The organism is Altericroceibacterium xinjiangense, from assembly GCF_003958635.1.
Classification (GTDB): Bacteria; Pseudomonadota; Alphaproteobacteria; order Sphingomonadales; family Sphingomonadaceae; genus Altericroceibacterium_A; species Altericroceibacterium_A xinjiangense.
The window spans coordinates 280,116-335,905 of sequence record NZ_RSEK01000001.1 but is presented as its reverse complement, the minus strand read 5'-3'; the positions used below and the strand labels follow the sequence as shown (position 1 = coordinate 335,905).

The 55,790-nt window shown below is 65.3% G+C and carries 51 protein-coding genes, 1 tRNA gene and 1 other RNA gene (2 of these 53 cut by a window edge); 30 read left to right on the top strand and 23 right to left on the bottom strand.

Annotated elements, in window-relative coordinates:
• Together rplL and rplJ are read right to left on the bottom strand one after the other, a co-directional pair.
• Nucleotides 1-368: the 5' portion of a 50S ribosomal protein L7/L12 gene (gene rplL / locus ELY13_RS01630; RefSeq protein WP_126172119.1), read on the bottom strand. It extends 7 nt beyond the left edge of the window; the window shows 368 of its 375 coding nt (coding positions 1-368); the start codon lies at nucleotides 366-368; the stop codon falls past the left edge of the window.
• 92 nt (nucleotides 369-460) lie between these two features.
• Nucleotides 461-976: a 50S ribosomal protein L10 gene (rplJ, locus tag ELY13_RS01625; protein ID WP_126172118.1), complete on the bottom strand. Its 516-nt coding sequence runs from the start codon at nucleotides 974-976 to the stop codon at nucleotides 461-463.
• Nucleotides 977-1,601: 625 nt separating this feature from the next.
• Between rplJ and rpoB the strand changes: the two genes are divergently transcribed.
• The 4 genes from rpoB (at nucleotide 1,602) to ELY13_RS01605 (ending at nucleotide 11,324) form a co-directional block, all read left to right on the top strand.
• Nucleotides 1,602-5,783 (top strand): DNA-directed RNA polymerase subunit beta, encoded by a 4,182-nt coding sequence (rpoB, locus tag ELY13_RS01620; RefSeq protein WP_126172117.1) that lies wholly within the window; start codon nucleotides 1,602-1,604, stop codon nucleotides 5,781-5,783.
• Between the two features lie 73 nt (nucleotides 5,784-5,856).
• A complete protein-coding gene (gene rpoC / locus ELY13_RS01615; RefSeq protein ID WP_126172116.1) occupies nucleotides 5,857-10,185 on the top strand; it encodes a DNA-directed RNA polymerase subunit beta' in 4,329 nt (1,442 codons plus the stop codon).
• A 116-nt stretch (nucleotides 10,186-10,301) separates the two neighbouring features.
• Entirely contained in the window at nucleotides 10,302-10,835 is a 534-nt protein-coding gene (locus tag ELY13_RS01610; RefSeq protein WP_126172115.1) for a hypothetical protein, read from the top strand.
• 57 nt (nucleotides 10,836-10,892) lie between these two features.
• Entirely contained in the window at nucleotides 10,893-11,324 is a 432-nt protein-coding gene (locus ELY13_RS01605) for an EF-hand domain-containing protein (protein ID WP_126172246.1), read from the top strand.
• 51 nt (nucleotides 11,325-11,375) lie between these two features.
• Here ELY13_RS01605 and der read toward each other — a convergent pair whose 3' ends face one another.
• Genes der through ELY13_RS01590 form a run of 3 tightly spaced genes read right to left on the bottom strand, consistent with a single transcriptional unit; the run spans nucleotide 11,376 to nucleotide 13,417 of the window.
• The gene (gene der, locus ELY13_RS01600; RefSeq protein ID WP_126172114.1) at nucleotides 11,376-12,764 is read right to left on the bottom strand and encodes a ribosome biogenesis GTPase Der; all 1,389 of its coding nucleotides are present in this window, start codon (nucleotides 12,762-12,764) and stop codon (nucleotides 11,376-11,378) included.
• Nucleotides 12,765-12,774: 10 nt separating this feature from the next.
• Complete coding sequence (locus tag ELY13_RS01595) at nucleotides 12,775-13,077, bottom strand: DUF3297 family protein (RefSeq protein WP_126172113.1); 303 nt, start codon at nucleotides 13,075-13,077, stop codon at nucleotides 12,775-12,777.
• A 31-nt stretch (nucleotides 13,078-13,108) separates the two neighbouring features.
• A complete protein-coding gene (locus ELY13_RS01590; RefSeq protein WP_126172112.1) occupies nucleotides 13,109-13,417 on the bottom strand; it encodes a hypothetical protein in 309 nt (102 codons plus the stop codon).
• 147 nt (nucleotides 13,418-13,564) lie between these two features.
• Between ELY13_RS01590 and ELY13_RS01585 the strand changes: the two genes are divergently transcribed.
• Nucleotides 13,565-13,649: transfer RNA gene (locus ELY13_RS01585), tRNA-Leu, on the top strand.
• A 57-nt stretch (nucleotides 13,650-13,706) separates the two neighbouring features.
• Nucleotides 13,707-15,281 (top strand): trigger factor, encoded by a 1,575-nt coding sequence (gene tig, locus ELY13_RS01580; RefSeq protein WP_126172111.1) that lies wholly within the window; start codon nucleotides 13,707-13,709, stop codon nucleotides 15,279-15,281.
• Between the two features lie 161 nt (nucleotides 15,282-15,442).
• Here tig and ELY13_RS01575 read toward each other — a convergent pair whose 3' ends face one another.
• The gene (locus ELY13_RS01575; protein ID WP_126172110.1) at nucleotides 15,443-15,823 is read right to left on the bottom strand and encodes a hypothetical protein; all 381 of its coding nucleotides are present in this window, start codon (nucleotides 15,821-15,823) and stop codon (nucleotides 15,443-15,445) included.
• A gap of 199 nt (nucleotides 15,824-16,022) precedes the next feature.
• Here ELY13_RS01575 and ELY13_RS01570 point away from each other — a divergent pair, with 199 nt between their 5' ends.
• The gene (locus ELY13_RS01570; protein WP_126172109.1) at nucleotides 16,023-16,727 is read left to right on the top strand and encodes an ATP-dependent Clp protease proteolytic subunit; all 705 of its coding nucleotides are present in this window, start codon (nucleotides 16,023-16,025) and stop codon (nucleotides 16,725-16,727) included.
• 127 nt (nucleotides 16,728-16,854) lie between these two features.
• Nucleotides 16,855-18,120, top strand: coding sequence for an ATP-dependent Clp protease ATP-binding subunit ClpX (gene clpX, locus ELY13_RS01565; RefSeq protein WP_126172108.1), 1,266 nt, complete (start codon nucleotides 16,855-16,857; stop codon nucleotides 18,118-18,120).
• Between the two features lie 248 nt (nucleotides 18,121-18,368).
• Here clpX and ELY13_RS15510 read toward each other — a convergent pair whose 3' ends face one another.
• The 5 genes from ELY13_RS15510 to ELY13_RS01545 all read right to left on the bottom strand — a co-directional run bounded on the left by ELY13_RS15510 (nucleotide 18,369) and on the right by ELY13_RS01545 (nucleotide 22,233).
• A complete protein-coding gene (locus ELY13_RS15510) occupies nucleotides 18,369-18,491 on the bottom strand; it encodes a hypothetical protein (RefSeq protein ID WP_277600616.1) in 123 nt (40 codons plus the stop codon).
• Between the two features lie 194 nt (nucleotides 18,492-18,685).
• Nucleotides 18,686-19,147, bottom strand: a complete 462-nt coding sequence (locus ELY13_RS01560; protein ID WP_126172107.1) for a hypothetical protein — start codon at nucleotides 19,145-19,147, stop codon at nucleotides 18,686-18,688.
• A gap of 324 nt (nucleotides 19,148-19,471) precedes the next feature.
• Nucleotides 19,472-20,140 carry a monofunctional biosynthetic peptidoglycan transglycosylase gene (gene mtgA / locus ELY13_RS01555; RefSeq protein ID WP_126172106.1) on the bottom strand — a complete coding sequence of 223 codons (669 nt, stop codon included), beginning with the start codon at nucleotides 20,138-20,140 and terminating at the stop codon, nucleotides 19,472-19,474.
• A gap of 111 nt (nucleotides 20,141-20,251) precedes the next feature.
• Nucleotides 20,252-21,139 carry an RNA polymerase sigma factor RpoH gene (gene rpoH / locus ELY13_RS01550; protein ID WP_126172245.1) on the bottom strand — a complete coding sequence of 296 codons (888 nt, stop codon included), beginning with the start codon at nucleotides 21,137-21,139 and terminating at the stop codon, nucleotides 20,252-20,254.
• Nucleotides 21,140-21,288: 149 nt separating this feature from the next.
• Nucleotides 21,289-22,233 (bottom strand): RluA family pseudouridine synthase, encoded by a 945-nt coding sequence (locus ELY13_RS01545; RefSeq protein WP_126172105.1) that lies wholly within the window; start codon nucleotides 22,231-22,233, stop codon nucleotides 21,289-21,291.
• 138 nt (nucleotides 22,234-22,371) lie between these two features.
• Here ELY13_RS01545 and ELY13_RS01540 point away from each other — a divergent pair, with 138 nt between their 5' ends.
• From ELY13_RS01540 to rnpB, 4 genes are all read left to right on the top strand, one after another.
• The gene (locus ELY13_RS01540) at nucleotides 22,372-22,767 is read left to right on the top strand and encodes a M67 family metallopeptidase (protein ID WP_126172104.1); all 396 of its coding nucleotides are present in this window, start codon (nucleotides 22,372-22,374) and stop codon (nucleotides 22,765-22,767) included.
• A 64-nt stretch (nucleotides 22,768-22,831) separates the two neighbouring features.
• Nucleotides 22,832-23,461: a histidine phosphotransferase family protein gene (locus tag ELY13_RS01535; RefSeq protein WP_206435952.1), complete on the top strand. Its 630-nt coding sequence runs from the start codon at nucleotides 22,832-22,834 to the stop codon at nucleotides 23,459-23,461.
• Nucleotides 23,462-23,528: 67 nt separating this feature from the next.
• Entirely contained in the window at nucleotides 23,529-24,164 is a 636-nt protein-coding gene (locus tag ELY13_RS01530; RefSeq protein WP_126172244.1) for an N-acetylmuramoyl-L-alanine amidase, read from the top strand.
• 39 nt (nucleotides 24,165-24,203) lie between these two features.
• Nucleotides 24,204-24,629: RNase P RNA component class A (gene rnpB / locus ELY13_RS01525), an RNA gene on the top strand.
• A gap of 1 nt (nucleotide 24,630) precedes the next feature.
• Here the strand turns inward: rnpB and ELY13_RS01520 are convergent.
• Entirely contained in the window at nucleotides 24,631-25,428 is a 798-nt protein-coding gene (locus ELY13_RS01520; RefSeq protein WP_126172102.1) for a metallophosphoesterase family protein, read from the bottom strand.
• Between the two features lie 242 nt (nucleotides 25,429-25,670).
• Between ELY13_RS01520 and ELY13_RS01515 the strand changes: the two genes are divergently transcribed.
• Together ELY13_RS01515 and ELY13_RS01510 are read left to right on the top strand one after the other, a co-directional pair.
• Entirely contained in the window at nucleotides 25,671-26,498 is an 828-nt protein-coding gene (locus ELY13_RS01515; protein WP_241233484.1) for a TorF family putative porin, read from the top strand.
• 155 nt (nucleotides 26,499-26,653) lie between these two features.
• Entirely contained in the window at nucleotides 26,654-27,091 is a 438-nt protein-coding gene (locus tag ELY13_RS01510) for a VOC family protein (RefSeq protein WP_126172101.1), read from the top strand.
• A gap of 22 nt (nucleotides 27,092-27,113) precedes the next feature.
• Here the strand turns inward: ELY13_RS01510 and nhaA are convergent, their stop codons facing one another.
• Complete coding sequence (gene nhaA / locus ELY13_RS01505; RefSeq protein ID WP_126172100.1) at nucleotides 27,114-28,301, bottom strand: Na+/H+ antiporter NhaA; 1,188 nt, start codon at nucleotides 28,299-28,301, stop codon at nucleotides 27,114-27,116.
• A gap of 97 nt (nucleotides 28,302-28,398) precedes the next feature.
• Between nhaA and ELY13_RS01500 the strand changes: the two genes are divergently transcribed.
• The 4 genes from ELY13_RS01500 to ELY13_RS01485 are packed head-to-tail and all read left to right on the top strand — an operon-like array spanning nucleotide 28,399 to nucleotide 32,662.
• A complete protein-coding gene (locus tag ELY13_RS01500) occupies nucleotides 28,399-29,829 on the top strand; it encodes a glycosyl transferase family protein (RefSeq protein WP_241233483.1) in 1,431 nt (476 codons plus the stop codon).
• On the top strand, nucleotides 29,826-30,944 hold the full coding sequence (locus ELY13_RS01495) for a hypothetical protein (RefSeq protein ID WP_241233482.1): 1,119 nt from the start codon (nucleotides 29,826-29,828) through the stop codon (nucleotides 30,942-30,944). Before ELY13_RS01500 ends, ELY13_RS01495 begins: the two co-directional genes overlap by 4 nt.
• 45 nt (nucleotides 30,945-30,989) lie before the next feature.
• The gene (locus tag ELY13_RS01490) at nucleotides 30,990-31,901 is read left to right on the top strand and encodes a sulfite exporter TauE/SafE family protein (RefSeq protein ID WP_126172099.1); all 912 of its coding nucleotides are present in this window, start codon (nucleotides 30,990-30,992) and stop codon (nucleotides 31,899-31,901) included.
• A 38-nt stretch (nucleotides 31,902-31,939) separates the two neighbouring features.
• Nucleotides 31,940-32,662, top strand: a complete 723-nt coding sequence (locus tag ELY13_RS01485) for a TIGR02186 family protein (RefSeq protein WP_126172240.1) — start codon at nucleotides 31,940-31,942, stop codon at nucleotides 32,660-32,662.
• Here the strand turns inward: ELY13_RS01485 and ELY13_RS01480 are convergent, their stop codons facing one another.
• The 3 genes from ELY13_RS01480 to ELY13_RS01470 are packed head-to-tail and all read right to left on the bottom strand — an operon-like array spanning nucleotide 32,663 to nucleotide 37,477.
• Nucleotides 32,663-34,114, bottom strand: a complete 1,452-nt coding sequence (locus ELY13_RS01480) for an MATE family efflux transporter (RefSeq protein WP_126172098.1) — start codon at nucleotides 34,112-34,114, stop codon at nucleotides 32,663-32,665.
• Nucleotides 34,111-34,893, bottom strand: a complete 783-nt coding sequence (locus ELY13_RS01475; protein WP_126172097.1) for a 7-carboxy-7-deazaguanine synthase QueE — start codon at nucleotides 34,891-34,893, stop codon at nucleotides 34,111-34,113. The genes ELY13_RS01480 and ELY13_RS01475 overlap by 4 nt, the downstream gene beginning before the upstream one ends.
• Nucleotides 34,844-37,477: a valine--tRNA ligase gene (locus ELY13_RS01470; protein WP_126172096.1), complete on the bottom strand. Its 2,634-nt coding sequence runs from the start codon at nucleotides 37,475-37,477 to the stop codon at nucleotides 34,844-34,846. The genes ELY13_RS01475 and ELY13_RS01470 overlap by 50 nt, the downstream gene beginning before the upstream one ends.
• Nucleotides 37,478-37,563: 86 nt before the next feature.
• On the opposite strand from ELY13_RS01470, the gene ELY13_RS01465 reads away from it, so the two are divergent.
• The 4 genes from ELY13_RS01465 to ELY13_RS01450 are packed head-to-tail and all read left to right on the top strand — an operon-like array spanning nucleotide 37,564 to nucleotide 41,157.
• Nucleotides 37,564-38,673, top strand: a complete 1,110-nt coding sequence (locus ELY13_RS01465; RefSeq protein ID WP_126172239.1) for an ABC transporter permease — start codon at nucleotides 37,564-37,566, stop codon at nucleotides 38,671-38,673.
• Nucleotides 38,670-39,548, top strand: coding sequence for an ABC transporter ATP-binding protein (locus tag ELY13_RS01460; protein WP_126172095.1), 879 nt, complete (start codon nucleotides 38,670-38,672; stop codon nucleotides 39,546-39,548). The genes ELY13_RS01465 and ELY13_RS01460 overlap by 4 nt, the downstream gene beginning before the upstream one ends.
• A gap of 8 nt (nucleotides 39,549-39,556) precedes the next feature.
• Complete coding sequence (locus ELY13_RS01455; protein WP_126172094.1) at nucleotides 39,557-40,531, top strand: MlaD family protein; 975 nt, start codon at nucleotides 39,557-39,559, stop codon at nucleotides 40,529-40,531.
• 11 nt (nucleotides 40,532-40,542) lie between these two features.
• On the top strand, nucleotides 40,543-41,157 hold the full coding sequence (locus ELY13_RS01450; RefSeq protein WP_126172093.1) for an ABC-type transport auxiliary lipoprotein family protein: 615 nt from the start codon (nucleotides 40,543-40,545) through the stop codon (nucleotides 41,155-41,157).
• A gap of 39 nt (nucleotides 41,158-41,196) precedes the next feature.
• On the opposite strand, the gene ELY13_RS01445 is transcribed toward ELY13_RS01450, so the two are convergent.
• Genes ELY13_RS01445 through crcB form a run of 4 tightly spaced genes read right to left on the bottom strand, consistent with a single transcriptional unit; the run spans nucleotide 41,197 to nucleotide 43,660 of the window.
• Nucleotides 41,197-41,895, bottom strand: coding sequence for an ATP12 family chaperone protein (locus tag ELY13_RS01445; RefSeq protein ID WP_126172092.1), 699 nt, complete (start codon nucleotides 41,893-41,895; stop codon nucleotides 41,197-41,199).
• Entirely contained in the window at nucleotides 41,892-42,113 is a 222-nt protein-coding gene (locus tag ELY13_RS01440; protein WP_126172091.1) for a hypothetical protein, read from the bottom strand. Before ELY13_RS01440 ends, ELY13_RS01445 begins: the two co-directional genes overlap by 4 nt.
• Nucleotides 42,114-42,128: 15 nt before the next feature.
• A complete protein-coding gene (locus tag ELY13_RS01435; protein ID WP_126172090.1) occupies nucleotides 42,129-43,256 on the bottom strand; it encodes an RluA family pseudouridine synthase in 1,128 nt (375 codons plus the stop codon).
• Nucleotides 43,253-43,660, bottom strand: a complete 408-nt coding sequence (gene crcB / locus ELY13_RS01430; RefSeq protein WP_126172089.1) for a fluoride efflux transporter CrcB — start codon at nucleotides 43,658-43,660, stop codon at nucleotides 43,253-43,255. The genes ELY13_RS01435 and crcB overlap by 4 nt, the downstream gene beginning before the upstream one ends.
• A 214-nt stretch (nucleotides 43,661-43,874) precedes the next feature.
• Here crcB and rpsU point away from each other — a divergent pair, with 214 nt between their 5' ends.
• From rpsU to gatA, 5 genes are all read left to right on the top strand, one after another.
• A complete protein-coding gene (gene rpsU / locus ELY13_RS01425) occupies nucleotides 43,875-44,081 on the top strand; it encodes a 30S ribosomal protein S21 (protein WP_126172088.1) in 207 nt (68 codons plus the stop codon).
• 137 nt (nucleotides 44,082-44,218) lie between these two features.
• The gene (locus ELY13_RS01420; protein WP_126172087.1) at nucleotides 44,219-44,794 is read left to right on the top strand and encodes an FKBP-type peptidyl-prolyl cis-trans isomerase; all 576 of its coding nucleotides are present in this window, start codon (nucleotides 44,219-44,221) and stop codon (nucleotides 44,792-44,794) included.
• Nucleotides 44,795-44,798: 4 nt separating this feature from the next.
• Nucleotides 44,799-46,496 carry a DUF4153 domain-containing protein gene (locus tag ELY13_RS01415; protein WP_126172086.1) on the top strand — a complete coding sequence of 566 codons (1,698 nt, stop codon included), beginning with the start codon at nucleotides 44,799-44,801 and terminating at the stop codon, nucleotides 46,494-46,496.
• A gap of 43 nt (nucleotides 46,497-46,539) precedes the next feature.
• Entirely contained in the window at nucleotides 46,540-46,842 is a 303-nt protein-coding gene (gene gatC / locus ELY13_RS01410; RefSeq protein ID WP_126172085.1) for an Asp-tRNA(Asn)/Glu-tRNA(Gln) amidotransferase subunit GatC, read from the top strand.
• Complete coding sequence (gene gatA, locus ELY13_RS01405) at nucleotides 46,842-48,326, top strand: Asp-tRNA(Asn)/Glu-tRNA(Gln) amidotransferase subunit GatA (RefSeq protein WP_126172084.1); 1,485 nt, start codon at nucleotides 46,842-46,844, stop codon at nucleotides 48,324-48,326. The genes gatC and gatA overlap by 1 nt, the downstream gene beginning before the upstream one ends.
• Nucleotides 48,327-48,371: 45 nt before the next feature.
• On the opposite strand, the gene ELY13_RS01400 is transcribed toward gatA, so the two are convergent.
• A complete protein-coding gene (locus ELY13_RS01400; RefSeq protein WP_164549675.1) occupies nucleotides 48,372-49,376 on the bottom strand; it encodes a glycosyltransferase in 1,005 nt (334 codons plus the stop codon).
• A gap of 227 nt (nucleotides 49,377-49,603) precedes the next feature.
• Between ELY13_RS01400 and ELY13_RS01395 the strand changes: the two genes are divergently transcribed.
• The gene (locus ELY13_RS01395) at nucleotides 49,604-50,854 is read left to right on the top strand and encodes an acyltransferase family protein (protein ID WP_164549674.1); all 1,251 of its coding nucleotides are present in this window, start codon (nucleotides 49,604-49,606) and stop codon (nucleotides 50,852-50,854) included.
• Nucleotides 50,855-50,872: 18 nt separating this feature from the next.
• On the opposite strand, the gene ELY13_RS01390 is transcribed toward ELY13_RS01395, so the two are convergent.
• Nucleotides 50,873-51,979: an acyltransferase family protein gene (locus ELY13_RS01390; RefSeq protein ID WP_277600615.1), complete on the bottom strand. Its 1,107-nt coding sequence runs from the start codon at nucleotides 51,977-51,979 to the stop codon at nucleotides 50,873-50,875.
• 142 nt (nucleotides 51,980-52,121) lie between these two features.
• Between ELY13_RS01390 and gatB the strand changes: the two genes are divergently transcribed.
• Entirely contained in the window at nucleotides 52,122-53,618 is a 1,497-nt protein-coding gene (gatB, locus tag ELY13_RS01385; protein WP_126172238.1) for an Asp-tRNA(Asn)/Glu-tRNA(Gln) amidotransferase subunit GatB, read from the top strand.
• Between the two features lie 148 nt (nucleotides 53,619-53,766).
• Nucleotides 53,767-54,081 carry a hypothetical protein gene (locus ELY13_RS01380; RefSeq protein WP_126172080.1) on the top strand — a complete coding sequence of 105 codons (315 nt, stop codon included), beginning with the start codon at nucleotides 53,767-53,769 and terminating at the stop codon, nucleotides 54,079-54,081.
• A 51-nt stretch (nucleotides 54,082-54,132) separates the two neighbouring features.
• Here ELY13_RS01380 and ELY13_RS01375 read toward each other — a convergent pair whose 3' ends face one another.
• Nucleotides 54,133-55,790: the 3' portion of a M16 family metallopeptidase gene (locus ELY13_RS01375; protein WP_126172079.1), read on the bottom strand. It continues 1,222 nt past the right edge of the window; only the last 1,658 of its 2,880 coding nucleotides appear in the window; the start codon falls outside the window, past its right edge — the gene reads right to left on this strand; the stop codon is at nucleotides 54,133-54,135.

Below are 55,790 nucleotides of genomic sequence, written 5' to 3'. Positions count from 1 at the left end.
AGCTCGACGGTGCCGCCGGCTTCCTCGATCTTCTTCTTGATCTCTTCGGCTTCGGCCTTGTTCACGCCTTCCTTGACGGGCTTCGGCGCGCCTTCGACAAGAGCCTTGGCTTCGGTCAGGCCCAGGCCGGTGATGGCGCGGACTTCCTTGATGACCTGGATCTTCTTGCCGCCGTCTCCGGTCAGGATGACGTCGAATTCGGTCTGCTCTTCAGCAGCAGCGGCTTCACCGCCAGCGGCCGGGCCGGCAACGGCGACGGCAGCAGCGGCGGAAACGCCCCACTCTTCTTCCAGCGCCTTGGCGAGCTCAGCGGCTTCGAGGACGGTCAGCTTCGACAGTTGTTCAACGATGTTGGCGATATCGGCCATTGTAACACACTCCAATGAAATGACTGGACCGGTCCCTTGCCGCGCTTGGCGCTAGGCTCGGGCCCGGTAGATTCGCGTTTGCGATAAACCGCTTACGCCGCTTCCTTGTTGCCATAGGCTGCAAAGACGCGGGCCAGCTTGGCCGCAGGCTCGTTGACGACCCGGGCGATCTTCGTCGCCGGGGCGTTGATGAGGCCCACGATCGTGCCGCGCAGCTCGTCGAGCGAGGGCATCGAGGCAAGCGCCCTGATCCCGGCTTCGTCGAGCGTCTGCCCACCCATGGAGCCGCCGACGATTTCGAGCTTGTCGTTCGTCTTGGCGAAGTCCACCGCGGCCTTGGCAGCAGCGACCGGATCGGTCGACCACGCCAGGGCAGTCGGGCCATTGAGGAAGTCCTCAACGCCTTCGTACGGGGTGTCCTTCAGGGCGAGCTTGGCGAGGCGGTTCTTCGCAACCTTGTAGGACGCACCGGCTTCGCCCATCTTCGCGCGCAGATCGGTGGACTGAGCCACCGACATGCCGAGGTTGCGGGTGACAACCACCACGCCGACCTCTTTGAAGACTGCGTTGAGCTGGGCGACCGATTCGGCTTTCTGCGAACGATCCATGCCGTACTCCTTCACTTGTGACCACGCGGACGAGCCGCGTGACCGGCTGCATTTGTCCATGCCGAAAACCGGCACGGGCGAGTCCGAAGGGGAAGGAGGTTGCGCCGCCAAGATCATTGGGAACGCGAAGGCGATGCAGGCATCGCCCGGAAACTCTTTTCCCCGTCTCGGCCGGAAATTAAGAAGGCAAACAACGCCTTCACCGACTGTCTCGGACGGATGACTGCCGAAGCAATCCGGCCGGGCCTTTAGTGGATTGCAGGCCTGAGTCAAGGAATTCGAGGTTCGGCGTTCGTCCGGCGCGCCTGCCGACGACCTTCCGGGTTCGGCCCCCGCTTCGGCCCCACCTTCGGCTAAGCCCTTCATTTCTCTTCGAAGAGGCGTTTGACTCAAAGGGGAGTTGCCCCTATATCGCGCCTGCCGGCACGTTTCGAGCAAGGCCGATCTTTTCGCGGGGGTCGGCTCAGGAAGGAAACCCGGTTCTACCACAGGCGCGACGCATGACTGCAGGATTGGCCGGAGGGCTGGTGCCGCTGCGGTCTTTCCGCGTCCCTGTGGTTCCCCTCCCGCACCGAAATTTACCGCCGGCGCATGAGCCGGCCCAAGGCGAAGAGGCACATTCACCATGGCGACCCAGGCATCAGAGGCCACCGGCACATCCGTCGGCGCGACCATCGGCAGCAAGAAGAAGCGCATCCGCAAGATCTTCGGCGACATCCACGAAGCGGTGGAAATGCCGAACCTGATCGAGGTGCAGCGCGAAAGCTACGAGCAGTTCCTGCGGTCGGACAAGGCCACCGGCTATGTCTCCGGTCTGGAAAAGACGCTGCGCTCGGTGTTCCCGATCCGCGACTTCGCCGGCAGTGCCGAGCTGGACTTCGTTCACTACGAACTGGAAGACCCGAAGTACGACACGACCGAATGCCGCCAGCGCGGCATCACCTACGCGGCGCCGATGAAGGTGACCCTGCGGCTGATCGTGTTCGAGGTCGACCAGGAGACCGAAACCCGGTCCGTGCTCGATATCAAGGAGCAGGACGTCTACATGGGCGACATGCCGCTCATGACCGGGAACGGCACCTTCATCATCAACGGCACCGAGCGCGTGATCGTTTCGCAGATGCACCGTTCGCCGGGTGTGCTGTTCGATCATGACCGCGGCAAGACTCACTCCTCGGGCAAGTTCCTCTTCGCTGCCCGGGTGATCCCGTACCGCGGTTCGTGGCTCGATTTCGAATTCGACGCCAAGGACATCGTCAACGTCCGGATCGACCGCAAGCGCAAGCTGCCGGTCACCTCGCTGCTTTACGCCCTCGGCATGAACGATGAGGACATCCTCGATCGCTTCTACGAAACCGTCACCTGGAGCCGTGCGAAAGAAGGTTGGGAAATCCCCTTCCAGGCCGACCAGTGGCGCGGCCAGAAGCCCGCGTTTCCGCTGGTCGATGCCAAGACGGGCGAGGAAATCTTCCCCGCCGGGCAGAAGGTATCCCCCCGCGCTGCCAACAAGGCGGCCAAGGACGGGGTCGAGCGTCTGCTGATCCCGACCGAAGAAGTGTTCGGCCGCTACTCCGCGCTGGACCTGATCGACGAATCGACCGGCCGCATCTACATCGAGGCGGGCGAGGAAGTGACGCCCGACAACCTCGAGAAGATCGACAACGCCGGGATCGCGCAGCTGCTGTTGCTGGATATCGATCACGTCAACACTGGTCCGTGGATGCGCAACACGATGGAGGCCGACAAGGCCGGCAATCGTGACGAGGGCCTCGAGGCGATCTACAAGGTGATGCGCCCGGGTGAGCCGCCGACCAAGGAAACCGCCGAAGCCCTGTTCGAAGGCCTGTTCTTCGATGCGGAGCGCTATGACTTGTCCGCCGTCGGCCGCGTGAAGCTCAACATGCGTCTTGGCCTCGATGCGCCGGACACCGTGACCACGCTGCGCAAGGAAGACATCCTTGCCGTGGTCAAGGAGCTGGTGAACCTCAAGGACGGCAAGGGCGAGGTCGACGACATCGACAACCTCGGCAACCGCCGGGTCCGCTCCGTGGGTGAGCTGCTGGAAAACCAGTACCGCGTCGGCCTGCTGCGCATGGAACGCGCGGTGAAGGAGCGGATGAGCTCGGTCGACGTGTCCACCGTGATGCCGAACGACCTGATCAACGCGAAGCCTGCGGTTGCCGCGGTGCGCGAGTTCTTCGGTTCGTCCCAGCTTTCGCAGTTCATGGATCAGACCAATCCGCTGTCCGAAGTGACGCACAAGCGCCGCGTTTCGGCTCTCGGCCCGGGCGGTCTGACGCGTGAACGCGCAGGCTTCGAAGTCCGCGACGTTCACCCGACCCACTACGGCCGCATCTGTCCGATCGAGACGCCGGAAGGCCCTAACATCGGCCTGATCAACTCGCTGTCGACCTTCGCCCGCGTCAACAAGTACGGCTTCATCGAAACGCCGTACCGGAAGATCGTGGACGGCAAGGTCACCGGTGAGGTGGTCTATCTTTCCGCGATGGAAGAGCAGAGGCACACGGTTGCGCAGGCATCTGCCGAACTGAACGAGGATGGCAGCTTCGCCGAGGAGCTGGTTTCCACCCGCCAGAACGGCGAGTTCACGCTTTCCCCGCGTGAGCAGGTGACCCTCATGGACGTGTCGCCGAAGCAGCTCGTTTCGGTCGCCGCGTCGCTGATCCCGTTCCTGGAAAACGATGACGCCAACCGCGCACTGATGGGATCGAACATGCAGCGCCAAGCGGTGCCGCTGGTTCGGGCCGAGGCGCCGTTTGTCGGCACCGGCATGGAAGAGACCGTCGCCCGCGATTCGGGCGCGGCGATTTCCGCCGTGCGCTCGGGCGTGGTCGACCAGGTCGACGCCACCCGCATCGTAATCCGTGCTTCGGGCGATATCGATGCCGGAAACCCCGGCGTGGACATCTACACGCTGCAGAAGTTCCAGCGTTCGAACCAGAACACCTGCATCAACCAGCGCCCGCTGGTGAAGGTGGGTGACGTGATCGAACAGGGCGACATCATTGCCGACGGTCCCTCGACCGATCTTGGCGAGCTGGCGCTGGGCCGGAACAGCCTCGTCGCGTTCATGCCGTGGAACGGCTACAACTACGAAGACTCGATCCTGATCTCCGAGCGGATCGTGAAGGATGACGTGTTCACCTCGATCCACATCGAGGAGTTCGAGGTCATGGCGCGCGATACCAAGCTCGGGCCGGAAGACATCACCCGCGACATTCCGAACGTCGGCGAGGAAGCCCTGCGCAGCCTCGACGAAGCCGGTATCGTCTACATCGGCGCCGAAGTGCACCCGGGCGATATTCTGGTCGGCAAGATCACGCCGAAGGGCGAGAGCCCGATGACGCCGGAGGAAAAGCTCCTGCGCGCGATCTTCGGCGAAAAGGCAAGCGACGTACGCGACACCTCGCTGCGCCTGCCGCCGGGTGTGTCCGGCACGATTGTCGAAGTCCGGGTGTTCAACCGCCACGGCATCGAGATCGACGACCGTACCCGCGCTATCCAGAACGAGGAAATCGAACGCCTCAAGAAGGACGCCGAGGACGAGCGCGCGATCCTCAACCGTGCGACGTACAACCGCCTGCGCGAAATGCTTTCCGGCCAGACCGCGTCGTCGGCGCCGAAGGGCATCAAGAAAGGCAGCGAAATTACCGATGAGGTGCTGGACACGGTCGATCGCCACGAATGGTTCAAGTTCGCGGTGGCCGACGATGCGGTCCAGTCGCAGCTTGAGGCGATCAAGGGCCAGTACGACGAAGCGGTGAAGCGCATCCAGGACAAGTTCGAGGACCGCAAGGAGAAGCTCGAACGCGGTGACGAACTTGCTCCCGGCGTGCTCAAGATGGTCAAGGTCTTCGTCGCGGTGAAGCGCAAGCTGCAGCCGGGCGACAAGATGGCCGGCCGTCACGGCAACAAGGGCGTGATCAGCCGCATCCTGCCGGTCGAGGACATGCCGTTCATGGAGGACGGTACTGCGGTCGATCTCGTGCTCAACCCGCTGGGCGTGCCTTCGCGCATGAACGTCGGGCAGATCTTCGAGACGCACCTCGGTCTTGCGGCACGTGGGCTTGGCCAGCAGGTTGCCCGGGCGCTGGATGACTGGCGCGAGGCCAATCCGGACCCGCAGACGGCGGAACCGCCGGCGGCGGTCGTGGAACGGCTGAAGGACGTCTACGGCGAGCAGTACCATGAGGATATCGAAAGCCGCACGACCGCTGAAGTGGTCGAATTGGCGGGCAACCTCAGGAACGGCGTGCCGATGGGCACTCCGGTGTTCGACGGCGCACGCGAAAGCGACGTTTCGAACATGCTGATGAAGGCGGGTTTCGACACGTCCGGCCAGGTGACGCTGTTCGACGGCCGCTCAGGCGAGGCGTTCGACCGCAAGGTGACTGTCGGCTACATCTACATGCTGAAGCTGCACCACCTTGTGGACGACAAGATCCACGCCCGTTCGATCGGTCCCTACTCGCTCGTCACCCAGCAGCCGCTGGGCGGCAAGGCGCAGTTCGGCGGACAGCGCTTTGGTGAAATGGAGGTCTGGGCGCTCCAGGCCTACGGCGCCGCCTACACGCTGCAGGAAATGCTGACCGTGAAGTCCGACGATGTCGTCGGCCGGACCAAGGTCTACGAAGCGATCGTCAAGGGCGACGACACCTTCGAGGCCGGCATTCCGGAAAGCTTCAACGTGCTCGTGAAGGAAATGCGCAGCCTTGGCCTCAACGTCGAACTGAAGTCCCTGACCGAGGACGAAGAAGGCGACCAGTGGCCGGAGGCGGCTGAGTGATCGGAAGGCGGGCGGCCCCGGGCTGCCCGCCACCTCACCCGCACGAGAATTCACCCGTTATGGGATGTGAAAAATGAACGAACTGACCAAATTCACCAACCAGCTCGCCAAGCCTGAGACGTTCGACCAGATCCAGATCGGGATCGCGTCTCCGGAACGGATCCGCAGCTGGTCCTTCGGCGAAATCAAGAAGCCGGAAACCATCAACTACCGCACGTTCAAGCCCGAGCGTGACGGCTTGTTCTGCGCGCGCATCTTCGGTCCGGTAAAGGACTACGAGTGCCTGTGCGGCAAGTACAAGCGCATGAAGTACAAGGGCGTCGTTTGCGAAAAGTGCGGCGTTGAAGTGACCGTGACCAAGGTCCGGCGTGAGCGGATGGGCCACATCGAGCTCGCCGCTCCGGTCGCGCACATCTGGTTCCTGAAATCGCTGCCGAGCCGTATCGGCCTGCTGCTTGACATGCAGCTCAAGCAGCTTGAGCGCGTGCTGTACTTCGAAAGCTACATCGTCACCGAACCGGGCCTGACGCCGCTGGAGAAGTTCCAGCTGCTGACGGAAGACGAACTGCTCGACGCGCAGGACGAATATGGCGAAGACGCCTTCACCGCCGGCATCGGCGCGGAAGCGGTCAAGATCATGCTCATGGAACTCGACCTCGAGCAGGAACGCGCCGACCTGCTGCAGGAGCTTGAGACCACCAAGTCCACGCTCAAGCCGAAGAAGATCATCAAGCGCCTGAAGGTCGTGGAAAGCTTCATCGATTCGGGCAACCGCCCCGAATGGATGATCCTGGAAGTCGTGCCGGTCATCCCGCCGGAACTGCGCCCGCTCGTCCCCCTCGACGGAGGCCGGTTTGCGACTTCCGACCTCAACGATCTCTACCGCCGCGTGATCAACCGCAACAACCGCCTCAAGCGGCTGATGGAGCTGCGCGCGCCGGACATCATCGTCCGCAACGAAAAGCGCATGCTGCAGGAAGCCGTTGACGCGCTGTTCGACAACGGCCGCCGCGGCCGCGTGATTACCGGCGCCAACAAGCGCCCGCTGAAGTCGCTGTCCGACATGCTGAAGGGCAAGCAGGGCCGTTTCCGTCAGAACCTGCTCGGCAAGCGCGTCGACTATTCGGGCCGTTCGGTGATCGTGACCGGTCCGGAACTCAAGCTGCACCAGTGCGGCTTGCCCAAGAAGATGGCGCTCGAGCTGTTCAAGCCGTTCATCTACGCCCGACTGGACGCCAAGGGTCTTTCCATGACCCTGAAGCAGGCCAAGAAGTGGGTCGAGAAGGAGCGCAAGGAAGTCTGGGACATCCTGGACGAGGTGATCCGCGAGCACCCCGTGCTGCTGAACCGTGCACCCACGCTCCACCGTCTCGGCATCCAGGCGTTCGAGCCGGTGCTGATCGAAGGCAAGGCGATCCAGCTTCACCCGCTGGTCTGCTCGGCGTTCAACGCCGACTTCGACGGTGACCAGATGGCCGTGCACGTCCCGCTGAGCCTTGAGGCGCAGCTGGAAGCGCGCGTGCTGATGATGAGCACGAACAACATCCTCAGCCCTGCCAACGGCAAGCCGATCATCGTGCCGTCGCAGGACATGGTGCTGGGCCTCTACTACCTGGCGATGGACCGGGAAGGCGAACCGGGCGAGGGCATGATGCTGTCCGACATGGCCGAAGTGCACCAGGCGCTCCACGTCGGTGCGGTCACGCTGCACTCGAAGATCGTCAGCCGCGTTCCGCAAACGGACGAGGACGGCAATCAGTACATGAAGCGCGTGGAAACCACACCGGGCCGCATGCTGATCGGCGAATGCCTGCCGAAAAGCCACCGCGTGCCGTTCGAGGTCGTCAACCGGCTCCTCACCAAGAAGGAAATCGGCGACGTCATCGACCAGGTCTATCGCCACACCGGCCAGAAGGACACGGTGCTGTTCGCTGACGCGATCATGGCGCTGGGCTTCCGTCACGCGTTCAAGGCCGGGATCTCCTTCGGCAAGGACGACATGATCATCCCGGACACCAAGTCCGAACTGGTCGACCAGACCAAGGCGCTGGTTGCCGATTACGAGCAGCAGTACCAGGACGGGTTCATCACCCAGCAGGAGAAGTACAACAAGGTGATCGACGCCTGGAGCCGTTGCGGCGACACGGTGGCGGCTGCCATGATGGACGAGATCCGGGCGATGCCGAAGGACGAGAACGGCCGTCAGGCGCAGATCAACTCGATCTACATGATGAGCCATTCGGGTGCGCGTGGCTCGCCGGCGCAGATGAAGCAGCTTGCCGGCATGCGCGGTCTGATGGCCAAGCCTTCGGGCGAAATCATCGAGACGCCGATCATCTCGAACTTCAAGGAAGGTCTGACCGTTCTTGAATACTTCAACTCGACGCACGGCGCCCGCAAGGGTCTGGCCGACACCGCGCTCAAGACGGCGAACTCGGGCTACCTGACTCGCCGCCTGGTCGACGTGTCGCAGGACTGCGTGATCGTGGTGGACAACTGCGGCACCGACAACGCGCTCGAGATGCGTGCCATCGTGCAGGGCGGTTCCGTGATCGCCTCGCTTGGTGAGCGTATCCTTGGCCGTACGCTGGCGGAGGACCTGATCCACGCCAAGACCGGCGAAGTGCTGGCGAAGTCGGGCGACTTGCTGGACGAAGCCGCGATCAAGGTGATCGAGGACGCCGAAGTACAGAAGGCGATGATCCGCTCCCCGCTGGTCTGCGAGGCGGAACAGGGTGTCTGCGGCAAGTGCTACGGGCGCGATCTTGCCCGCGGCACCCCGGTCAACATCGGTGAGGCTGTCGGCGTGATCGCCGCGCAGTCGATCGGTGAGCCGGGTACGCAGTTGACGATGCGGACCTTCCACATCGGCGGCGCCGCGCAGCTCAACGAGATTTCGCATCTCGAAGCCATCGCCGACGGTACGATCCACTACCGCGACATTCCGACGATCGTCGACAAGCGGGGCCGCCGCCTGTCGCTCGCCCGCAACGGCGAAATGATGATCGTGGACGCCGAAGGCCGTGAGCGCGCGATCCACCGCGTGCCTTACGGGACCGGGCTGATGTTCGAGAATGGCGCGAAGGTGAAGGAAGGCGATCGTCTGGCTGAATGGGATCCGTTCACCCTGCCGATCATCACCGAGCAATCGGGCGTGGTTCGCTACCAGGACCTGATCGAAGGCAGGACGATGGAAGAGCGGGTGGACGATGCCACCGGCATCGCCCAGCGCGTCGTGACCGAGAACCGGGCGACCGGACGGGCCAAGAAGGATGATCTGCGTCCACGGATGACCCTGCTGAACGAAGGTTCGGACGAAACGGAAGCCGCGCGCTACATGCTGGCGCCGGGCACCACGCTTTCGGTCGACGACGGGCAGCGGGTCGAGGCAGGCGACATCCTGGCTCGTGCTTCGCGCGAAGCGGCCAAGACCCGCGACATCACCGGCGGTCTGCCGCGCGTGGCGGAGCTGTTCGAGGCGCGCAAGCCGAAGGACAACTCCATCATCGCCAAGATCAGCGGGCGCGTGGAATTCGTTCGCGACTACAAGGCCAAGCGCAAGATCGCGATCGTCCCGGAAGAGGGTGATCCGGTTGAGTACCTGATCCCCAAGACCAAGGTGATCGACGTCCAGGAAGGCGACTTCGTCAAGAAGGGCGACACGCTGATCTCGGGTTCGCCCGATCCGCACGACATCCTGGAAGTTCTCGGGGTCGAGGCACTGGCCGAGTACCTGTGCACCGAAATCCAGGAAGTCTACCGGTTGCAGGGCGTGAAGATCAACGACAAGCACATCGAGGTGATCGTTCGCCAGATGCTGCAGAAGGTTGAGATCACCGATGGCGGCGACACCACGTTGCTGCCGGGCGAGCAAGTCGATCTGGACGAGATGAACGAGGCCAACGGGAAGCTTGGCAAGGGCAAGCAGCCGGCGCGGGGCAACCCTGTCCTGCTCGGCATTACCAAGGCGAGCCTGCAGACCCGGTCGTTCATTTCGGCGGCATCCTTCCAGGAAACCACTCGCGTGCTGACGCAGGCGGCGGTCGAAGGAAAGAAGGACACGCTGATCGGCCTGAAGGAAAACGTGATCGTCGGCCGTCTCATCCCTGCCGGTACCGGCGCGGGCATGAATCGCGTCCGGATCGCCGCTTCGGGTCGCGACGCCGCACTGCGCGCCCAGTACCGCAAGGTACAGGAGTCGCTGATCGTCGCCAACTCGGCCGAAGAACAGCGCGCCGCGGAGCTGCTGCGCGATCCCGCCGATGACACCGGCGACGATCCGCTGGCTCGGATGGAGCCTGAGGCTCACGGCACCGATGCCGACGCTGGCGACTACCTGATCCGCGACGAGGATCAGGCGGTGCAGCCGCCGAAGGACGCGCCGGACGAAGACGAAGCGTAAAGCCAGTCCGGACTGAAGTCTGGACCCAGGGATGAACCCGCCGGAGGCTGTCGCTTCCGGCGGGTTTTTCTTCGCCAACGCAGAAGCCTTTCGCCACAACCGAAACAGGAGCAAAAATGCGCAGCTTGGCCATTCCGGCAATCCTGATCCTAGCCGGTTGCAACGCCGAACCGGCAGCGGACCGGCAGACTCCTGCTGCCCCGTCACCTCCTTTCGTTGAGCCGCTTCCCTCCACCATGACACCGCCCCGCAACGAAGCCAGTGGCACGCAGCAAGCTCCTGCGCCCCGCATCACGTCGGTTGGAGACCTGATCGGCGAATACCGCGTCGCAGGGATCGACGGAGAACCGCTCGATGCGCCGATCGGGATAGGCTTGTCGATCGACGAGCCGCTGATGTCCTACGAGCCGACATGCGCCGGCTTCGTCTGGAACATCGCCTTCGAGGGGGAGCGGCTGAGAACGGCGCGAAATCGAAGCGCGAGCGATGCCGCGCCGGGCTCAGCGGAGCCTGCCTGCACGGCCGACGTCCATCCCGCGAAGCAGCGACTGGCCGAAGCACTCGACGCCGTCACCCGTGCGGAGCGGGACGCGACCAACGCGGTGGTGCTTTCCGGAGGCGGGCACCGGGTGATGCTCTATTCGCAGTAGGCAAGTCCCCGGAACGCATCGGCAAACGGATCGCTTCATCCCGGAGGAGGAAAGAGCATGAAATGGACCGTCTTAGGGGCTGTGGGACTTGTGCTCTCCCTTGCCCATCCAGCCGTAGCGCAGAACCTGCCGAGCGAAGTGACCGACGGGATGTACATCACCGTCGATGAAGTCCGGAGCAACAGCATGGATACGTTTGAATTCTTCGCAGGGCCGAGCGGCGGTCCGATTTCGAAGCAGCAGTTTGTCTCTTCGGAGGTTCCCAGCGATGTGATGCCGAACAAGCCTGAAAGGCCCCTGCTCGAAAAGCTGTTCGGCCTCCTCGATGCGGATTCGAATGGACAGCTTACCCTTTCCGAGTGGCGCAGCCGCATCAACCGCGATCTCGCCTTCGCGGATCAGAACAGCGACGGGCGCATAACCCTGAAGGAACTGGCGAACGCCCGGAAGAACATGGGCGTCGGAGACGCCCTGGGCATGGTTTTCTGATCCGGTGGAGCGGCTTTTGATCGGGAGATCCGATCGGCCGCTCTCACCGCCTCAGTCCTTCGAGAACGGGTTCTTCGCGCTGCGCAGCATCAGGCGCACCGGCACCGCGCCAAAGCCGAGCTTCTGGCGAATGCCGTTGATCAAATACCGTTCATAGCTCTTCGGCAGGTCGTCCAGACGAGTGCCGAAGATCACGAAGCGCGGCGGGCGAGTGCCCACCTGCGTGATGTAGCGCAGCTTGATCCGCCTGCCGCCCGGCGCCGGCGGCGGATTGGCTTCCATCGCATCGTCGAACCAGCGGTTGAGCGCGGCCGTCGGCACGCGGCGGTTCCAGATCTCGCGTACTTCGAATGCGGCGGATAGCATCGTGTCGAGGCCCTTGCCGGTCATCGCCGACACCGCCACCAGCGGCACCCCGCGCGCCTGCGCCAATCCTTCTTCCAGCGCGGCGCGAACGCCGTTGAACAAGCCGCTGGGGTCTTCGGCCACGTCCCACTTGTTGATCGCGATGATCAGCGCGCGGCCTTCCTCCAGCACCATGTCCGCGATCTTGAGGTCCTGCACTTCCAGCCCGCGCGTCGCGTCGAGCAGCAGCACGACGACTTCCGCGTAATCGACCGCGCGGCGGGCATCGGCGACCGAAAGCCGCTCCAGCTTTTCCACCACCTTGGCGCGCTTGCGCATTCCCGCGGTGTCGACGAGGTGAATTTCGCGCGGCTCACCCGACTTGGGGTCGGTCCATTGCCAGTCGACCGCGATCGAATCGCGCGTGATCCCTGCTTCCGGCCCCGTCAGCAGGCGGTCTTCGCCCAGCAGACGGTTGATCAGCGTCGACTTGCCGGCGTTGGGCCGTCCGACAATGGCGAGGTGGAGCGGCGCGTTGGCGTCGGGCTCCTCCTCCTCGTCACCCGGCTCCGCATCTTCCGGTTGCTTGTCGCCGATCAGCGGCAGGAGCGCCCCGAACAAGTCGGCAATCCCTTCGCCGTGTTCGGCCGACAGCGGCACCGGGTCACCCAGTCCAAGGCTGTAGCTTTCGAAGATGCCGGATTCGGCGGCACGGCCTTCAGCCTTGTTGGCGACGAGCACGACCGGCACTTCCTGTTCGCGCAGCCAGCGGGCGATCTCCTCGTCCAGCGGCGTGATTCCGGCGCGCGCGTCGAACACGAACAAGGCGGCATCGGCTCCCTGGAGGGAGACCTGCGTCTGCGCCCGCATCCGCCCGGGCAGGGTTTCGGCGTCTTCGTCCTCCCATCCGGCGGTATCGACCGCGACGAATTCCAGCCCGAGCAGCGAGACATCGCCCATCCGCCGGTCGCGCGTGACGCCGGGCTGGTCATCCACCAGGGCAAGCTTCTTGCCTACCAGCCGGTTGAAAAGGGTAGACTTGCCGACGTTGGGCCGGCCGATGATGATGACTTGGGGGAGCTTGCGCACGGGCATGGCGGGGCGATCAGCCCTCCTTCTTCGCCACGGGGGGAGTGTCCCCGAGGTCCTGGTACCACGCCTCGACCGGGCCGCTGAGCTTGATCGTCAGCGGGTTGCCATGGCGGTCCATCGTCTTGCCGGCCTGAACGCGCACCCAACCTTCGGAAATGCAGTATTCCTCGACGTTGGTGCGTTCGACGCCCTTGAATCGGATGCCGATCCCCCGGCGCAGCTTCTCGGCATCGAAATGGTCGCTGTGGGGATTGATCGCGATGCGATCGGGCGGAAGGTCGAGCGCGGGCTCGGCGGGGGTGTTCTCTTCGCTCATCCTGCGGGCCGTAGTCGCAAGCCGGCAAAAATCAATTGGGCTGCGGGGTTTCGGCCGGCGCCGTGCCGGGTACCGCGGGCGTCTCTACCGGGGTCGAGCCGGGCTTAAGGGTATCCCCGCCGCCGCCCGGGAATTCATCCGGAGTGCGCGCCGGCGCATAAGGTTCGCTCTTCCCCGGCACGATTTCCGCGGGGCTGCGGCCGGGCTGGTCGCTGTCGCCGTCGAATTCGGGCAGGGTGGCCGCATCGTTCGCATCGGCCCGATCGGTGATCACGGGGGGTGTCGCGGGGGGGACGGTGGGCCGGTCGTAATCGGTCGGCGGGCTCTCGTTGCGGGGCATGAAGGTATCCTTTCGTCTCTCCTGACCTGAACGCATGCCGGGCAAGCCCTGTTCCACCGTCGTTTCCCCGCCGTTCCGCTTGCCCTTTGGGCCATGCGCTTATAAGGGCGCTTCCCTGTGAATGCAGGCCCAGCGCCTGTAATGGCTGCGGGCGTGGCGGAATTGGTAGACGCGCTGGATTTAGGTTCCAGTATCGAAAGATGTGGGGGTTCGAGTCCCTTCGCCCGCACCAGTTCCCCGCGCCAGTTCCTGGACTCGGGACCGGGTTTGATTTGGAAGGCTTTTTGAAATGCAGATCGTCGAGACCACCAACGAAGGGCTGAAGCGGGCCTATAAAGTGACGATTCCGGCCAAGGATATCGCGTCGCGGATCGATAACGAGGTGAAGCGGATCGCACCGCAGGTGCAGATGCCCGGCTTCCGCCCCGGCAAGGTGCCCGCCAATCTCGTGAAGAAGATGCACGGCGAGGCGCTCCATTCCGACATGCTGAACACCGTGGTCCGCGAATCGGTCGATGGCCTGATGCGCGAAAAGCAGCTGCGGCCTGCGCTCCAGCCGAAAGTCGATCTCGACCAGGGCTACGAAGAGGGCAAGGATGCCGAACTGACGGTCGAGCTGGAAATCCTGCCGAACATCGAAGCGCCGTCGCTCGAAGGGCTGGCGCTGGAAAAGCTTGTGGTGCCGGTCTCCGACGAACAGGTCGACGAAGCGCTGGCGAAGCTGGCGGAAAACCAGAAGAGCTTCAAGGACGCCGCCAAGACCAAGAAGGCGGCCGAGGGCGACCAGCTGATCATCGATTTCGTCGGCCGCGTTGACGGAACGGAGTTCGAAGGCGGCAAGGCGGAAGACACGCCGCTGGAACTGGGATCGGGCCGGTTCATTCCGGGGTTTGAGGACCAGCTGGTTGGCGTGAAGACCGGCGACAAGAAGACGATCACCGTCACGTTCCCCGAAGATTACCCGGCCGAGAACCTCAAGGGCAAGGAAGCCGAGTTCGACGTCACCGTGCAGAAGGTTCGCGTTGCCAGCGACGAGGCGCCGGATGACGAATTCGCCAAGTCGCTGGGTCTTGAAAGCCTGGACCAGCTCAAGGGCCTGCTGCGCGGCCAGCTGGAGCAGGAAAGCGCGGGCCTCACCCGCACGCAGATGAAGCGTCAGCTGCTCGACAAGCTGGCCGCCGATCACGACTTCCCGGTCCCTCCCACCATGTGCGAGGCCGAGTTCGACCAGATCTGGCAGCAACTTCAGGCCGAAGCCGCCCAGGAAGAAAATCCCGACGCCGCGCGCGAGGAAATCGAGGCAGAGAAGGACGACTACCAGCGGATCGCCGAACGGCGCGTGCGCCTTGGTCTGCTGCTGTCCGAAATCGGTCAGCGCAACGGCGTGGAAGTCTCCAGCCAGGAAATGGCCATGCTGATGCAGCAGGCCGCCCAGCAGTACCGGCCGGAGGATCGTGAGCGGTTCATCGAATACGTCCGCAACGAGCCGATGGCGCAAGCCCAGCTGCGCGCTCCGCTTTACGAGGAAAAGGTCGTCGACTTCCTGTTCGACAAGGCCGAAGTCACCGAACGCGAAGTGACGCGCGAGGAGCTTGAGGCGGCGATCGAGGCCGACGAGGGCGGGTCCGGCGAAAGCTCGGCTCAGGAAAGCGCGACGGAAGAAAAGCCGAAGAAGAAGGCTGCAGCCAAGAAGTCGGCCGCAAAGGACGAAGAAGCTGCGGGCGAAGCGGAAGGCGAAGAAGCCAAGAAGCCGGCGAAGAAAGCCAGCAAGAAGGCCGCCAGCAGCGACGACGACGCTGACGCCGACGCCGAGGATAAGCCGGCGAAGAAGCCGGCTGCCAAGAAGGCTGCCGCCAAGAAGTAAGTGGGCAGCGCCGCCCCTGCATCGGGGCGGCGCTGTTTGTCCGGTATTCGCCTCCTGCCCCGTGCCGGAGTTCAGACCGCAACCCCTACTGCGTCAGCGGGCGCAAGGTGGCTTGCGGAAGGTCGACCGAACGCGCGTGCGGTTGTAAGCGGCTCCGGCTTTCAGCAGGGCATGATCCGCCCGCTTGGCGCCGATGAAGGACAAGCCGGCCGGCATTCCTTGGATCGCGCCCATGGCACCGTCAGGTGCGGGTAATCGGCGATAGTTGGCTGCACGCGGCCCGCTTCGCGAAGGCGCGCGATGATCGGCGCATCCCGTCCGGTCGCATTTCCGGCAGTTGTCGGCCGTGCGCCCGCTCCGATGTCTTCCTTGGCCCCGACAGTACGCCCGGAGCGCGGCAGGCCTGCCGCCGCAGTCCCCTCCGCCAGGCCCGGCGCATCGGGATTGCTGACGGTCACCGCGTCGCTTGCCAGTTGTCGGCCCGGCTTGCCTCCAGGTAGCGTGCTGCCTGCGCACCCGCCGAGAATTGTGGGCGCGACCATCAAGAGACGTAGGCAGGTGGTGCAGGCGGCAAGACAGGGGCCGGCAAAAGCACGGTCCTAACGCGAAAGTTAGATAGGGGCATGGCGTCCGGCTCGTTGCCTGTGGCAAGGGAGGGAAAGGGAAGACGCCTTGCCGCTGCCCCTTGAACATCGGGCGTTCAGGGGCGACATAGGCCGTCCGCAAGACAAGAGGATTTTCATGATCGACCTGTTCGGCAACTCCGGTGATACCTATGGTGCGCAAGGCAAGTTCAACGTCGACCCCGTGACGGGCGCGTTGGTGCCGGTCGTGGTCGAAAGCACCAGCCGGGGCGAACGCAGCTTCGACATCTTCAGCCGCCTGCTGCGCGAGCATATCGTGTTCGTGACCGGGCAGGTCGAAGACAACATGGCTTCGCTGATCGTTGCCCAGCTGCTGTTCCTCGAAAGCGAAAATCCCTCGCGCCCGATCAGCATGTACATCAACTCGCCGGGCGGGGTGGTGACGGCCGGAATGGCGATCCACGACACGATGCAGTACATCAAGCCGCGGGTTTCGACCGTCTGCGTCGGCCAGGCGGCCTCGATGGGCAGCTTCCTGCTGGCCGCGGGCGAGCCGGGAATGCGGATCGCGCTGCCGAACGCGCGGATCATGATCCACCAGCCTTCGGGCGGCGCGCAGGGCATGGCTTCGGACATCGAGATCCAGGCCAAGGAAATCCTGCGCATCCGGCACCGGATGAACGAGCTTTACGCCAAGTACACCGGCAAGGACATCGCCGACATCGAAAAGGCGATGGACCGCGACACCTTCCTCGAAGCCAAGGAAGCGAAGAATTTCGGCATCGTCGACAAGGTGTTCGAGAGCCGGCCGGAGGGCGATACGGTGGGTGAAAACACCGGGTCCGGCGGCGCTCCGGAATGATCTTGGCGCCCGCCCGCTTCAGGCTGGAGCAAGCGCGGGATGCTAAGTTGATTGATATTGAAGGATGCAAGGGTACATTTCCTTGCGAATCCCTTGTGCGAATCTCGCGAAGGGACAGGAATAGGGCATGACCAAATTGAGCGGTTCCGACAGCAAGAGCACCCTGTATTGCAGCTTCTGCGGCAAGTCTCAGCATGAGGTGCGCAAGCTGATTGCAGGCCCGACCGTGTTCATCTGCGATGAGTGCGTCGAGCTGTGCAACGACATCATCCGCGAGGAAACCAAGGGCGGGCTCGCCGGCAAGAAGGACGGCGGCGTTCCCACTCCGCGCGATATCTTCGAGACGCTGAACGATTACGTGATCGGGCAGGACCGCGCCAAGCGCGTGCTCTCCGTCGCGGTGCACAATCACTACAAGCGGCTGAAGCACTCGGGCAAGTCGGGCGACGTCGAACTGGCGAAGTCCAACATCCTGCTGGTCGGGCCGACGGGATCGGGCAAGACGCTGCTTGCGCAGACGCTCGCCCGGACCTTCGACGTGCCGTTCACGATGGCGGATGCGACCACGCTGACCGAAGCCGGCTATGTCGGTGAGGACGTGGAAAACATCATCCTCAAGCTGCTGCAGGCGTCCGACTACAACGTCGACAAGGCGCAGCACGGGATCGTCTACATCGACGAGATCGACAAGATCACCCGCAAGGCGGAAAACCCCTCCATCACCCGCGACGTTTCGGGCGAGGGCGTGCAGCAGGCGCTGCTGAAGCTGATGGAAGGCACCACGGCTTCCGTTCCGCCGCAGGGCGGCCGCAAGCACCCGCAGCAGGAATTCCTGCAGGTGGACACGACCAACATCCTGTTCATCTGCGGCGGCGCCTTCGCGGGGCTGGAAAAGGTCATCGGCGACCGCTTGCAGAAGCGCTCCATCGGGTTCGGTGCCAATGTTGCCGATCCGGACAAGCGCCGCGTGGGCGAGATGCTGGAAAAGGCCGAACCGGAAGATCTGCTGAAGTTCGGCCTGATCCCGGAATTCGTCGGCCGTCTGCCGGTAATCGCGACGCTGCACGATCTCGATGTCGCCGCGCTGGTCCAGATCCTGAAGGAGCCGAAGAACGCGCTGGTCAAGCAGTACCAGAAGCTGTTCGAGCTTGAGGACGTGGAACTGAGCTTCACCGACGAGGCGATGGAAGCGATCGCCCAGAGGGCAATCAAGCGCAAGACCGGTGCACGCGGCCTGCGTTCAATCGTGGAAGGGCTGCTGCTCGACACGATGTTCGACCTGCCGAGCATGGACGACGTGTCCGAAGTCGTGGTCGACAAGGACGTGGTCGAAGGCCGCAAGGAACCGATCCGCGTGCACGGCAACGAAAAGAAGAAGGAAGCGGCGGCCTGACGCTTCCGCCGGGCTGGCTCTGCACATCCGAATCGAAGAAGAAGGGGCGCCCAAGGGTGCCCCTTTTTCTTTGGATGACGAAGAGGGGCGAACGTCCCTGATGGGTGGGAAGCGGAAGGGCAGGTTCCGGCTATGAAAGCAGACCTGCGCCTCTCGTTCGCGAAATTCGCCAGCAGCAGCTAGCGACCCCATGCGGGCATTCAGGTCATCGGCATGGTGCGGTAATGACAGAGGCTCGCCCCAATCTTCTAGCGACACTCCAGCGGATTATCGATGGCGGGGATCTGACTATCGAAGACCTCGACGCCGCGATACCCGATCCGCTCCTGCTGAATCGCGCAGAAAGAGATGCGCGGGAACAGTTGAGCCATTGGGCTGACGACGAGGCTCTGAAAGCCGCCATTCGGCAGCATCCATGTTCCGGCGGAGCTTGAGCCACATCTCGATTGATAGCTTTCAAGAGAGCGGCGTGTCGTACACATGAAGGCTCTATCGTCTAGCTCACCACCTAATTGAGAAGACAGAGCGACCGTTAAGAGGCTTGCGATGAGCCTCTAGGCATTTTCTAACCTCGTTCTCCAAGGTAAAGTTCTGGAAACCGCGTAGTACAACCCACGGATTTTAGAGCGCCCACGACGGAGTATACCGCGATATAATTGAACATCCTTGCTATCTTATTTCCACGGTACAAGATGAATACATCCGCACGATACACCTGCTCCCGACCTCCCCGACGAAAATTAAGATCTTCGCCGAACCGGATGTTGTATCCGCCGCTGCCGTGTAAATAAATGCCAAGCTCATCACTGCTCCGCTGCAGTGAGGCCAGCTCACGCTCCATGATATTCAGATACTCGGTCCACCTGACAGGATCGTAGACGATTAGCGCAGCGTTTTCTTTGCAGAGCCTCTCGTGTTGATCCCGGATCGCATCCCTTTGCGTTCCGCAAGCCGCCTGCAGCAAAGCAAATGGGATGAGAGCGATGGATTTGAGGACGGATGCTTCGGGGAGAAAAATGTACTTCACTGTTCTACTCCAGCCTCTCTGACGCTCCGGTCGACGGGACTGAGCAGATAGCCAGGTCTCACCGATCAACCGTACGGTTTTCCGTAGGGATCGGCATCAGCCATGCGAAGGCCAATTCTGAAGACACGTTTTCCTCGACCGGTCATATCGATGGCTCGCCCGTCAATCGGCCTTTCAGACCTACCGGAAGGCAGCTTTTGGGCGCCGAGCAACCGGCGTTAAACGACCGCCATTGGGGCGATTTGGGACAGGTGATGCCGGCTAGCGAGCTTCGCACGCACCCACTTCCCCGGATATAGGCCAGAGCGGTCTGTGGAGCCGCGCCTATTCGTACACGCAGGCGTCGAGCCCATCGCGCCGGACAATGTTGATCCGCTGCTCGATGGTGTTGGCATAGCGCCGGGTAAAGCCTTTCGGGCTCACCACCGCGCGTTTCTTGGGAGCGGGCAGGGCCGCCGCCATGCGCGCCGCTTCGCTGCGGGACAGCTCTGATGCGGAGTGTTGGAAGTACCGCTGCGCGCCCGCTTCGGCGCCGTAGGTCCCGATGCCCGTCTCCGCGACGTTCAAATAGACTTCCATGATCCGCCGCTTGCCCCAGATCTGTTCGATCAGCAGGGTGAACCATGCTTCCAGTGCCTTGCGGAAGTAACCGCCGTCCTGCCACAGGAAGACGTTCTTGGCGGTCTGCTGGCTGATGGTGGATCCGCCGCGGATCCGGCCCCCTTGCAGGTTCTGCTGCACGGCTTCCTCGATCGCTTCGGCGTCGAAGCCGTCATGGGAACAGAACTTGCTGTCCTCGCCGCCGATCACCGCGCGAACCAGGTTGCGGTCGATGTTTGAAAGCGGCTCCCAGTCCTTGGTGATGCCGTGTTCGTCCAGCACCATGGTCGCGGTCACCGGGACCGGCACGAAGCGATAGGCGACCACCAGCGCGAGGCTGACGATCACGAACCAGAACACGATCCAGGCGACAAAGCGCAGCAGCCAACCCATGCACCGGCTTTAGCGGGAGAGGGGCAGTCTGGAAATGCTTCCCGTAGAATCGAAAAGGCCGCCGTCCCACAAGAGGACGGCGGCCTTTGACTGGATCAGGTGATCAGACGATCAGGCCGGCGCCGGGAGCAGCCGCTCGGTCGCGATGCGCTGCATCGCCTTCTGCAGCTTCTCGAAGGCGCGAACCTCGATCTGCCGGATACGTTCGCGGCTGACGTCGTAGACCTGGCTCAGTTCTTCCAGGGTCTGCGGATCGTCGGTCAGCCGCCGCTCCGTCAGGATGTGCTTTTCACGGTCGTTGAGGCTGTCCATCGCTTGTTCCAGCATTTCATGCCGGACATGCGCTTCCTCGGCATCGGCCACGGTCTCGTCCTGCAACGGCCGATCGTCGGTCAGCCAGTCCTGCCATTGGCCGGACCCTTCCTCGTCCGAGCGCATGGAGACGTTCAGCGAGGCATCGCCGCCCATCATCATCCGCCGGTTCATGTTGACCACTTCCTGCTCGGGCACCCCGAGATCGGCCGCGATCTTCGCGACGTCGTCCGGGTGAAGGTCCGAATCCTCGTAGGCTTCGAGATTCTTCTTCATCCGGCGCAGGTTGAAGAACAGCTTCTTCTGCGCCGCGGTGGTGCCCATTTTCACGAGGCTCCACGAGCGGAGGATGAATTCCTGGATCGAAGCCTTGATCCACCACATCGCGTAGGTCGCGAGTCGGAAGCCCCGATCGGGCTCGAACTTCTTGACGCCTTGCATCAGGCCCACGTTGCCTTCGGAGATCAGGTCGCTGACCGGCAGGCCATAGCCGCGATAACCCATCGCGATCTTGGCCACGAGCCGCAGGTGACTGGTGACCAGCTGCGCTGCCGCTTCGGGGTCGGCGTGTTCCTGATAGCGCTTCGCGAGCATGTATTCCTGCTCGGGCTTGAGCACCGGGAATTTCTTGATCTCGGTCAGGTAGCGGTTGAGGCTCTGCTCACCGCCCAGTGCCGGGACGCTCATTCCCTTGCTCTTCTTGATGGTACTATCGCTCACTTTTCCCAAACCTTTCCGCGTCGGGCCGCAGGCAGATCCTGCCAGGCAGCAGGCTTCGACGCCTTGCTACCCGATATAGGCCATTTTCCTGTCAGAGACCGCGCAATTTATCGATTTCAATGACCGGTTTCATCGATCAGTTCCCGCATGTCGGGCGGCAGGTCGCTTGTAAGGCGCAGCCTGTCGCCAGTGACGGGATGAAGGAAGCCAAGCACGGCCGCGTGAAGGGCCTGCCGGCTGAAACCCAGCCGTTGAAGAACCGGCCGAAGCCGGGAGTTTGCACGTCCGTAGACAGGATCTCCCAATAGCGCATGACCGATTGATGCAAGGTGAACCCTGACCTGGTGCGTGCGACCGGTTTCCAGACGGCATTCGACAAGCGCGCAGTTGTCCAACAATTCAAGCGTCCGGTAATGCGTCACGGCGTGCTTTCCGCGGCTCGACGCGTCAGGCAGCACCGCCATCTTCTTGCGATTGGTGTCGGATCGCCCGATTCGTGCCCGCACGGTTCCTGCCGGGGGCGCCGGATGGCCGTTCACGACCGCGAGATAGACGCGTTCGATCGAGTGGTCGGCAAACTGCTTCGCCAGTCCCTCATGCGCCGCGTCGCTCTTGGCGACGACCAGCAAGCCGGATGTGTCCTTGTCGATCCGGTGGACGATGCCGGGCCGGGCGACTCCGCCGATCCCCGACAATTGCCCGGCGCAGTGGTGCAGCAGTGCGTTGACCAGCGTCCCGTCCGGATTGCCGGCGGCAGGGTGAACGACCAGGCCCGCCGGCTTGTCGACCACGACCAGGTGATCGTCTTCGTAGGCGATCACGAGGGGTATGTCCTGCGGACGCGCGTCGGCCGGAGCGGCTTCGGGAACGTGGATTCGGAACGCGGCGCCCGCTGCGACTTTGACGCTCGGCTGGGAAACCGGCTTCCCCTCCACCGCAACGCGCCCTTCGGCCAGCAGTCCCTTGATCCTCTCCCGCGAAAGGCCGGTCGAATCGGCCAGTGCCTTGTCGAGCCGCCCCGCGCCTGTCAGCGCGCCTTCGATGATTGCTTCGTCCCCCATGCGGTGGAGGTGGATAGCACGTTGTGCGCCGCACGCGCGGGCAAATGCGAAGGTCGTCCGCAGCCCATGAGAGGGCGGTGCGATCCGGTGCTGGCCTGGCCAGTGGCTTTCGGCGCGCCGAGCCGGTAGCGTCCGGCCATGCCCATCGAGATCGCCCGGTCGCTGGTAGCGGAACTTTGCAGCCTTGCCGCCCGCTCCGTTCCGGAAGAATGCTGCGGGCTGCTGCTTGGACGCGGGATACGCATCGGGCAGATTCGCCCGGCGGCCAACGTTGCGCAAGACCGCCGCCGCCACTTCGAGATCGACCCGCAGGCATTGATCGATGCTCACCGCGCCGCGCGGGCAGGCGGGCCGGACTTGCTGGGTTACTTTCATTCGCATCCGTCGGGGCGGGCGGAGCCTTCCCCGACCGACCGGCAATGCGCCTCCGGCGACGGCCGGATGTGGGCGATCGTGGGGGAGGACGGCGTTCGCTTTTGGCGGGATGAGCCCGAGGGTTTCGAGCCGCTTTCCTATCGGGCGCTTGATGGCTAAAGGCGGCGCTGACCGACAGGTTGCCGCGGACTGCGTCGCCAGCTAACAATTCGGAAACTTCCTGATGACTTCTTCCGTCGACCTTGCCGCACAGCTTTGCTCGCGCTTGTGCCACGATCTGCTCAGCCCCGTGGGTGCGCTGGGCAACGGGCTGGAATTGCTGGCCGATGAGCGCGATCCCCAGATGCGCCAGCGCTGCCTCGATCTGCTGGAACAGAGCGCTCGGACCTCCGCTGACAAGCTGAAGTTCTTCCGCCTGGCCTATGGCGCGGCCCCGGCCGACGAATCGGTTTCAACCGACGAGCCGAGAGCGCTGATAGAGCGGCTTTGCGGCAGCCGAATTGCGATGAACTGGGTGGTGGACGATCCGAAGCTGCCGAAACCGGCGATCAAGGTGCTGCTCAATCTCGCCGCGATCGGGATCGATTCGCTGCCTCGCGGCGGGACGCTGGATCTCGGGGTCGAATTGCGGGACGAGGAGTGCGAGATCGTGGTTCGGGCATCGGGTGGGCGAATCGCACTCGACGATGCGGTCGGCCGCGCGCTCAATGGCGGGCTGGAAGAAGCGGATCTGACCAGCCGCAGCGCGCCTGCGCAGATGATCCGGCTGTTCATCGCTGAGCGGGGCGGGGAGGTCCAGCACATGCGCTCGGCCGATTCGCTGCTGATCGGCGCGGTCCTGCCCCACGCCTGACGTGGACGGGCTGGTCCACCGCACGGCGCCGTCGCCTAACTGGAATGAGCGGCTGCGGCGCGTATCGATGGTCGTGCTGCACTACACCGGGATGCGCACTGCCGCCGAAGCGCTGGAGCGGTTGTGCGACCCGGAGGCGGAGGTATCCTGCCACTACCTGATCGATGAGGACGGAACGGTCGTCCGGCTGGTCGATGAGGATAAGCGCGCGTGGCACGCGGGCCGGTCCTCATGGCGCGGCGAGACCGACGTGAATTCGGCCAGCATCGGGATCGAGCTGGTCAACCCGGGTCATGAATTCGGCTACTGTGCCTTCCCGCGCGCCCAGATGGAAGCGCTGGTGCCGCTGCTGGCCGACATCGTCCGGCGCCACGACATTCCGCGGGCGAACGTGGTCGGCCATTCGGACATTGCCGTCGCGCGCAAGCTGGATCCGGGCGAATTGTTCGACTGGGACTTGCTGGCCCGCTACCGGCTGGCACTGGCCCGGCCCGAGGTGACGCTGGGCAATCCGTTCCCCAACGACGGGGCGTTCTTCCTCGCGCTGGAACGGTTCGGGTACGACATCACCGATCCGACCGCGGCAGTCCGGGCGTTCCAGCGGCGCTGGCGTCTCGAACGCATCGATGGGGAAGTCGACGGGCAGATCGGCGCGATATTGTTCGCGCTGCTCCTGGATCGGGACCGCGGGAACACGCGATAGGCATTCTTTCCCGGGCCTGACCATGCTATGACCGGCTGGCCAGGGGGCCGGGCAGCCGCGTCACGCATTCGCGTGCCGAGGAAAGTCCGGGCTCCACGAAACAAGGGTGGCGGGTAACGCCCGCCCACCTTCCGCTCCTGTCAAAGGGAGCGGGGGGTGAGGGACAGTGCAACAGAGAGCAGACCGCCGGTCTTCGGGCCGGTAAGGGTGAAAGGGTGCGGCAAGAGCGCACCGCGCTCCCGGCAACGGAAGCGGCACGGCAAACCCCACCCGGAGCAAGACCGAATAGGGGCGGCGCCCCCGGACGCAAGTTCGGGGAGGTCTGTTTCGGACCTGACCGCCCGGGTTGGTCGCTGGAGCGGCGGGAGCAATCCCCCGCGTAAGATGAATGGCTGCCGCCGCGGGTCACGTCCGAAAGGATACGGTCCCGCGGAACAGAACCCGGCTTACAGGCTCCCTGGCACCTTCAGGCCGCGATCTTGTCCGTGGCGCTGACGATCCCGTCCTGTTCGATCGCCTGGAGATAGCGCCGGCTGGTTCCTTCCAGGGCCAGCGCGGTCAGGCGCCCGCTGCGAAATGCGCCGGTGTCGATGCCGATCCGATTCCCGCGATCCTGGGGATCGTCGCAAATCGTGTGTCCGTGGACCACGACGTGCTGGTGCGGCTCGCTGTGCGACAGGAACGGCTCGCGGATCCAGCGCAGCTCCTCGGTCCGCTGCTCGATGATCGGAGTGCCGGGGCGAATCCCGGCATGGACGAACAGGTACTCGCCGATCTCGATCGCATCCTCGAATGAGCGGAGGAAATCGATGTCCTCCTGCGGGACGGCCTCCCGCATCATCTGCTGCACTTCTTCCAGTTCGGCCTGGAGGAACGTCTCGTGATCGATGCCGTAGCTCAGCACGGTTTCCCGTCCGCCGTGGCGCAGGAAAGCGCGCAGGGTCTCGATCTCGTCGAAGCTGCGGAGGAACATTTCCTCATGGTTTCCGGCCAGGATGCGGACCGCGCGCTGGCGCTGCCATTCCCGGGCGCGGGCCACGACGCCTGCGCTGTCCGCTCCCCGGTCGACAAGGTCTCCCAGCAGGACAACCGTGGTCCTGGCTGGCGCAAGAGCAGCATCGTCCCGCTCAATCGCATCGATCAGGGCATCGAACAGGTCGAGCCGGCCGTGGACATCCCCGACGGCATAGACCCGCTCCCCATCGGGCACGGCGGCGACCGCTCGGGTTCGGCGGCTGAAAAGATTGCGGAGGGATTTTTTCATGGATGTGACAATAACGCCCGTTTCTGACTGTCGGGCCGCTTCCCTGCCGGGTAGCGGCTTTCTTTTGCCTGAATGTGGCATAAAATCCACACTTCACGCCTGCGATATGAGCAGTGCGGTAATTTCCTTGTGCGGTGCAACATCCAAGTGCAATTTTCTTATGCACGCAAGCGATCGTTCGAAGAGACGGCCAGCGGTGCAGGTGGGACGAGGCCTCGGTTCTTTGCGATGAGGAAATGAGCATGCGCACGTCCATCTGCAGCCTTATGGCTGCCACATTGTGTTTTGGTGCCGCGATCACGGCTACTCCTGCTTTTGCGCAAGGCACGATACCGGGGCCGATCGTCGTTTCGGGCACCGGAACGATCGTTTCCGATTACCGGTTCCGCGGCGTGTCACAGACGGACGAGGAAATGGCCGTGGAGGTGGGCATCATGGCCGCCCACGAAAGCGGCGCCTATACGGGTCTCTGGGCCTCCAACCTCTCTGGCTGGGGCACGTTCAGGGGTGCTAACGTGGAGCTCGACCTTTACGCCGGCTATGTCCTTCCGCTGGGCGCGGCCAACCTCGATGTGGGGGCGACGTGGTACATGTATCCGGGCGGCGCCGATAACACCGACTTCATCGAGCCTTACGTAAGGCTGTCCTCCACGCTCGGCCCGGTGCAGGGGCTGGTGGGAGTCGCCTATGCGCCCGAGCAGGAAGCGCTCGGCAACTTCTCCGCCACACCGTACAGTGATGGCGAGAAAGGGGACAATCTCTACATCTGGACCGATGTGAACAGCGGCGTGCCGAACACCCCGGTGACGCTGAAGGGGCATGTCGGCTATTCCAACGGCAATCCGGGCCTTGGCCCCAACGGCACCAGCATCGCCCCGACAGGCGAGTATTTCGACTGGCTGGTCGGGGCGGACTACGTCACCGGTCCGCTGACGTTTGGCGTCGCCTATGTGGATACCGACATCTCGCGCGCCGAATCGGCCTATCTGCTCCCCAACTTCGCTAACAGCGAGGACGGGAGTTCCATTGCCGACGCCCAGATCGTGTTTTCTGTCACGGCCGGCTTCTGATTGTGGGCGGCGGCCGCCTTTTCCGGTGCCGTGATCGGCACTGGACAAGGCGGTCGTTACATCGCTCCTGGTAAGGTTCTGAAGCGAAGGACCCTTCGGTGCAGCCGGAAAGCTTGCTAGGCAGGCCTCCGCCATCACCAGAGGGAGACATTCGCTTGGTCAAGTATCTGCACACCATGGTCCGCGTCACCGATCCGGAGGCAACGATCCGGTTCTTCGGATTGATCGGCCTGAAGGAAGTGCGCCGGATGGAAAGCGAGAAGGGCCGCTTCACCCTGATCTTTCTCGCCGCGCCGGGGCAGGAAGAAGAGGCGCAGGTCGAACTGACCTACAATTGGCCGCCTGAGGACGGCTCGCCCGCCGAAACGTACGGGGGCGGACGCAACTTCGGCCATCTCGCCTATCGGGTCGACGACATCTACGAGACCTGCCAGCGCCTGATGGACGCCGGAGTGACGATCAACCGCCCGCCGCGCGATGGGCACATGGCCTTCGTCAAATCCCCGGACGGGATTTCCGTCGAACTGCTGCAGGACGGGCACCTCGATCCGCAGGAGCCCTGGGCCAGCATGGAAAACACCGGCTCCTGGTAAGCTGGGTCAGCGGGCTGGCGGTTCAGGCTTTGCGCGCCGCCAGCCGCAGCACCGCGTATCCGAGGACGGCTGAGATCAGCGATCCGCCCAGCACGCCGATCTTGGCTTCCTCGATCAGCAGGGGGTAGCGCGGAAAAGCCAGCGCGCCGATGAACAGGCTCATCGTGAAGCCGATCCCGCACAAGGCGGCCACTCCCCAGATCTGGAACCAGGACGCGCCTGCCGGCTTTGCCGCGAAGCCCAGCCGGTCGGCAGCGACGATGGCGGCAAGAATTCCTGTCTGCTTGCCCAGCACCAGTCCCGCTCCCACGCCCAGCGGCAGCGGATCGAGCAATGCCGCGAAGCTGAGGCCGGTCAGCGCCACCCCTGCGTTGGCGAAACCGAACAGCGGTACGACCAGATAGGCGTTCCACCGGACGAGGGCGTGCTCCATCGTCGTCAGCAGGTTGCGGCCGCCGCGTTCCTGCATCGGGACCGCGAATGCGGCGGCGACCCCGGCAATCGTCGCGTGAATGCCGGAATTGAGCACGCAGTACCACAGCACCAGCGCGGCCACGACAAACGGCCAGACGCTCGCGGCGCGAAATCGGTTGAGCGCGATCATCCCCGCGAACACGATGAACGAGGCAAACAGCCACGCCAGCTTGAGGTTGGCGGTGTAAAACACCGCGATGATCATCACCGCGCCCAGATCGTCCACCACGGCTACGGTCAGCAGGAACAGGCGGAGCGAGGGCGGCACCCGGCTGCCGAGCAGGCCGATCACCCCCATGGCAAAGGCAATGTCGGTCGCCGCGGGAATGGCCCAGCCGCGCCGCAATTCCGCATGGCCGCCCGCGATCAGCAGGTAGATCAACGCGGGCGCTGCCATTCCCGCGACTGCGGCGAGCACGGGAAGCCGCCGCTGGCGCGCGTCGGACAAGTTGCCGGCCACGATCTCGCGCTTCACCTCCAGCCCGACGACGAAGAAGAAGACCGCCATCAAGGCATCGTTGATCCACAAGTGCAGCGTATCGAGCTTGGGGATCGGACTCCACGCGAGCGTCCCGTGAAACAATTCGTGATACCCATGGGCAAGCCCGCTGTTGGCCACCAGCATGGCCGCGATCGCGACGGCGATCAGCAGCACGCCTGCAAAGGCATCGCTGACGAACAGCGCCTTGAAGGGTCTGACGGCTACCATGAGCAGCCCGGGCTTCGGCTGGGGCATTGGCATTCCCTCAACGGACCCGTCATTTGTAGCAAACCCCGGTCTATCTGGAACCCGTTGCTGGTCAGGCGGTTACGCGGTGTTGCGTTTTACCGCCATGGCTCTAGCTTCCACGCCACGGGGCGCGGGGGGCGAACATCACATGGGTATTGCGTGGCTGGAATGGCTCGCGCTGCTTGAGCGCGAGCTGCTGCTGTTTGCCGGAACCTTCTTTCTCCTCGGCGCGATCGATGAACTGTGCGTCGATGCCGCCTGGATCCGGCTGAAGCTGACGGGGCGGGCGAAGACGGCCCGGATTTCCCGCGCACTTGCGTGCGAGGCGTCGCTTTCCGGACCGGCCGCGGTCCTCGTCCCGACGTGGCAGGAAGACCGTGTGATCGACCGGACGATCGAGCACATGCTCGCTGCCTGGCCGCAAGCCGAGCTGCGAATCTTCGTCGGCGTCTACCGCAACGATCCGGCAACTGCCCGTGCGGTGATTCGCGGGGCGCACGGCGATCCTCGTGTGCGGCTGCGGGTCTACGACAAGGACGGGCCGACCACCAAGGCCGACTGCCTCAACCACCTCTACGCCTCCCTGGAAGCGGAAGAGCAGCACACGGGCGTGCCGTTTCGCTCGATCATCCTGCATGACGCGGAAGACATGGTCGATCCGGCCGCTCTTCCGCTGCTCGACACGGCGCTGCACGCGGCGGATTTCGTGCAGATCCCGGTCCTGCCCGAAGCGCAGCCGGCTTCCCGGTGGATCGGCAGCCACTACTGCGAGGAATTCGCCGAGGCGCACGGCAAGTCGATGGTGGTGCGTGAAGCCCTGTCCGTCGGCCTGCCCGCGGCCGGGGTCGGCTGCGCGTTCTCCCGCACGATGATGGGGCGGATGGCCGAACCGGACGGGCTTCCGTTCTCGACCGAAACGCTGACGGAAGACTACGAACTCGGCATGCGGATCAAGGCCGCGGGCGGGCGGGCGCATTTCCTGCGGGCGCGGGGTGAGGACGGGGCGCTGGTCGCGACTCGCGCCTGCTTTCCGATGCGGATCGACCAGGCCGTGCGCCAGAAGGCCCGCTGGATCCACGGCATCTCGCTGCAAGGCTGGGACCGGCTCGGCTGGAGCGGAGGCCTGGGCGAAACCTGGATGCGCCTGCGCGACCGGCGCGGTCCGCTGACCGCCTTCGTTCTGGCGGCCGCTTATGCTCTCCTTCTGCTGGCCGTGGTTCTGTGGACCGCCGAAGCGCTGGGCCATCCCCGTCCCTGGCAGCTGGACCCCGTGATCCGCCTGCTGGTGATCCTGAACTTCGCCAGCTTTGCCTGGCGCGCCGTCTGGCGCTTCGGTTTCACCGCGCGCGAATACGGCTGGAAGGAAGGCGTGCGCGCGGTCCTGCGGATCCCGCTGGCCAACGTGATCGCAATCCTTGCGGGGCGCCGCGCCTTCTTCGCCTACCTGCGCACCTTGCGCGGAGAAAGCGCGAGCTGGGACAAGACCGCCCATCATGCCCTGCCGCCGGCCATGCTTACCCGGCGCGCAGCGTGAGACGGTTCGTCTCGCGCTCTCGCGGGCAGCCGGTGATGGTGCTCGCCGCCCTGCTGGGCGGCTGGGCGCTCGTGCGCGCCGCGACGTGGGAGCCGCTCTTCCCGGCCGGTGTCGCCGTACCCTTGCCGACGCTGGCTTCCGAGCCGATCCGAAGCGTCCCGGCCACGCGTCCGGCCATTCCGATGGAACCGCCGGCGGAAGCCCTTGTGCCGGTGCGTCCCGTGCATCCGGCTCCTTCGGCCCCGCCGCTCGTGCGCACCGCTCCTCCGCTTCCGCAGCGGGCGGTTTCCTATCCCGCGTCCGCTCTCCCGCAGACAGCAGCCTCCGGCGGGGCAGCGCGCGGCAGTCTTCCGGAGGAAGCTGCGCTCCCGACACCGTCGCCAGCCGATCGTGCCGCCCGGCCGCTTCCGCCCGAAGCTCCCGTGGTCCAGCCGCTCATCCCCTCGCTTGCTCCGCAAGCCCGTACCCGCCGCTGGACAGGCGATGCCTGGCTGCTGCTGCGGCGCGACACCACGACTCCGGTCACCTCCGGCCGCCCCGGCTACGGGCGCAGCCAGGCCGGCGCGGTGCTGCGCTACAGCCTTGCCCCGTCCAGCGCGCATCGACCCACCGTGTACACCCGTGTGAGCAAGGCACTGGGCGGGGCGCGGGAAGGGGAACTGGCAGCGGGCCTTGCCGTGCGCCCGATCCCGGCGGTTCCGGTCAGCGTCGCGGCCGAAGCCCGCGCCTTCGACAGTCCCGTGCACCGCGAGATACGGCCCGCCGCCTTCGCGGTGAGCGAACTTCCCTCCGCAAGGCTGCCGCTCGGCTTTCGAGGCGAAGTCTATCTGGCCGGCGGCTATGTCGGCGGGGAAAATGCGACTGCGTTCGCCGATGGACAAGCGCGGGCTGACCGTCCGCTGGCACGCTGGGGGGCAGGCACGCTGCAGGCGGGCGGCGGTGTCTGGGGCGGGGTGCAGGAAGGCGCAGGCCGCCTCGACGTCGGGCCGACGGCCTCGATCGCACTCGGGCTCGGGCGGGTGAACGCGCGCGTCGCGGCGGACTGGCGGTTTCGGGTCGCGGGCAATGCAGAGCCTTCATCCGGACCGGCCTTGACGATTTCGGCCGGTTTCTAGAAGCGGCGCTTTCCTCTCCCCGCGCAGTGGTTTAGGCGCACTTTCATGGACGTATACCTCCCCATCGCGAACCTCGCGGTCAACGGGGTCGTGATCGTCCTTCTCGGAGGGCTGACCGGGCTTCTATCGGGCATCTTCGGCGTTGGCGGCGGGTTCCTGACCACGCCGCTGCTGATCTTCTACGGCGTGCCCCCGACCGTGGCCGCCGCTTCCGCCGCCAGCCAGGTGACCGGGGCCAGCGTGTCCGGAGTGTTCGCCCACAGCCGCAGGGGCGGGGTCGATTACCAGCTCGGCGGAGTGCTGGTTGCCGGCGGCGTGATCGGCGCCATCATCGGAGCGGGCCTGTTTCACTTGCTCGAATCCCTGGGCCAGATCGATACCACGATCGACATCCTTTACGTCCTGATGCTCGGCACGATCGGCGGGCTGATGGCGCGGGAAAGCCTGCAGGCGATCCTCAGCCGCGGCAAGGCGCAGGCCCGCCCGGCCCGGCGGCGGCACCATCCGCTGGTCGCCAGTCTGCCGCTGCGCTGGCGGTTCTACCGCTCGGGGCTCTACATCTCGCCGCTCGCGCCCCTGTTGCTGGGAATAGCGACCGGCATCCTGACGATGCTGATGGGCATCGGCGGCGGCTTCATCCTGGTCCCGGCCATGCTCTACATCCTGGGGATGAGCGCGAACGTGGTGGTCGGAACCTCGCTGTTCCAGATCCTGTTCGTGACCATGGCGACGACCATGATCCACGCGCTGACGACCAAGGAAGTCGATCTGGTGCTGGCGGCCCTGCTGCTGCTCGGCTCCGTCACAGGAGCGCAGCTGGGGGCCCGGTTTGCCCAGAAGGCCAGCCCTGAATACCTGCGGCTGGTGCTGGCCGTGATCGTGCTGTCGGTCGCACTATACATGGCCTTCGGCCTCGGCGTGCGGCCGAGCGAAGTCTATTCGGTGGTGGAGCTGTGAAGGGGCTTGTCACCCGGCTAGGTCTGGCCGCGGCGCTCATGGTCCTGACGGGCGCGCGCGATCCGATCCTCGTGCCCGAAGTGTCGCAGCACGAAGTCCAGGTGCGGCAGGGCTTCACCGGCACGGAATTGCTGCTCTACGGCGCGATCCTCGATCCTGCGGGCAGCCGGGCAGGGGAAAGCTACGACATCGTCGTAGTGCTGAAAGGTCCGACCGAGGCGATCCGCGTGCGGGAGAAGGACAAGGTGTTCGGCATCTGGGTCAACGCGGAAAGCACCGCGTTCCGCTCGGCGCCGTCCTTCTTCGCGGTCGCCAGTTCCCGCCCGATCGACCGGATCGTGGATGAGCGGACCGCCGCGATCTACGAACTCGGGCTCGATTACCTGCAGCTGTCCCCCAGCGGCGCGATCGACCCGGAAGAGCAGGCGCGGTTCACCGCCGGACTGGTCGACCTGCGCCAGCGGCAGGGCTTGTACCAGCAGGACCCGGGCGGCGTGGAGATCAGCGGGCAAGTGCTCTACACCGCCCGGATTGCGCTGCCTTCGAACGTGCGGACGGGAACCTACACCGCCGAAACGTTCGCGATTACGCAAGGGCGCGTGGTTAGCTCCGCCACGGCAAAGGTGGAAGTGCGCAAGCTGGGGTTCGAACGCTTCATCGCCAGCTTCGCGCAGGATCAGCCGCTGGGCTACGGCCTCTTGGCGGTTTGCCTGTCGGTCGCGATGGGGTGGACCGCCGGGCGCTTGTTCGCCCGGGTCTGATTACACGTTCGGCGCGAGCCGACCCGCCGGGTCGCCGTCGGCGTTCGATTGCTCCTGCGCTTCTTCCTCGCTTTCGGCCATGGCGCCCTTGCGCCAGCCGGAAAAGCGGTAGAACCACCAGCCCAGCACCAGCGCGGCAAACGCGCCGACGGGGAAGGACAGCCAGATCGCGTCCGGGCCCAGCCAGTCGTAAGTCGCGTAGTAGAACCCCAGCCGCACCGGGTAGAGCGCAACCGCGACGATGATCAGCGGCACGATCACCGCGCCGCCTGCGCGCATGGTCGCGGTGAAGACCATGGTCATGCCGAAGAACACGAAGTTCCAGCTCGCCAGCAGCTGTATATGCCGGGCGAGCGGCACCGCGGGGCTGTCCGCTCCAAGGAACAGGCCGAGCGCCGGACGGTCGAACAGCAGCAGGAGCACGGTCAGCACGCCGGTCATGACAAAGTTGATGACCAGCCCGCTTTTCGTCACCTGGTCCAGCTGGTCCCACTTGCGCGCGCCGATGAACTGCGCCGCCATCGCGCTGACAGCGCCGCCGATCGCCATCGCGGGCATCTGGATATAGGTGAACAGCTGCATCGCCGCGGCGTAGGCAGCCGTCATCAGCAGGCCTTCGCGGTTGACCAGGCCGACGACGATCACCCCGGCCGCGGACATGATCAGCATCTGCGCGCCCATCGGGATGCCCTTGGCGATGATGAAGCCGAGTTCCTTGCGCCGGGGGATAAGATAGCCAAGCTCGCTTCCCCGCAGGCGCAGGGGCAAGTCCTTGGCGTAGACATAGACGATCATCGCCAGGAAAGAGGCCATGTTGGCGATGATCGTCGCTACCGCCGACCCGGCAATGCCGAGGCGCGGGAACGGTCCGTAGCCGGAAATCAGCAGCGGATTGAGGATCGCGTCCAGCGCGACCGTAACGACCATGAAGATCAGCGGCGTACGGGAATCCCCAGTGCCTCGCATGCCCATCGTCAGGATTACCAGCACGATCATCGGCGGCATCGATATGAAGATCAGCCGCAAGTACGTCAGCGCGAGGTCATAGGCGTTGCCCGGCGTTTCCAGCAGCGTCAGCAGCGCGGGCGCGGCCAGCCAGCCGATCGCGGCGATGCCTGCGGCCAGCAGCGCGCAGAACCCTACCGCCGTGCCGAACGTGCGCCGTGCTCCGTCGATGTCCCGCGCGCCGTAGCGCTGCCCGATCTTGACCGTGCCCGCCATGCCGAACCCGAAGGCGGCGCTGAACACCAGGAACATGATGATGTTGGCGTTGGCGGTCGCCGCCAGCGCGTCTTCTCCGATCAATCGCCCGACCCAGATGGCGTTGATCGTGCCGTTCAGGGACTGGAGCACGTTGCTGAGCAGCGTCGGCACGCTGAAGATCAACAAGGTCTTGAGGATCGGCCCCTGGGTCAGGTCGCCGCGCATTTTCGAAGGAGGGGCCGCGCTCATGTCCCTCTGGTGTCGCCAAACAGATCGATGTGCAAGCGTTTGGACATAGTCAACCTGTGGAGGACGCAGATTTCCGCCAGCCACTTTTCCCGCTGGCGCAGCGTCTCCGGGTCGATCCCCTCCGCCATCAGGTAGATCCGGTCCCGCGGAATGGCGTAGGCCTCCTGCAAGCCGAGCACTTCGTCGACGTCTTCCGGGGTGGCGATCACGAACTTGAAGAACGCGCGCGGGTCTGCTGACCACGCGCGCAGCCGGTCCGGCACTTGCGCAAGTTCGGCCGGATTGCCCGAATGGCGCAGCTTCGGGGAGACATTGAACTGGTGAACCAGCGGATCGAGCGCGGGCGCGGGCGCGACGGTGCCATTGGTCTCGATCTCGATGCGGATGCCGGGCAGCAGCGCCAGCATCCGGGCGAGGGCAGGGCCTTGCAGCAGCGGCTCTCCGCCGGTCACCACCAGCCGGTCCTGCCCGAACCGGCGGATGCGTTCGGCGGTATCTTCCTCGGACAATGTCACCTGATTGGCCGTGCGTCCAAAGCTTTGCCCGGCCCGGTGCGGCCGCTCATCGCCTTCGAACCGCCAGGTGTAGGCGGTGTCGCACCACTGGCACGCAAGGTTGCAGCGCGACAGGCGCACGAACGCGCAGGGCCGCCCCATCGAAGGGCCCTCGCCCTGAAGGGACGCGAAGATCTCCGGCTCCCCCGGGGCAGTGGTGGCAAGCGTCAGCAAGTCATCCCAGCCGCGCGAGCGCCGCGTCCAGCCGCTCCACGTCCGCCGCATGGGCCGCGTGATCGGCGCGGGCTTTCTCGACGGCCTCCGGCTTCGCCTTTTCGACGAAGGCCGGATTGTCGAGCCGCTTGGCAAGCGAATCGCGTTCCTTTTCGGATGCGGCCTTCGCCTTCGCCAGCCGGGCCTTTTCCGCTCCGATGTCGATCACGCCTTCCAGCGGAACGATCAGCGTGTCGCGCCCCGCCGTCACCTGCATCGCCGCGCCGGCAGGGGCCGACGACAGCTGGATCTGCGACAGACGCGCCAGCCGCTCGATCGCGGCGGCGTTGCTGCCGATCATCGCGCGGGCAAGCTCCGAAGGTTCGGGCAGGAACGCTTCCAGCTTCGCGCCCGGGGCGATGCCCAGCTCGTTCTTGGCGCCCCGGATGGAGGTGGTCAGCGCAATCAGCCATTCGACCTCGGCCTTGGCTTGCGCGTCCACCTGCGCTTCGGCCTGGGGCCACTGCGCCACGATCAGATCATAGGGCCGCGTGCCCAGCGCGTGCCACAGCTCCTCTGTAATGAACGGCATGAACGGGTGAAGCATGACCAGAATCTGATCGAGTGCCCACCCCGCGACGGCCTTGGTCTCATCGTCGATCTGACCCTTGATCAGCTCCAGATACCAGTCGCAGAACGTCGCCCAGACGAAGTGGTAAACCGTGTTCGCCGCCGCGTCGAAGCGCAGATCGGCCATCGCCTTGTCGAGTGCGGCGACGGTCTGCGCCACTTCGCCGACGATCCACGTGTTGACCGCGGTGGTCGCCTTGGGGGCGGCGATCGTGTCGGAGGCGCCGATGCCGTTCGCCTGACAGAACCGGGCGGCATTCCACAGCTTGGTGGCGAAGTTGCGATATCCCTCGACCCGCGACTCATCCATCTTCACGTCGCGGCCCTGGCTTTCCATCGCCGCCATGAAGAACCGCAGGGCGTCGGCCCCGTACTGATCGATTAGGCCCAGCGGATCGACCACGTTGCCCTTGGACTTCGACATCTTGGCCCCGTCCGCCGCGCGGACCAGCCCGTGAAGGTACAGCCGCTTCCACGGCGCTTCGCCAAGGAAATGCATCCCCTGCATCGCCATGCGGGCATCCCAGAAGAACAGGATGTCGAAGCCGGAAATCAGCAAGTCGTTGGGATAGTGCTTCTTCAGCAGCGGTGCGTCGTCCGGCCAGCCGAGCGTGGCAAACGGCCACAGGGCGCTGGAAAACCAGGTGTCGAGCACGTCGGGGTCGCGCGAAAGCGTTACGCCTTCGCCCGCCAGAGCGCGCGCTTCCTCTTCGGTTTCGGCAACGTAGACTTCGCCATCCGGTCCATACCATGCTGGAATCCGGTGCCCCCACCACAGCTGGCGGGAAACGCACCACGGCTGGATGTTCTCCATCCAGTTGAAGAAGGTCTTTTCCCACGACTTCGGGACGATCTCGATCCGCCCGTCGCGCACCGCCTGCATCGGCGCCTGGGCAAGCTTGTGCGCATCGACATACCACTGGTCGGTCAGCCACGGCTCGATCACGACGCCGCCGCGGTCGCCGTAGGGCGTCTGGATCACCCGGTCCTCGACTTGCTCCAGCAGCCCGGCGTCCTCAAGCAGCGCAACCACGCGCTTGCGCACCTCGAACCGGTCGAGGCCGACCAGCTCGTCCGGGATCAGCCCGTCCGCGGTCTGGACCACGCGCGCTTCGGCATCGAGCATGTTGAGCATCTCGGCCGGCGCGAATCCCGCGCGCTTGCCGACCTCGAAGTCGTTGAAGTCATGCCCCGGCGTGATCTTGACCGCGCCCGATCCAAGCTCCGGATCGGCATGTTCGTCAGCCACGATGGGAATTTCGCGCCCGGTGATCGGCAGGCGCACCTTGGCGCCGCGCGCGACGAGGGCGGCGTAGCGTTCATCCGACGGGTGCACCGCCACCGCCATGTCGGCCAGCATCGTCTCGGGCCGGGTGGTGGCGACCATGACATCGCCCGAACCGTCGCTGAGCGGATACTTCAGGTGCCAGAAGTGGCCCTGGACTTCCCGCGTTTCGACCTCAAGGTCGCTGATCGCGGTCTTCAGCTTGGGGTCCCAGTTCACCAGCCGCTTGTCGCGGTAGATCAGCCCCTGGTTGTAGAGATCGACGAACACCTTCACCACGGCGCGGGTGAAGTGCGGGTCCATCGTGAACTGCTCGCGACTCCAGTCCATCGAGCAGCCGAGCCGGCGCAGCTGGCCCGTGATCGTACCGCCCGATTGCTCCTTCCATTCCCACACATGGTCGACGAAAGCCTCGCGGCTCATATCGGTGCGCTTCACGCCCTGGGTCGCGAGGTTGCGCTCCACCACCATCTGCGTCGCGATGCCTGCGTGATCGGTGCCGACCACCCACAGCGCGTCTTTCCCGCGCAGTCGCTCATACCGGACGACGATGTCCTGCAACGTATTGTCCAGCGCGTGGCCGATGTGCAGGGATCCCGTCACGTTCGGCGGCGGGTTCACGATCGTGAACGGCGCGGCGCCGGGCCGGGAAGGACGGAACAGGCCGTTCTCTTCCCAGTGGGAGTACCAGCGCGCCTCGATGGCTGCGGGATCGAATGTCTTGTCCAGGTGCGTGCTCATTTCGGCCTCGGCCTTTGCCAGCCGGCTTGTGGAAGGGCAACTCGTTTGCCTTGCCGGATGCGGATTTTGGCGGCATGGCAGCGACGATGCGCGAGTGGGCCGACTTCAGCTTGCAGGGACAAGGCGGCGACGCGACCGTCGTCGTTGAAGGCCCGCTGCTGGTCTCGACAATCGGCTCGCTCGACCGGAAGCTGCGGACATTCGATCAACCGGTCCAGCGGATCGACTTGTCGGCGGCCGCGGCGGTCGACACGGTCGGCGCGTGGGTGATCCTTCGCTTCGCCCGGGAACACGGGGCTGAGATCGTCGGTGCCAGCGAACAGGCCCAGACCCTGTTCGCCGCCGTGGATGGGGGCGACGCAACCGCGCCGATCAATCCTCCGCGTCCCTCCGCTCCCTACCGGGTGGCCGAAGCGACGGGTCAGTTGGTGGTCGGCTGGGGGCACGGCGTGGTTCGCATCGTGGGCTTCCTCGGCGCGATCGTCGTGGCCATGCTTGGCATTCTCCGTCATCCCTCCCGCTTCCGCGGCCGCGCGCTCGTCCGGCAGATGGAGCTGGTCGGGGTGTCCGCACTCGGCATCGTCGGGTTGATGAGCTTCCTGATCGGCATCGTCGTCGCGCAGCAAGGCGCGGCCCAGCTGCGCCAGTTCGGGGCGGAAATCTACACGATCAACCTGACCGGGCGCCTGACCATGCGCGAACTCGGCGTGCTGATGACCGCGATCATGGTCGCGGGCCGGTCGGGATCGGCGTTCGCCGCCCAGCTCGGCACGATGAAGCTGACCGAGGAAATCGACGCGATGCGCACGATCGGCGTGTCCCCGATGGAAGCGCTGATCATCCCGCGCATCCTCGCCTCGGTGCTGATGATGCCCTTGCTGGGGTTCTATTCGGCCGTGATCGGCATCATCGGCGGGGCGGCGATTGCGGACGCCACGCTGGGCATCCCGTTCCTCACGTTCCTCCTGCGGGTTCGGGAAGTCGTGCCGACGTACGATCTGTGGGTCGGGCTGATCAAGGCGCCGGTCTTCGGCCTGATTGTCGCGCTGGCCGGGTGTTATCAAGGCATGCAGGTAGAAGGCAACGCGGAGCAAGTGGGCCTGCGGACCACGCTGGCCGTGGTCCAGGCGATTTTCATGGTGATCGTGCTCGATGCGTTCTTCGCCATCTTCTTCAGCGAGATCGGCTGGGAATGATCGGGGAGCAGGACGAAGCGCCGGGCGCGGAGCACGAGGTAGCGGACTACGATCCGCGCTATCCGATCGTGATCGAGGGGCTGACCAACCGGTTCGGTACCCATGCGGTGCACAATGAACTCGATCTCACCGTGCGCCGGGGGGAGATCCTTGGCGTGGTCGGCGGGTCGGGCACCGGCAAGTCGGTCCTCATGCGGTCCATCATCGGCCTGCAGCGTCCGGAAACCGGCGTCATTCGCGTCTTCGGGCGGGACATCGTCGCCGCCGAACCGGATGAGGAAATCGGCGTCCGCTCCCGCTGGGGCGTGCTGTTCCAGGGCGGCGCGCTGTTCTCGACCCTGACCGTGGGGGAGAACATCGAGGTCCCGCTGAAGCAGTTCTATCCCGAGCTCGACCGGGAGCTGATGCACGAAATCGCCCGGTTCAAGACGGTGATGAGCGGCCTGCCCGAAGAAGCGGCGAGCAAGTACCCGTCGGAACTTTCGGGCGGGATGAAGAAGCGCGCCGGCCTTGCCCGGGCCTTGGCGCTGGATCCAGAGCTTCTGTTCCTGGATGAACCCACCGCCGGGCTCGACCCGATCGGCGCGGCCAAGTTCGATGAGCTGACTCGCAACCTGACCGATACGCTGGGGCTGACCGTGTTCCTGATCACCCACGATCTCGATACGCTGTACGCGATCTGCGACCGGATCGCGGTCCTGGCGGATGGCAAGGTGATCGCGGTCGGCACGGTTCCCGAACTGCTTGAAAGCGAACATCCCTGGATTCAGGAGTATTTCAACGGCCCGCGCAGCCGCGCCGCCGCGGACAGCAAGCAGAGAAGCGCTGAAAATGCGCGCAGGGCGATAGACAACCCACCACCCGGAAAGGCATAGGCGAGCCGATGGAAACACGCGCCAACTACGTCTGGGTCGGGGTGGTCACGCTCGCGCTGCTTGCGGCACTGGCCTTGTTCGTCGTCTGGCTGGCGCAGCTGGGCGCAGCGAACCGCAAGACCTACGACATCTTCTTCCAGCAGTCGGTCGGCGGCCTCGCCAACGGATCCGACGTCTCGTTTTCCGGGGTTCCGGTCGGCCAGGTGCAGGAAATCGACTTGTGGAAGGCCGATCCCGGGCTGGTCCGGGTGCGGATTGCCGTCAAGCCGGACGTGCCCATCCTGATGGGCACCACGGCGTCGGTTTCCTCCAGCTTCACCGGCGTATCGACGATCAACCTCGACGGGGCAGTCCGCGGCGCGCCCCCGATCACGTGCGAGACCACTTCCTGTCCCGCCGGCGCGCCGCTCATTCCGACAAAGCCCGGCGGCATTGGGGAGATCCTCGCCAGCGCCCCGCTGCTGCTGGAACGGCTGACCACCCTGACGGAGCGGCTGTCGAGCACGCTGTCACCCCAAAACCAGCGGTCGATCACCGGCATCCTCGCCAACACCGAACGGCTGACCGACGGACTGGCGGACACCACGCCCGAACTGCAACGCACGCTTGAACAGACCGATGCGACTTTGGCCCAGCTGCAACAGACGCTCTCGCAAGCCAGCCAGACTTTGGCGACCTTCGATCGGACTCTGAATTCGACCGACCGGCTGATCAACGAGGAAGGGGCGGCCATTTCGGCAGAGCTGCGCCGGACGCTCGGATCGGCGGAGCGGGCAGCCACCGCGCTTGAGACGACCGCCAATGCGGCCCGACCCGGTGCCGAAGGCTTCAGTCGGACCACGCTGCCTGCGGCCGATGCGACCTTACGCGATCTCCAGCGCACCAGCCGCGCGCTGCGCGACCTGACCGACCGGCTCAGCACCCAGGGCGCCAGCTCACTGGTTCGCGGCACCAAGCTGCCGGACTACGAACCGGAACAATGAAGGGTACACGGATGAGCATCACGGCATCGAACAGGCGAAGGGCGACCGCTCTTGCCGCCGCCTTGGCCTTTTCCGCCGCCTTGTCCGGCTGCATCAGCCTTGGCCCGGAACCGCCCGATGCGCTGCTGACGCTGACGCCTGAGCCGGGCCAGATCGCCCCGGCGAACGCAGGGGCCAGCGGATCGGCGGAAAACGCGATTGCGGTGCTCCAGCCCGAATCGGTGCAGCGGCTCAACGTCACGCGGGTGCCGGTGCAAGTGTCACCGTCCGCAATCGCCTACCTTGAGGATGCGACCTGGGTCGACAAGCCGGCCAAGCTGTTCCAGCAGCTTTTGTCGGAAACGATCCGCGCCCGCGCAGATCGGCTGGTGGTCGGTGAAACCGATCTGATGATCCCGCCCCGCACGGTTCTTTCGGGACAGCTGGTGCAGATGGGTTACGACGCGGCTAGCCAGACGGTCACCGTACGGTTCGATGCAATCCTGCAGCAGGCTGGCGGCGAGGTGCGGACCCGCCGGTTCGAAAGCACGCGGACCGGCATCGCGCCCGATGTCGTCGCTATCGGTCCCGCGCTGAACGAGACGGCGAACGAGGTGGCCCGCCAGGTCGCCGAGTGGGTCGCCTGAAAGGGTCTGGAAAAACCGCCTGAGGCTTGGGCGGCTGCCTCAATCTTCCCGGGCCAGCTGCAGAAACCGCGTCGCTGCCCGGAACGCCTCTAGCCGGATCGTGCGGCGCTCCTCAGCCAGCAGATCCCAGCCCCACTGCTCGGCTTGCCAGTCTTCCTCGCAATTCGAGATGGTGAACAGCGCCTCGGGATCGGCGTCCGGTTCCAGCGCAGCCAGCGCCACGGTCAGGGACGCGGCCAGCGAGGCGAGCATCTGCAGCGGGGCGAGGGCAAACGGGTCCTGATCGGAAAGAAGCTCCCGCAGTCGGGCGATGGTTTCGGCGGGCTGGGGCCGGTGGACGATCCCGCTCACCCGTTCGAACCGCAAGCCGTGGCGCTGCTCCATTTCGACAAGCAACGGGTCCCAGCGTTCCTGCTGGCGGCGAAACAGCGGCTCGTCCGGATCGGCGCGATAGCAAAGCGTATCGGTCTCGGCATAGGTCAGCAGCTTTTCGACCGCTTGCGCCTTGTCCGGCGTCACTTCGTCGATTGCGAAATCGGCCAGGTCGCGCAAGGTGAAGCGCGCAGGATCGATTTCCTCACCCTGTTCGCGCCATTCGTCGGCCAGCGCCTCGGCCAGTGCGCGCGTGGGGACCACCTGCGGCGCCCCGCGCTGCGTGCGGATTGCCCGCTCATCGAGCATGACGCGAAATCCCCCGTCAGCCGGGGTGACCGCGACATGCTTGTAAAACCGTTTCATTCAACAGGACTCCGCCAGCGCTTGGCCAGCAAGGTGGGGGCGAGGAACGCGGCTGCAAGGCCGGGCACCAGCAGCAGCCAGCCGATCGCAGGCGGGGCGTCGATCACCTGACGAACGATCAGGATACCGGCCAGCACCATCGCGATCCCGGAAAAGCGCACGGCCTGAATCGTCAGCCAGCGATTACGCGCGACATCGTCGGATACCGGTTCAGGCACGGCAGCGGCTCCCCTTTACGATCGGCCGCGGTTCGCCGGGCCGCCGCTGCGCTGCCGCCGTTCGCCCCGGCGGGCCTTGCGGTATTCCTTCGCGTGCTTGCGAGCAGCCTGCTTCTTCGCTTCCCGGCCGGGGGGAGGCGGGGCCTGGTCGGGCAGCGCGTCGCCAATCGCGGGATCGAAGCCGAGGTTCTCCATGCTCGCGGCGAAATGCTCGGGCAATTCAGCGGTGACGTCAATCTTGCCGTCGGGGCTGTCGATCACCAGCCGCCGGGCGTGGAGATGCATCTTGCGGCTGATCGTGCCGGTGAGGAACGCGTCCTGTCCGCCGTACTTGCCATCGCCCACGATCGGGTGGCCGATCGCTGCCATGTGGACGCGCAGTTGGTGCGTGCGACCGGTCAGCGGGTGAAGCTCGACCCAGGCGGCGCGGTTGCCGGCGCGGTCGACGACGCGATAGCGTGTCTTCGCCGGCTGGCCGTTCTCCTCGTCGACATGCATCTTCTCGCCCCCGGTGCCGGGCTGCTTGGCAAGCGAAGCCTCGATCAGGCCTTCGGACAAGTCGGGCACGCCCACCACCAGCGCCCAGTAAACCTTCTTCGCCGATCGGCCGGAGAACCGCTTGGAGAAAAACGCCGCGCTGCCGGGCGTGCGGGCAACGAGCAGCACGCCGCTGGTGTCCTTGTCCAGCCGGTGGACCAGGCGGGGGCGCGGCTCATCGTCGCCGACATAGGCATCGAGCAGCCCGTCGACGTGGCTGTGCGTCTTGGTGCCGCCTTGGGTCGCGAGACCGGGCGGCTTGTTGAGCACGATCGCGGCGCGGGTTTTCTCGATCACCATCGCCTCGGCGCTGGCGATCTCTTCTTCGGTCAGCGGTTTGCGAGTGCGCGGGGCGGGGGCGGTGTTTTCTCCCCCCGGCGGCACGCGCACGACTTGCCCGGTGGCCAGCCGGTCTTCCGGCTTGGCCCGGCCGCCGTCGACCCGGATCTGCCCGGTCCGCGCCCAGCGGGACACGGTGGCAAAGCCGATCTGCGGCAAGTGCCGCTTGAACCAGCGGTCCAGCCGGATGCCGTCATCGTCGGCAGCGACGGTGAACTGGCGGACCTTGTCGTCCTGTGCCCGATCGTCTTGTTTCGGCGAGTTCATCCTGCAATCCTCATCACGATCAGGCCGATATAAAGCGCGGTCAGCCCCACGAGCAGCGAGATTGCGGCGTACAGGAACGCGAGCGGCCCCTGGCCGCGTTCGATCAGCAGCATCATTTCCAGGCTGAAAGAGGAAAAGGTGGTAAACCCGCCGAGCAGGCCGATCCCCAGGAACAGCCGGGCCTGCTCGTTCCCCGAACCGTACCGGGCAAGGAACCCGGCCAGCAGGCCCATGCCAAGGCTGCCGAGGACATTCGCGGTCAGCGTTGCCCACGGGAATGCGGCAACAGTGCCCGGGCCAAGCCAGCCGGACAGCATCCGGCCAAGCTGGTAGCGCATCAGCGCACCAAGGCCGCCGCCGACCGCAACGTGCAGCGAAGCGAGGAAGGGAGTGGTGGATTCCATCGCCAACGCCTTAGCCGGGCGGGCTGCCGTTCGCAAAGGCCGGATATCCTTGCCTTTGCCCCAGATTTGGCCTAGTGGGCGCCGGTCAGGGCCGATCCGAAAGGGATTCGGTACCTCTTTCGTTGGTTACATGCCGATTCGCGCACGATACCCTTCGGTGTGCGGCAGGCATTTCCAACCGATATTAAACGAATTCGAAAGGTGGCTTACTTTTATGCAGATCGTCGTCCGCGATAACAATGTTGAACAGGCCCTCCGCGCGCTGAAGAAGAAACTGCAGCGGGAAGGCGTGTATCGCGAGATGAAGCTGCGCCGCCACTATGAAAAGCCGAGCGAGAAGCGCGCCCGGGAAAAGGCCGCCGCCGTGCGCCGCGCCCGCAAGCTGGAACGCAAGCGCGCCGAACGCGACGGCGCCAAGTAGGACACGCCTTCGCCCCGCCAGCCGGGGCCTTGGCCGCAGGCATCCATCCCGCTTGAATGCGGCCGAACGATACGCCAAAAGGCGCGGGGTATCCCCCGCGCCTTTCGCGCATCAGGCCAGCTTAACCAGGAATATCCATGACCGAAGTCACCCGCGTCCCGCTTCAACCGATTCGCAGCGGTTCGCTGACCAAGCTGTGGCTCGGCATCGCTCTTGCCGTGTTGCTGGCCGCGGGCCTCGCCTGGGCTGCCGCGCCGGAATACGATCTGCTCGACGGCGGCGTGCGCATCGTCACGCTTGAGGAAGGGGAGGGCGACAGCCCGACCGCCACCGATATCGCGCTGATCGACTACATGGGCACGCTGCCCGACGGCACCGTGTTCGACCAGAACCAGGGCGTGCCGATGGAAGTCAGCGGCGTGGTGCCCGGTTTCGCCACCGCGCTGCAGCACATGCAGCCGGGCGGACGCTACCGCATCGTGATTCCCGCCGATCAGGCCTACGGTGCCCAAGGCAGCGGGCCGATCCCGCCCGACACCGACCTGACATTCGAAGTTCGCCTGCTGGAATTCCGCAGCCGCGAAGAGATCATGCAAATGATGCGGCAGCAGCAGATGATGCAGCAGCTCCAGCAGCAGGGTGCGGTTCCCGGTATGCCTCCGGGCATGGTCCCGGGCGCAGTTCCCGGCGCCGTTCCGGGCATGGGGCAGTAACCGGATGGCGGGCGCTGCAACGGCATCTCCCGCCTTTCCCGAAGCGCCGATCCTGACCGACTGGCCGCTGCGGCCCTGGCTGCTTGCCGGTTTGCTCGGTCTGGCCGGGCTGCTGATCCACTTGTTCAGCAACGGGGAAATCGAATCCCCGATTCGCGCCGCCATGGCCGCGTTCGTCCTGTTCGGCGCGCTGGCGGCCGCATTCACGCTCGACCGGGAAAACTGGCGCGAACCGGCGATCTTCTCGGGCGCGGTCGGCCTGCTGATGGCCGCGCTCGCCGGGTATGCGGTCGCATTCTACGAAGCGCGAGCGAACACGCCGTTCGCCTTTGCCGCCGGGGTTCTCGCCGTCGTGCTGGCCGTGCCGCTGTTCCAGGCCCGCTTCCACCGCATGCGCCTGATGACGCCCTACGCGGCAATCCACTTCCACGTCTGGACCGATGCGGTCAGCGCCGGGGGCGCGTTGCTGTTCACCGGGATCGCGTGGGCCGTGCTGCTGATGCTGGCGGCCTTGTTCGTGCTGCTGCAGATCGACTTGCTGGAAAACCTGCTGGGCCGGGGCTGGTTCGCATGGACGGTCAGCGGGATCGCGTTCGGCGCCGCGCTGGGCGTGCTCCGCAACCAGCTGAAAGTCATCGGGACGTTGCAGGCCGTCGTGCTGCTGGTGCTTTCGCTGCTGGCGGTCCCGCTCGCCTTCGCGCTGGTGCTGTTCCTGCTGGCGACCGCGCTTTCCGGGCCGGAAGTGCTGTGGAGCGCGACCGCCAGCGCCACTCCGATCCTGCTGGTCAGCGCGGCGGGCGCCTTTGTGCTGGCGCATGCGATCGTGCGGCAGGACGATGCGGCGGCCAGTTCCTCCCTCGTCATGCGAATCGCCGGGCTGGCCCTGGTGATCGGAATCCTGCCGCTCAGCGCATTCGCGGCGGCGTCGATGATCGTGCGCGTGACCCAGCATGGCCTGACGCCGGAGCGCTTGTGGGGCCTTGCCGCGATCGTCGTCGCCTGCGCGGTCGGGGTGGGGTGCTGGGTGGCCGTCATCCGCGGGCGGTGGAACGGCTGGCCCGCCGCCTTTCGCCGCGCGACCTTTGAGCTTGTGCTGTTCACGTTTGCGCTGGCGATCCTGCTGGCGCTGCCAATCCTCGATTTCGGTCGAATCGCGACCGCCAGCCAGATCGAGCGGCTCACGTCGGGTGAAGTCGATGCAGAACGGTTCGACTTTTCGGCGCTGCGCTGGGATTTCGGCAACGCAGGCCGGGCGGCGCTGACCCGGCTGGCGGCTTCAGGCGACCCCCGGATCGCCGGCGCGGCCCGGCAGGCGCTGGCGCAGAAGCAGCGCCCGTTCCGCGTGCGAGACGAAGCCGCGGTGGAGCGGCGGCAGCGGCGGGCCAATCTGCGCATCCAGTCGGGCGATCCGCGCCTGCGCGCCGCGGTCGAAGCCTATATCGATGCCCAGCCGTGGGAATGCGTGCGGACGTGCACCGCGCTCGATCTCGGGCCGAGCGCAAAGGGGCGGCGCATCGCGCTGGTGCAGGGGGACCGGGTGGAGCAGCTCGTGCTTCAAGCCGATGGGATCGTGGCCAGCTTGCCGCCGCCGTTGCCGCCGCGGCGGGTGCAAACCGGAGACGAGCCGCGCGTGGAAGTCCGTCCGTTCGATGGGCGGCAGATCTATGTCGACGGCCGCCCGATCGGGGAGCCTTTCAAGTAGCATTCGCTTGAAGCGAAGCTTCGCCCCAGCTAACGCGCTCGCCATGTCGGTCGATAGAAAAACCGTAGCCAAGATCGCCTCGCTGGCGCGGATCAGCATGAGCGAGGAAGAGCTCGACACCATGGTGCCGGAGCTGAACAACATCCTGAACTGGGTGGAGCAGCTGGGGGAAGTCGACGTCAGCGGCGTGGAGCCGATGACGGCGGTGATCCCGCAGCGCCTGCGCCTGCGCGAAGACGAGATGAACGCCGATCCGCTGACCGGCGGCGGCGTGCGCGACAAGGTGCTCGCCAACGCGCCCGCGGCCGAACACGGTTTCTTCGCCGTCCCGAAGGTGATCGAATAATGACCGACCTGACACAGCTTGGCGTCAAGGCGATCCGCGACGGCGTCGCCTCGGGCGATTTTACCGCGCGCGAAGTGGCCGAAGGCTTCAACGCCAACGTTGCCGCCGCGCAAGGGGCGCTGAACGCGTTCATCGTCGCCACGCCCGAACGCGCTCTTGAAGCCGCCGACAAGGTCGATGCCGATCGCGCCGCCGGCAAGCCGCTGGGCAAGATGGCCGGCGTCCCGATCGGGATGAAGGACTTGTTCGCCACGCGCGGGGTGCAGACCACCGCCGCCAGCCACATGCTGGAAGGCTTCACGCCCGAATACGAAAGCACCGTTTCCGCAAAGCTGTGGGAAGCGGGCGCGGGCATGCTCGGCAAGCTCAATCTCGATCAGTTCGCGATGGGCTCCTCCAACGAGACGAGCCACTTCGGCAACGTCGTCAACCCGTGGCGCCGCAGCGGCGGCAATGCGCAGATGGCCCCGGGCGGATCGTCCGGCGGCAGCTCGGCGGCGGTCGCGGCGCGGCTCGCCCCGGCAGCGACGGGGACGGACACCGGCGGATCGATCCGCCAGCCCGCCGCGTTCACCGGGATCACCGGGATCAAGCCGACATACGGCCGCTGCTCGCGCTGGGGCATCGTCGCCTTCGCGTCCTCGCTGGACCAGGCGGGGCCGATGGCGCGCGACGTCACCGACTGCGCGATCATGCTGGAAGCAATGGCCGGGTTCGATCCGAAGGATTCGACCAGCCTGGACCTGCCGGTGCCGGAATGGGAAAAGCACCTCGACGCAGACCTGAAGGGCAAGCGCGTCGGCATCCCGCGCGAATACCGGATGGACGGGATGGATGCCGATGTCGCGGAAAGCTGGGATCGCGGAGCGCAGTGGCTGAAGGACGCAGGCGCCGAAGTGGTGGAGATCAGCCTGCCGCACACCAAGTACGCGCTGCCCGCCTACTACATCATCGCCCCGGCCGAAGCTTCGTCCAACCTCGCTCGCTATGACGGGGTGCGGTACGGCCTGCGGGAACTGCCGGAAAAGGCGAACCTGCAGGACATGTACGCCGCCACCCGGGCCGAAGGATTCGGGGCCGAGGTCAAGCGCCGCATCCTGATCGGCACCTATGTGCTGTCGGCCGGCTTCTACGATGCCTATTACACCCAGGCGCAGAAGGTCCGCACGCTGATTGCCCGGGACTTCGAACTCGCGTTCGCCCAGTGCGACGTGATCCTTGCCCCCACCGCGCCGACCGCTGCCTTCGCGCTCGGCGAAAAGACCGACGATCCGCTGTCGATGTACCTCAACGACGTGTTCGCCGTGCCCGCCAGCCTGGCCGGGCTCCCGGCGATGTCGGTTCCGGCGGGGCTGAACCGGGATGGCTTGCCGCTCGGCCTGCAGATCATCGGCCGCACGTTCGACGAACAAGGCGTGCTCAACGCCGGCCTCGCGATCGAGCAGCGCGCCGGGTTCACCGCCCGTCCGGACACCTGGTGGTAACCGCCGCGCGGCTGGGTAACCCTCCACGCCAGCCGGATCCGAAGCTCAGGCGCGCGGCATCAGCAGCGCGGCGGCGAAGCGTCCCGCCTTGGCCGGATGCCCCGCCCGCAGCAGCCGCGTCGCTACGCGCCAAAGCGGGCGGCGGTCGCGCGATGCGGCGGCATGGGCAAGCGCCGCATCCCATCCCGCGCCCGCGAGTTCTCCGGGCACGTAAAGAACTTCCTCGAACACCCGCTGGTTGACGAAGGCCGCGGAGCCGGGGCCGAACAGGGCATCGAGCGCCGCGGTCGGCGGCAGCGAAGCGAGCCCTTCGGTGGGGTCCGGCTTGCCCGAAAGCCGCTGTCGGTGCGCCAGCAAGGCGGTGGCGGCGGCCCGGACTTGTTCGACCAGGTGCTTTTCACCCACTTGCCCGGGGTGGACCCGGTACCAAAGCAGCCGTTCGGGCAAATTGGCCAGCTTCGTGCGCGTCGAAAGCCGCAGCCATAAGTCGTAATCTTCCGCCCGGCGATAGGCGCGGCGGTAACCGCCCGCTTCCCGGACCACGTCCCGCCGCATCATCACCGCCGGATGGACCAGAGGCGACCACAGCGGCAGGCAGCGTACGATCTCCTCATGATCGTGAACCCAGCCGTATTCCACATCCGGGCGCGGCGCGCCGGTCGAATCGATCTGATCGGTCTCACAGCCGACCAGCCCGTGATCCGGATGGGCTTCCAGGAATTGCATCTGCCTTGAAAACCGCTGCGGGTGGCAGATGTCATCGGCATCGAACCGGGCAACGATCGGCGCCCGGGCTTCCTCCAGCAGGCGGTTGAGGCCGTCCACCAGCCCCCGGTGATCCCCGGCGATGACGCGGATGCGGGCATCGCGCGCGGCATAGCCTTCTGCGATTGCGCGCGTCGCGTCCTGTGATCCGTCGTCCAGGATCAGGAATTCGAACGCGGGGAAATCCTGCGCCAGAACGCTCTCGATGGCTTCGTCCAGGAAAGCTTCGGCGTTGTGCGCGCTCAGGAGGACGGACAAGGGCGGATCGTTCGGGGGCAGGGTCACGCAAGGTCTCCAGCGGGCAGCCATCCGTCAGCCTAGAGCGGTTTCGAAGCCCATGGAATTCCCGGCCGACCGGGAAGGCGTGAGAAAACGACTGTCGGGGGCGGCGGATCTGTTTATCCGGCCGGAGGTCCCGCCACGTGCCTGGGGCATTGATGGCGCGTGACCCGCAGACCCTTGGCCGCTACGCTGCCCCTCGGGTTGAACAGGTGGCGGGAGGATCGGCAGACATGAAGCGATCCCTCAGCCGCCTTCCCGGCAAGATACGCCGGATCGGGAAGGTCATCTTCCGTTCTTCCCCCGATCCCGCCCTTGTGGCGCGGGAGCCGGATTCCGGCCGGTTCGTCGCGCTTGATTCCCTTCGCGGAATCGCGGCGCTGATGGTGGTCGGCTTTCACATGGAGTTCGGCGGCGCGCTGATCCAGTCGGCGTTCATCCGCAACGGCTGGCTGGCGGTCGATTTCTTCTTCATCCTGTCGGGTTTCGTCATCGCCGGGGCCTATGGGCAGAAGCTTCAGGCGGGCTTTTCGATCCGGCACTACGCGCTTCTCCGGCTGGGGCGGATCTATCCGCTGCACTTCGCGCTGCTGATCCTGATGTTTGCCGCGCAAGTCGCCTTCCTGCTGCTGCAGCGCGTCGGGCTGCTGGACCACCCTGCGTTCGACGAGACGCACCCGCTCCCCTCGTTTTTCCTCCAACTCCTGCTGCTTCACGGATTTCTTGAGCCGAATCCGTTCGACTGGAACTTCCCGAGCTGGAGCATCTCGATCGAGATCTGGCTCTATCTGGCGATGGCGCTGGTCTGGGCACGGGCAGGGACGAAGGCCTGGCTCATCGCGCTGGCGTGTGCAATCGGCTCGCTGGCGCTGCTGGTAAGCGGACTGGACGTCTGGGCGACGCCGATCAGCATCGGCCTGATGCGTGGTGTCGCCGGGTTCGGCCTTGGCATCGCCGCCTGGCAGGTCTGGAGCCGTTACCTTGCGGGCCGGGCGGCGCGGCTGTCCCGCGGCGCGGCATCGCTGGCGGAATGCGCCATCCTCGCGGCGATCGTCGCACTGCTCCAGCTGATGTCGGACAGCGTCAATCCGGCGATGGCGGACCCGCTGTTCTTCCTCGCCATCCTGATCTTCGCGGCGGAGCGAGGGGTGATTTCCCGCGTGCTGCGGACGACGCCGATGATCTGGCTCGGGGTGCTCTCCTTCTCGATCTACCTTGTCCATGTGGAGGTGGTGAACCGGGCGATCGACGTTCTGGCGCTGGTGGGCGTGCTGACGCTCGTCCAGCGCGATGGAGTGGATGTTTGGCAGGTGGCCGGTCCTTCGGTTCTGGCCGACCTCCCCGCTCTTGCCGTCATGGCCTTGACGGTCCCGGCCGCCTGGCTGACCTGGCGCTTCATCGAAAGTCCGGCGCGGGACTGGTCGCGGCGCAAGGCGAAAAGCATGGGCGCCGGGCGCGCGGAGGCCGTTGCGCCGACGATGTAGCGCTGCAGCCGTCCAGTCTCAGGGGGCAGCGGGCGAAGGAAGAACGGGCAGGGACGGCTGCGATGGCAGGAAAAGCCGGCGAAGCCACTTGCGGGCAGGCTCATCCAGCCAGCGCGCGGCAATCCACGAGGTGATGATCACGAACGTCAGGTAAAGCGCAAGGTGCGGGATCGGGAATTCGCCAATCGGCTGACCCGTTGCCTTGTCCAGCAGGATGATCAGCACTGTCATCAGCGGGATATGCAGGACGTACACCGGGTATGAAACGTAGGCGAGGAAGTTGCCGCCCGCGCGCACGCCGGGACCGCTGACCGCTTCCGCCCCAAGCCAGACGATCGCCGGGTAAAGAGCCATCTGGCAGATCACATCATACTGCCATGGCACGGCTCTTGCACCCGGCAGGAAGGAGGCGACCAGAACCGCGCCCAGCATCCAGCCCGGCAGCCGGGGCGCGGGCCGGCTTTCGCGCGACCGATGCAGGGCCCAGCCCGCGAAGAAGCCGAACAGCGCCCGCGCTCCTCCGCCCCAAAAGGTGGTCCATTCCCATCCCACGCTGCCGCTTCCGGCCTGCTGCGCGTACCAGACCAGCCCTGCCGCCCCCAGCAGGAGGAACGCCGGAAACAGCCGCGTCCCCAGCCGAAGCGCAACCAGCGCGAACAGCACGTTAATCACCAGTTCCCAAAACAGCGACCACGCCGCCAGGTTCAGCGCGAACGGGCTGGCCGGGTCGAGCGACCACTCCTGCGGAGTCGGCAGGAAGGCGATGGCGGTGGCAACGCTGCCGATCCACTCGGTCAGTGTCCCGCCTCCCTCTTTCCCCTGCACGATCGGGCTGAGAAAATACGCCGCCGCCAGAAGCGTCGCGGCGGCATACAGCGGATAAAGCCGGATTGCCCGCGCAAGGCAGAACGCGCGGAAGGTCATGCCCGTGTTCAGCCGCGGCTGGTACGAATGGGCGATCACGAACCCGCTCAGCACGAAGAACACGTCTACCGCGAGATAGGCCCGGGGCAGGGGCTGCGTCCCTCCCGCGTGCCAGGGGAAATGGTATATCAGGATAGCCATAGCGGCCAGACCGCGGAGCAGGTCCAGGCCCGTGAAGCGTTCGCTCGTCCTCTGCTGCACTTCGGTTGCTCCACGCCAGGACGTGAGGACGCTCGTTCATGGCTATGCCGCGCCGCCCGTCGCAGCGCAAGCGATCACCGGGGTGACGCCGCGCGGCTTTACCCGCTTGGCTTGGCCGGGCATCGCGCTTATCGCAGGGTGCATGAGCACTTATCGCATCCACGGCGCCACCAGCGAATGGGAGGTCGTGATCGGCCTCGAAGTCCACGCGCAGGTCACCAGCAACGCCAAGCTGTTTTCCTCGGCCTCGACTGCCTTCGGGGCGGAGCCGAACACGCAGGTCAGCCTGATCGACGCGGCCATGCCCGGAATGCTGCCGGTCCCGAACCGCGAATGCATCCGCCAGGCGGTGCGCACCGGCATGGCGATTGACGCGCAGATCAACCGCTGGAGCCGGTTCGACCGCAAGAACTACTTCTACGCCGATCTTCCGCAGGGCTATCAGATCAGCCAGCTCTACCACCCGCTGGTCGGCGAAGGCTCGCTGATGATCGAGGCGGACGAAAAAGCCGGCATCCCCGAAGACAAGGTCATCGGGATCGAGCGGATTCACGTGGAGCAGGACGCGGGCAAGCTGATGCACGATCAGCACCCGACGATGAGCTACGTCGATCTCAACCGCTCCGGCGTCGCGCTGATGGAAATCGTCAGCCGCCCGGACATGACCTCTCCCGCCGAAGCCGGTGCCTACTTGCGCAAGCTGCGCGCCATCCTGCGCTATGTCGGAAGCTGCGACGGCAACATGGAGGAAGGCTCCATGCGCGCGGACGTGAACGTGTCGGTCCGCCGCCCCGGCGAAGAGCTCGGCACCCGGACCGAGACGAAGAACGTCAACTCCGTCCGCTTCGTGATGGCCGCGATCGAGCATGAGGCGCGCCGTCAGGTCGACGTGATCGAGGACGGCGGCAGCATCGTGCAGGAAACCCGGCTGTTCGATCCCGGCACCGGGACGACTCGCTCGATGCGGTCGAAAGAGGACGCGCACGACTACCGCTACTTTCCCGATCCCGACTTGCTGCCGTTGGAACTGGAGGAGGAATTCCTCGACGAATGCCGCGCCTCGCTGCCGGAACTGCCGGATGCCAAGCGCCGCCGCTACGAACAGGATCTCGGCCTGTCGCCTTACAACGCCGCGGTCCTGACGGCGGAGGTCGAGACCGCCCGCTGGTTCGAACGGCTCCTGGGCGAAACCGCCAAGGCGCAGGACAAGCAGCCGGCCGACGTCGCCAAGCAGGCGGCCAACTGGCTGATTTCCGACTTGTTCGGCGCGCTCAACAAGGCAGGGCTGGAACTCGACAATTCCCCCGTCACGCCGGAAAAGGGCGGCGAATTGCTGGCGCTGGTCGGCGCGGGCACGATTTCGGGCAGCATCTCCAAGCAAGTGCTCGAAACGATGATCGAAACCGGCGACAACGCGGCCGCGATCGTCGATCGGGAAGGCCTGAAGCAGGAATCGGACACCGGCGCGATCGAAGCCAAGATCGACGAAGTGATGGCTGCCAACCCTGACAAGGTCGCCGAATACCGCGGCGGGAAGGACAAGCTGTTCGGCTTCTTCGTCGGCCAGACGATGAAGGCCATGCAGGGCAAGGGCAACCCACAGGTGGTCAACGAACTGCTGAAGCAGAAGCTGGGATAGAAAGAGCGCGCCGTTGGCCGGGCGCTGCTTCAGCCGCCCGGCACCGGCTCGCCGCCCGTACAGACTGGGCAAGGGCGTGCTTCTTTCGGCTCGGACCGGCCAACATGGCTGGACGGTGCCTCGCTTACCTTTCGCGAATGAGCCGATGATGATGCAGACGTTTTCCGGGCTGACGGCCTACTACACCCAAGCGAAGAACGTGCTTTCCGAGGAAACCGGGATCACCGAAGATCTGCTGCACGTCCATGCCGGACTGCTGATCTTCGTGCTTTCGACGCTGCTGCTGCGGCGGAAGATGCGGTCGGCGATCCCGCTGGCGCTGGTGTACTTCTTTGCCATCCTGAATGAGGGTGTCGACCGGCTCTCCTACAATGCGCAAACGCCGATGGAGCCCTGGCTGGATATTCTCAACACCGTCTTCTGGCCGACGTTCCTGTTCCTGGTAGCGCGAAAAGGGCGCTAGCCGCGGGCCCGATGCGTTCGCGCACTGGGCGCGCACCGGGCCCGAACGGTCTTATTCGCCGCCGGCGCTCCTGACCTCGACCGGCAGGCCAAGGGTTTCAAGCTGCGGGCGCACCACCGACGCATCGCCGACCACCACGAACACCAGTTCCCGGTCAAGGAAATCGCGCCGTGCAATCGCGTCGAGCTGCGCCGCCGTCAGCGACTGGTACTTCCCGGCCAGCGTTTCGTAATACGTGTCCGGCCGCCCGTAAGTGACGATATTGGCCACGCCCTCCAGCACGCCGCCAGACGTTTCGAACCGGCCCGGCAGTTCGCGCACGTTGCCGTTGATCAGCCGCTGCAGCTCTGCGGGCGTGGTGCCCCTGTCGCCGACATAGGCGCCAAGCTGTTCGCGCAGCGCGGCGATCGAATCTCCGGTGCGGTCGGCCTGGACCGGGGCGTAGACCAGCAGGCTCGACCGGTCGAGCGGAGCGCGGATCAGGCTCCGCACGCCGTAGGACCAGCCCTTGGTCTCACGCAGGTCCATGTTCAGGCGCGAAAGGAAGTTGCCGCCCAGCACGTCGTTCGCGGCTTCCAGCACCACGAGGTCGTCCGTTCCTTTCTCCTCCAGCACGCGTCCGGCCACGATCACCGACTGCGGAGATGCGGGCCGGTCGATCAGGATGATTCGCTGCTGCGGTGCCGGGATCGCGACGTCGAAGTTCTTTTCCGGGGCAGGCGCGGCGGGCGCTTTCCAGTCGCCGAAGGCCTGTTCCAGCTGCCGGGTGATTTCCGGCAGGGTCGTGTCGCCGACGACGAAGACGCGGGCGGTGTCCGGCCGCAGCCAGGTGTTGTGGAACCGGGCCAGATCGGCGGCGCTCAGCTGCTGGACCACCGCCAGCTCGCCGGTCCCGCTCGGCGGAATGCCGTAAGGATGCTGCGCGCCGTACAGGATCGGGAACAGCGCCCGCTGCGCAATCGCGGACGGCTCCTTCATCTCGGCCTGGATGCGGGTGACCTGCTGCGCACGCACGCGCTCCAGCGCCTCGGCGCTGAACGCGGGATGGCGGATATAGTCGGCCAGCAGTTCCAGCGAAGGCGAAAGGTTCGGCGTCACCGCGCTCAGCTGGAAGGAAGTGGTGTCCGAATTGGCCATGCCGCCGATCGATGCGCCCAGCCGCTCCTTTGCGATCGCGAGCTCCGTTGCGTCGAGCGCGACCGTGCCTTCGTCCATCAGTTCCAGCAGCAGCGACTGGGTGCCCAGCGCGCCCTTCGGATCGGCGGCATAGCCGGCATCGAAGGCCACCCGGACATTGACCGTCGGGATTTCCGGGCGGCGGGCGAAGTAGACTTCCATCCCGTTGCTGAGGGTGGCCCGCTGGATATCGGGGAAATCGAGCGCCTTCAGCGTGCCCACTTCGGGCATTTGCGACCGGTCGACCGCCGCCGTGGGACCGGAAGGCGCGATGCCCAGCGCCGGATCGGCGTAGTAGGCCGGGTGCCGTTCGGGCGCGGTGCGGAAGCCGCCCCGGTTCTCGCCGCCTTCGGTCCGCGTGCCGGGCTCTACCGTCAGGGAGAACGCCGGGCGGGACAGCCAGCGCGCGGTTACCGACTGGACTTCCTGCGGGGTCAGGGAGGCGGCGCGGCGCAAGGTGGTTTTGTACGCTTCCGGATTGCCGTGATAGAGCAGCCCTTCGGCCAGCGTCGGCGCCTTGCCGGAAAACCCGC

What these genes read in the sequence shown, in the direction of transcription:
- gatB (WP_126172238.1), top strand. Translation starts at nt 52,122, where the DNA reads ATGAGCACTTATCGCATCCACGGCGCCACCAGCGAATGGGAGGTCGTG.
- crcB (WP_126172089.1), bottom strand. Translation starts at nt 43,660, where the DNA reads ATGGAATCCACCACTCCCTTCCTCGCTTCGCTGCACGTTGCGGTCGGC.
- ELY13_RS01575 (WP_126172110.1), bottom strand. Translation starts at nt 15,823, where the DNA reads ATGGTCGCGCCCACAATTCTCGGCGGGTGCGCAGGCAGCACGCTACCT.
- ELY13_RS01490 (WP_126172099.1), top strand. Translation starts at nt 30,990, where the DNA reads ATGGACGTATACCTCCCCATCGCGAACCTCGCGGTCAACGGGGTCGTG.
- rpsU (WP_126172088.1), top strand. Translation starts at nt 43,875, where the DNA reads ATGCAGATCGTCGTCCGCGATAACAATGTTGAACAGGCCCTCCGCGCG.
- rpoB (WP_126172117.1), top strand. Translation starts at nt 1,602, where the DNA reads ATGGCGACCCAGGCATCAGAGGCCACCGGCACATCCGTCGGCGCGACC.
- ELY13_RS01605 (WP_126172246.1), top strand. Translation starts at nt 10,893, where the DNA reads ATGAAATGGACCGTCTTAGGGGCTGTGGGACTTGTGCTCTCCCTTGCC.
- ELY13_RS01535 (WP_206435952.1), top strand. Translation starts at nt 22,832, where the DNA reads ATGACTTCTTCCGTCGACCTTGCCGCACAGCTTTGCTCGCGCTTGTGC.
- ELY13_RS01435 (WP_126172090.1), bottom strand. Translation starts at nt 43,256, where the DNA reads ATGAACTCGCCGAAACAAGACGATCGGGCACAGGACGACAAGGTCCGC.
- rpoH (WP_126172245.1), bottom strand. Translation starts at nt 21,139, where the DNA reads ATGAGCGTCCCGGCACTGGGCGGTGAGCAGAGCCTCAACCGCTACCTG.
- rplJ (WP_126172118.1), bottom strand. Translation starts at nt 976, where the DNA reads ATGGATCGTTCGCAGAAAGCCGAATCGGTCGCCCAGCTCAACGCAGTC.
- ELY13_RS01590 (WP_126172112.1), bottom strand. Translation starts at nt 13,417, where the DNA reads ATGCCCCGCAACGAGAGCCCGCCGACCGATTACGACCGGCCCACCGTC.
- ELY13_RS01520 (WP_126172102.1), bottom strand. Translation starts at nt 25,428, where the DNA reads ATGAAAAAATCCCTCCGCAATCTTTTCAGCCGCCGAACCCGAGCGGTC.
- gatC (WP_126172085.1), top strand. Translation starts at nt 46,540, where the DNA reads ATGTCGGTCGATAGAAAAACCGTAGCCAAGATCGCCTCGCTGGCGCGG.
- ELY13_RS01380 (WP_126172080.1), top strand. Translation starts at nt 53,767, where the DNA reads ATGATGCAGACGTTTTCCGGGCTGACGGCCTACTACACCCAAGCGAAG.
- ELY13_RS01450 (WP_126172093.1), top strand. Translation starts at nt 40,543, where the DNA reads ATGAGCATCACGGCATCGAACAGGCGAAGGGCGACCGCTCTTGCCGCC.
- ELY13_RS01500 (WP_241233483.1), top strand. Translation starts at nt 28,399, where the DNA reads ATGGCTCTAGCTTCCACGCCACGGGGCGCGGGGGGCGAACATCACATG.
- rpoC (WP_126172116.1), top strand. Translation starts at nt 5,857, where the DNA reads ATGAACGAACTGACCAAATTCACCAACCAGCTCGCCAAGCCTGAGACG.
- ELY13_RS01595 (WP_126172113.1), bottom strand. Translation starts at nt 13,077, where the DNA reads ATGAGCGAAGAGAACACCCCCGCCGAGCCCGCGCTCGACCTTCCGCCC.
- ELY13_RS01465 (WP_126172239.1), top strand. Translation starts at nt 37,564, where the DNA reads ATGCGCGAGTGGGCCGACTTCAGCTTGCAGGGACAAGGCGGCGACGCG.
- ELY13_RS01515 (WP_241233484.1), top strand. Translation starts at nt 25,671, where the DNA reads ATGCGCACGTCCATCTGCAGCCTTATGGCTGCCACATTGTGTTTTGGT.
- ELY13_RS01545 (WP_126172105.1), bottom strand. Translation starts at nt 22,233, where the DNA reads ATGGGGGACGAAGCAATCATCGAAGGCGCGCTGACAGGCGCGGGGCGG.
- ELY13_RS01480 (WP_126172098.1), bottom strand. Translation starts at nt 34,114, where the DNA reads ATGAGCGCGGCCCCTCCTTCGAAAATGCGCGGCGACCTGACCCAGGGG.
- ELY13_RS01420 (WP_126172087.1), top strand. Translation starts at nt 44,219, where the DNA reads ATGACCGAAGTCACCCGCGTCCCGCTTCAACCGATTCGCAGCGGTTCG.
- ELY13_RS01455 (WP_126172094.1), top strand. Translation starts at nt 39,557, where the DNA reads ATGGAAACACGCGCCAACTACGTCTGGGTCGGGGTGGTCACGCTCGCG.
- ELY13_RS01610 (WP_126172115.1), top strand. Translation starts at nt 10,302, where the DNA reads ATGCGCAGCTTGGCCATTCCGGCAATCCTGATCCTAGCCGGTTGCAAC.
- ELY13_RS01415 (WP_126172086.1), top strand. Translation starts at nt 44,799, where the DNA reads ATGGCGGGCGCTGCAACGGCATCTCCCGCCTTTCCCGAAGCGCCGATC.
- ELY13_RS01570 (WP_126172109.1), top strand. Translation starts at nt 16,023, where the DNA reads ATGATCGACCTGTTCGGCAACTCCGGTGATACCTATGGTGCGCAAGGC.
- tig (WP_126172111.1), top strand. Translation starts at nt 13,707, where the DNA reads ATGCAGATCGTCGAGACCACCAACGAAGGGCTGAAGCGGGCCTATAAA.
- ELY13_RS01395 (WP_164549674.1), top strand. Translation starts at nt 49,604, where the DNA reads ATGAAGCGATCCCTCAGCCGCCTTCCCGGCAAGATACGCCGGATCGGG.
- ELY13_RS01470 (WP_126172096.1), bottom strand. Translation starts at nt 37,477, where the DNA reads ATGAGCACGCACCTGGACAAGACATTCGATCCCGCAGCCATCGAGGCG.
- ELY13_RS01540 (WP_126172104.1), top strand. Translation starts at nt 22,372, where the DNA reads ATGCCCATCGAGATCGCCCGGTCGCTGGTAGCGGAACTTTGCAGCCTT.
- gatA (WP_126172084.1), top strand. Translation starts at nt 46,842, where the DNA reads ATGACCGACCTGACACAGCTTGGCGTCAAGGCGATCCGCGACGGCGTC.
- ELY13_RS01475 (WP_126172097.1), bottom strand. Translation starts at nt 34,893, where the DNA reads ATGCGGCGGACGTGGAGCGGCTGGACGCGGCGCTCGCGCGGCTGGGAT.
- ELY13_RS15510 (WP_277600616.1), bottom strand. Translation starts at nt 18,491, where the DNA reads ATGGCTCAACTGTTCCCGCGCATCTCTTTCTGCGCGATTCAGCAGGAG.
- ELY13_RS01485 (WP_126172240.1), top strand. Translation starts at nt 31,940, where the DNA reads ATGGTCCTGACGGGCGCGCGCGATCCGATCCTCGTGCCCGAAGTGTCG.
- ELY13_RS01530 (WP_126172244.1), top strand. Translation starts at nt 23,529, where the DNA reads ATGGTCGTGCTGCACTACACCGGGATGCGCACTGCCGCCGAAGCGCTG.
- ELY13_RS01460 (WP_126172095.1), top strand. Translation starts at nt 38,670, where the DNA reads ATGATCGGGGAGCAGGACGAAGCGCCGGGCGCGGAGCACGAGGTAGCG.
- mtgA (WP_126172106.1), bottom strand. Translation starts at nt 20,140, where the DNA reads ATGGGTTGGCTGCTGCGCTTTGTCGCCTGGATCGTGTTCTGGTTCGTG.
- ELY13_RS01445 (WP_126172092.1), bottom strand. Translation starts at nt 41,895, where the DNA reads ATGAAACGGTTTTACAAGCATGTCGCGGTCACCCCGGCTGACGGGGGA.
- clpX (WP_126172108.1), top strand. Translation starts at nt 16,855, where the DNA reads ATGACCAAATTGAGCGGTTCCGACAGCAAGAGCACCCTGTATTGCAGC.
- der (WP_126172114.1), bottom strand. Translation starts at nt 12,764, where the DNA reads ATGCCCGTGCGCAAGCTCCCCCAAGTCATCATCATCGGCCGGCCCAAC.
- nhaA (WP_126172100.1), bottom strand. Translation starts at nt 28,301, where the DNA reads ATGCCCCAGCCGAAGCCCGGGCTGCTCATGGTAGCCGTCAGACCCTTC.